This is a genomic window from Bacillus atrophaeus (genome assembly GCF_001584335.1).
Lineage (GTDB): Bacteria > Bacillota > Bacilli > Bacillales > Bacillaceae > Bacillus > Bacillus atrophaeus.
Map to the genome: position 1 here is coordinate 1 of NZ_LSBB01000002.1, position 57,671 is coordinate 57,671.

A 57,671-nucleotide genomic window follows, 5' to 3' on the forward strand; every position below is an offset into this window, starting at 1 on the left:
CGGCCGATGTACTCGATGCCGTGTTCTGCCGTCCATCTGACAAGGTCGCCCGTCCGGTACATGCGTTCACCCGGCACAAACGGATCGGCGACAAACCGCTTCGCTGTTTCGTCTTCGCGGTTCAGATAGCCGCGCGCAAGCCCGCGGCCCGCAACGCAAAGCTCTCCGGCCACCCCTTCGGGCTGGACCTGATCGCCGTCGCCGAGAATGTAGGCTCTCGTATTGGCAATCGCGCGTCCGATGGAAAGCGAACCTTCCTCAGGATCGATTTCTGTACTTGTGGCAACGACCGTGTTTTCAGTCGGGCCGTAGTTATTGACGAGCGTGTATGGCTGTTTCACCGCCCGTTTCAGCTTGTCTCCTCCTGTCAGAAGCACTCGGAGCGATGTGTTTTCAAGCTCCATAAACTGCTCCGCCAGCTGGGTCGGCAGGAAGGTGATCGTGACGCCGTTTTGTTCGAAATACTCATTCAGGCGGATGATATCGAGACGGATCGCTTCATCAATCACGTGAAGCTCGGCACCGATCGTCCATGTCGGGAACATTTCCCAAATGGATGCGTCAAATCCGAAGCCCGCGTATTTCGCACTGCGGTCCTCTGCCGTCATACCAAATGCGTCGTGATGCCAGAAGCACAGGTTCACAAGCGCGTGGTGTTCGACCATGACACCCTTTGGCTGTCCAGTCGTTCCTGACGTGTAAATCATGTATGCGAGGTGATCCGCGTTTGTCTCTGTCTGCGGATTCGCCCGGTCGTTCTCGTCAAGCGGCAGGCTCAAAATGGAGCGCTCCCCATTCAGAAGAATGACTTCTCCCGTGTAGCTTTCAGGCACACTGAGTTCTTCCTGTGTGAACAGAAGCTTCGCGCCGCTGTCTTCTAAAATGTATTGAATCCGCTGATCTGGATACTCAGGGTCAATCGGCACAAATGCCGCGCCTGCTTTCAGCACGCCCAGCACCGCGGCGGACATTTCGAGCGACGGCTTCGTGAGAATGCCGACACGGTCATCCGCACTGACGCCGCAGTCGATCAGAATACGCGCCAGACGGTTCGCTTTGGCGTTCAGCTCGCTGTATGTCCATGAGCTTCCGTTGTACGTAACGGCTTGGCGAGTGCCGAAGCGATCAGCGGTTTCTTCAAACAGCTGATGAACTGTTTTATCCCGCGGCACAGAAAGCGTTTTGCCTTTCCATGCATCAAGCAGGCTTTGTTTTTCTGCTTCGTCAGCCAGTGACAGGCTTGAGAGTTTTTGTTCAGGGTTGGCGGTAATCATTTGGAGCAGATGGAGCCAGTATGTTTTCCATTTTGCAATGGTTTCTGGTTTAAACAATGCCGTGTTGTACTCAAGTACAAACTCCAGCCCTCCTTCTGTTTCATCAGCCGTCAGTGTGATATCAAACTTGGCCGAGTTCCGTTCAAACGGATGCGGTTCAAGTTCAATCCCTTCCATCGTCAAGGCTTTTACATTTGCGTTTTGCATAGAAAACACAGCATCAAACAGTGGATTTCTGCTCGTATCCCGTTGAACCTGAACTTTTCCGATCAGTTCTTCAAACGGATAATCCTGCGCTCCAAAGGCGCCGAGTGCTGTATCCTTGACCTCTTCAAGATAAGCTGTAAAGGTTTTTTCTCCCTTCGGATACGATCGCATGGCCAGCGTGTTAACAAATACACCTATCACTTGGCTGATATCCGCATGTGAGCGTCCGGCAATCGGTGAGCCGACAATAATATCGTTTTGTCCGCTCAGCTTTGACAAAAAGGCGCTGTATGAAGCCAAAAGAACCATATACATGGTTGAACCGGTTTCCTTCGCCAGTTTGCGGAGGGCATGTGTCTGCCGGTCTTCCAATGAGAATGTGATTCGGTCCCCTTCAAAGCTCTGAACAGCAGGGCGGCTGTAATCCGTCGGAAGCGTCAAAACAGGCAGTTCCCCGTCAAGCTCCTTAAGCCAATGATCCTCTTGCTTCCGGTACAGCTCAGACTGGATAAACTGCTGCTGCCACACCGAATAATCTTTATACTGAATGCGGAGCGGCTCCAACGTTTCTCCTGCATAGAGCTGCGACATTTCTTCAATCAATACGCCGACAGACGCACCGTCGGATATAATATGATGCATATCAAACAACAGCAAATGCTCTGCATCAGAAAGCTTGATGAGCGCCATTCTGACTAAAGGCAGCTGATCCAATTTGAACGGACGGATAAACGCGTCAATGATGCGTTCCGTTTCCCCTTCAGCGGCTTCTGTATATTCCATTTCAAACTCAGCCTTGTCCCAAATGCGCTGCACGGTTTCTCCATCTTTGATTTCAAAGGTTGTTCTGAAGGCCTCGTGACGGTCAATCAGCTGTCTCATGACACGGTTGAGCTTTTCAATATCCAGCTCGCCCTTCAGTCGCAGAACCGACGGCATATTGTAGCTTTTTTCGGCTCCTTCCAGCTGCTGCAAGACGTACATCCGTTTTTGCGGAGAAGAAACGGGATAGGTTTCTTGTTTCTTCGCCGGAGCGATGTGGACGGCTGTCTCCTTATCGGCAGATGCGATCGCTTGCGCTAAGCCCTCCACTGTCGGAGACTGGAATAGCTCCTTTAATGTCAGCTCCGCTCCAAATTCCTGATGAATCAGAGCTAACAGCTTCATACCGGCTAAAGAATGGCCGCCGATTTCAAAGAATTGGTCATAAACCCCGACCTGTTCAACCTGAAGCACTTCAGTCCAAATATCCGCCACTTTTTGTTCTGTTTCATTTCGCGGAGCAACATATGACACACCGGCAGATACGTTCACATCAGGAACCGGAAGCGCTCTGCGGTCGATTTTCCCGTTCCCCGTCAGCGGCAGCTCATCCATTTGTATAAAAACAGCCGGAATCATATAAGCAGGCAGATCCTTCGCCGTATGCTCTCTCAGCTCCTGGCTCGAGATCTCTCCCTGTCCGACAAAGTAAGCGCAAAGCAGTTTGTCTCCTGCGCCTTGATCGACAGCAAGAACAATGCTTTCCTGAACACGGTCATGGCTTTGCAGCTGGTGCTCAATTTCTCCCAGCTCGATCCGCTGTCCGCGGATTTTTACCTGATGGTCAATCCGCCCGATAAATTCGATATCGCCATTCGGAAGCCATCTGGCCAAGTCACCTGTTTTATACATGCGTTCTCCGTCTTTAAACGGATGCGGCACAAATTTTTCCTCAGTCAGTTCAGGGCGGTTGTAGTAGCCTTGAACAAGCCCCTCTCCGCTGACGCATAATTCACCAGCAACGCCAACCGGCTGCACTCTGCCTGACGGATCAAGGATATACACCTCTGTATTGCTGACAGGCTTGCCGATTGGGATGGAAAGTGTATGTTCTTCAATCTCATCAACCGGGTGGTATGTCGCAAATACAGTGCTTTCCGACGGTCCGTACATATGAAGCAGCTTGCCTTTGCCAACGGTTTGCAGCGCCTTTTTGACATGGTCGACGGACGCCCGTTCTCCGCCAAACATAATTTTGCGGATATTTGACAGGCACGATGGATTCAGATCAACCAGCAGGTGGAACAGCGCTGTGGTAATCATGAGAATACTGATGTTCTCTTCTTCAAGCACTTTTGACAGGCGCGGCATATCCAGAACAACGTCCTTCGGAATCAGCACAAGCTTGGCTCCGTTCAAAAGAGCGCCGAACATATCAAACATAAAGGCATCGAATACATAATTGGAAAGACCAAGAATCGTATCTTTTTCAGTAATGTCAATGTAGTTCGTTTGCTTGACCGTGCGAAGAATATTGGCATGCGTCACCTTATTCCCTTTTGGCGTTCCTGTCGTACCGGATGTGTACGTCAGATTCGCCAACGTGTTCGAATCAAACGGCAGCAGCACATCAGAGCCATCTGTATGATAGCTCGCCTCGTCATCAGCCAGCACAATCACGCCTTCAAAACCCGCTTCTTCCGCAAGCGGCTTCAAACTCCGCTGTGTCAAAATCACCTTCGCTCCGCTGTCATTGAAGAAATGGCGAATACGTTGTATCGGATGTTCCGGATCAATCGGCACATAAGCGGAACCGGATTTTAATACAGCCAGAATAGAAACAACCATGTCCATTGACCGTTCAAACAGAACAGCTGCCGGCCGGCCGTCACCAGCCCCCACCGTCAGAATATGCCGCGCAAGCTGATTGGCCTGACGATTCAGCTCTGCATACGTCAATGTCTCGCCTTCATATTGAAGCGCTGGCTGATCCGGTGTTTTAGAAGCTTGTTCCTCAAACATCTGTACGATGGTCTTCTCTTTCGGATATGGCGTTCTTTCTTGATTAAATTGCTGAACCTGATGAACGGCCTCCGCATCACAAAGAAGCTGATAGTGCGCGATCTTTTTCTCGGGCTCGGCCGCCGCGCTTTCCAGAAGATTAGAAAAATGCGTCAGCATACGCTCTGCCGTGCTTTGTTTAAACAGTTTTGTGCTGTAATCCAAATCAATCTCAATGCCTTGATCGGTTTCCTTGGCTTGAAGCGTCAGATCAAATTTTGCAATATTGAAATTGGTCTCGTGTATGGATAAAGTCAAGTCGCCCACCGCAGGGATGCCTTCGGTTGCATTCTGAAAGCTGAACATCGTATCAAACAAAGGATGTCTGCTTAAATCCCGAGGAATATTCAACTCCTCGACCAGCCATTCAAACGGATAATTTTGATGGGCAAAAGCGTCAAGCACTTGCTGGCGGACATTCTTTAGAAGGCTGACAAAGGACTCACCCCGTTTTACCTCGCTTCTGACCGCAAGCGTATTGACGAACATCCCGACAATTCCTTCTGTATCTGAATGATGTCTTCCGGCTGACGGCGTGCCGACGATGATATCTTCCTGACCCGTATACTTGGCCAGCATCGTATAATAGGCGGACAGCATCACCATATAAAGGGTAGCTCCATTTTTCTCTGCCAGATGGTGCAGCCGTTTCTTCAAATCTCCGTCAAGCTTAATTGACACCCGGTCGCCTTCAAAGCTTTGTACAGGTGGTCTCGGATAATCTGAAAGCAGCTGAAGCACAGGCAGCTCGCCCGCAAAAGCTTCCTTCCAATATGTTCTTTCCTTTTGGTATCCTTCAGACGCCTGTCCGCTTTGCCACACCGCATAATCCTTATATTGCAGACGCAGCTCAGGCAGCTGGCCGCCTCCGTATATCCGGGCCAGATCCTCCAGAATGATGCCGATGGAAACACCGTCAGAAATAAGATGGTGCATATCAAACAGCAGCATATGGCGGTTTTCTTCAAGCTTCACTAGTCCGATTCTGAATAATGGCGCCTGTGACAGATCAAATCGGCGGACAAAGGAAGTCATCACCGACTCATTCGACCTGCCTTCTCCATCAATGACTTCGATCTGAAACGGAACGTCCTTGTGAATTTTTTGTCTCGGCGTACTGCCTTCCAGAATAAAAGAGGTTCTGAGTGATTCATGCCTCCTGATTAATGCTTGAAACGCTCGTTCCAGCTTCGCAATATCTAAAGGCCCCTCTGCCATGGCCGCGGCCGGCATATTGTAGCCGATCCCAGCATCTTCAAACTGGCTGACAATGTATGTCCGCTGCTGAGCAAGAGAAAGCGGATAATGCTCTTGCTCTTCTGCTGGTTTTATTGCGGCAAACTCTTGTTTTTCAGTATGTGAAGCGAAGTCGGCAAGAGCTGCGATTGTCGGCTGCTCAAACAAATATTGCAGCGGAATCTCAATGCCGATTTGTTTATGAATCTTTGTTAAAAGCGTCATCGCTTTAAGAGAATGTCCGCCCGTTTCAAAGAAATTGTCATAAATACCCGCAGCCTCGACATTCAGCACATCCTGCCAAATATCAGCCAGCGCTTTTTCCATATCATTTCTCGGCGGGGCATACGCTGTTGCGCTTACCGCCTTCACATCAAGCGCAAAAAGCTTTTGACGGTCCACTTTGCCGCTTGGCGTCAGCGGAATTTCCTGTATGTCGGCAAAATAAGCCGGCACCATGTAGTCAGGAAGCCGTTTGGCTGCATACTCCCTGTACTCGGCAGGAGCAAATTCATATTCCGGCTTCTGCACGATGTACGCGCACACTTCAAGATTTCCTTGTGCATCCGGTCTGGCGAGCACCACTGCTTTTGCAGCTTGAGGCGCCTGCTGCAGCACGGTTTCGATTTCTCCAAGCTCAATACGGTAGCCCCGGACTTTGACCTGGTCGTCTTCCCTGCCGATATATTCAACCGTTCCGTCCGGAAGCCAGCGCGCAACATCTCCAGTCCGGTACATTTTTTCCCCCGGTACAAATGGGTCGTTCAAGAATTTTTCAGCGGTGGCTTCCGGCATATTCATGTAGCCGCGGCCTACTCCGTCTCCAGCAATATAAAGTTCTCCGTCTATGCCTTCCGCCTGCAAGCGGCCATTTTTATCCAATATATACAAGCGATTATTTCCTAAAGCCTTGCCGATCGGAACATATGCGGCTTGCATATCCGCAGATTTATCTGACAGAACAGCGTGAACAGACGCATCCACACACGTTTCAGTCGGACCGTACACGTTTGTTAAACGGGGTTCCAGACCCGCCTGCTTAAAGAGGTTTGCCAATTGATCCGCCACAACAGCGGATAAGCCTTCTCCGCCGATCAAGAGATGGCGCAGCTCAAGGCCGGTGACATCTCCTGCTGCAATAAGCATTTGTAAGTGAGCAGGCGTTCCGTCAGTTGCTTCAATACGATGCGTCCGATAATAGTCAGCCAGGGCCGCGCCGTTTGTCACCGTTCTCTTCGGCACAATATAAAGCGTCTGCCCTAAAAGCAGAGCCGCAAAAATCTGTTTAACAGAAGCATCGAAATGGAACGGCGCCAATAAAGCCATTCGCAAAGTTTGATCGCCGCTCTGATAAATCTCCTGCTGCAGTGACTGAACCAAATGGTGAACCTGCCGATGCTCAATCATGACACCTTTCGGCCGGCCCGTTGTTCCCGACGTGTATATGATGTAAGCCAAATCATGAGCCTCACCATATTCAGGAAGCTCTCCGCTGGTTTCCCCGGATAGTGCCTGATCAAAATCAATCAGCTCAGCAGATGTTTCAGGAGCTTCCAGATGTGATTCCGCCAGAACAGCTGCAGCACCGCTGTCTTTCAAAATATACTGAATGCGCTCAGACGGGAAATCAGGATCAATCGGAACATAAGCGCCTCCGGCTTTCAAAATCCCCATAATCGCAACAATGACCCGCTCTGACCGTTCCAGCAAGACGGCAACCGGACTGTCCGCTCCGACCCCTTGCTTTCTGAGTCTTTTCGCTATGCGATCGGACTGTTCATGTAACGTTCTATAGGACAATTTTTTCTCTCCAAACACAACCGCAGGGTCATCAGCAAGCGCCTCGGCCTTTTCTTTAAAAAGAGCCGGAATCGTCATCTCCTTACGATAATGAACTTGTTTACCGCCAGCTTGCGAAAGCAGCCGTTCTTTCTCATCATCAGGAATAAGTTTTAAATCATCAATCGCACGTTCAGGATGCAAAAGCGCATCTGCCAGCAACGTGATGATTCGACCCAAGATCGACTCCATTTCACCCGGGGTAAACAAATCGCTGCGATAATCCATATCAATTGTCAGCTTTCCAGTATCCCATCGTTCCTTTACATGAATCGAAATGTCATTCGTACCGCTCCCGCTGAAAATAGGATCAGTCAAAAAGGAAAGATTCTCTTTTTTCTGCCACTGCATCACTTGATATTCAAGCGAAACCGTAAACAGTTTGTTCAAAGAGCTTTGAGTCTCACGCAAATTGTTAATCAGCAGATTATACGGATACTTTTGATGACGCAGAACCTTCATCAAATCTTTCATCCGCTCTTTCACAAAGTCTAAAAACGCCTGATCGCCATTCACGCTTGTCCGCATCGGAATCGTAGAAACAAACATGCCGAGCATTTGCTTTTCTTTTGCATTCGTCCGGTTTCCCATGAACGTCCCCGTCACCACGTCATTCTGCCCGGTCACTCTGTACAGATAGGCGGCAAGAGCCGATTGGAACAGCGAAAGCACACTGACTTTATGAGTCTCACAAAATGACTGAATACGCTTATGTACCTCTTGATCTACCTCTCTGGACAGCCTGCTGGCATCAAGTCCTTGTTGTGAGGAAGCATTACGTTTCAGCGAAACAAGCTCTGGAATGGTTTCATATTGGCCGGTCCAAAACGCCTTATCTTTTTCAAATCGCTTTGACTGAACATAATTCTTTTCTGACAGCACATGCTCGATAAATGAAGGAGTTCCGCTTTCATGATCGACAGTGCCGGCTGCCAAATCTAAATAAATATCTGTAATTGTATTGCCCAGGATTGTCATTGAAATCCCGTCAGAAATCACATGATGAACATTTACATAAAACCAGACCTCATTCTCACTAATGGTAAACAGAGCGAACCGAAATAATGGGCTGTCATATAATGCAAGCGGTTTTTTGACCTCTTCCCGTCCCCACTGAGATAGTGATTCCTTTGAATACCCGCCTTCATTGATATCTGTATGCTCTATTTCCAAAGTCTGGTACTCGCTTACATACTGAACAGGCTCCTCATCCTCATCCAGTCTCAAGCGAAGCCGCATAGACTCGTTTCTGCGGACAAACTCTTGAATCGCCTTTTCTACAAGCTTCCAATCTACTCCCTCATCTGAAATGAGCTTACCAAAACCAGCCAGATTAGAAATACTAGTGTTTGGATAAAACTTTTCTGTGTACCAAATTCGTTTTTGTGCATCCGTTAAAGGGTAAAAAGTCATTTCCATATTTTGCGCCTCCCCTAATTTCAATAGATTGTGAACATTGCTCTTCATTTGCTTCTTATCCCTTCATCCGTTCTCCGCCTATTGATTCAAACAACACAAGAGTCAAAAGAACTACATCCCGCAAAGCCGTCATTCAAACAAAAGGCTGCTTTATGTGCAGAAAAAAGCCCGCCCCGCATCTATAACGGAGGGACCCGAATGCCTTTGCAACCTATCAACCTGCCGCTAATTTTCCAGCGGCTTCAAGACCGCAAAGCGCCGAGTCCCTAAGTTAAAAAAGTTTACCTAATTCTTCTTTTTCTTCTATATTTTTATCCTTACTTACGTTCACTTTAAATGAAAATACTGTTTTTATCACCGAAAAATGGGTGAAAAGTTTCATGCGGCATGCCGCAAAAATCCAGTTCATTTACAGGAATATTTTTGCGGTATGCCGCAATTATTTCCATAAACATATTTAACAGAAAACACACACTACTTTTACCTATAGACTGTATCTATAGGTACCTCAGCTTTAAGCCATTTACATTCTGGACAATAATTCCATCCAGGGCGCAAAAACCGAAATGGCGCCTTATATATTTCCCGAGTAAATTGCTATGAATTGTCCTTCAGATCCATAAATCTGTCTTTTCGTCGTAAACAGCAAAAAAAAAAGCCCTCTAAAATTCAGAGCGGCTCAAGACAGATTTTCCTTAATAACCTTTTTATCGATATCAATTAATTCCATATATCCTTTTCCCCATTCATACATGGCGTCAAGGATCGGCATCAGGCTTTCCCCTTGTACGGTCAGCGAATATTCTACCTTTGGAGGGACGACCGGGTACACTTCCCTGTGAATGATCATATCCTGCTCCAGCTCTCTAAGCTGGTTCACAAGTATTTTTTGAGTGATATCAGGGATTAAAGATTTTAATTCATTAAATCGTTTCGTTCCTTCTTTTCCCAAATGCCACAATATCAGCATTTTCCACTTACCTCCGATCACAGCGAGTGTTAATTCCTTTTCGCAATTAAACACTTTCTCATCCATGCGACTCATTTAATCTACCTCCTGTATATGCAATAAATACTAGTTTACATTTTATTATGCCCCTTTTTATTATACTAACTTGAAGATGGCACAGAAAGAAATCAGTTCGGCCCATCCGGCCTTCCACAGTATCCTGCAAGTAACTATTTGACTTTAAAGTGCCTACTTCCCAACCGTTAGACCGCTCTATAGAATGTAAGATACATCTTGATGAGGAGTGGATTTTAATGGAACTGCAATTAGCATTGGACCTTGTGAATATTCCGGAAGCAATTCAATTAGTCAAAGAAGTGGAACAATATATCGACGTTGTTGAAATCGGAACTCCCGTTGTCATTAACGAAGGCCTCCGAGCCGTTAAAGAAATGAAAGAAGCGTTTCCGAATCTGAAAGTGCTGGCCGATCTTAAAATTATGGACGCTGGCGGCTACGAAATCATGAAAGCTTCAGAAGCAGGAGCCGATATCATCACTGTTCTCGGCGCAACAGACGATGCCACAATCAAAGGCGCTGTAGAAGAAGCAAAAAAACAGCAGAAGAAAATCTTAGTTGATATGATCAACGTGAAAGATATTGAAACACGCGCAAAAGAGATTGACGCACTTGGCGTTGATTACATCTGCGTGCACACAGGATATGACCTTCAGGCGGAAGGCAAAAACTCATTTGAAGAATTAACAACGATCAAACATGCCGTACAAAACGCAAAAACAGCAATTGCCGGCGGAATCAAACTTGAAACATTGCCTGAGGTTATCAAACAAAAACCTGACCTCGTGATCGTTGGCGGCGGAATTACAGGTGCCGAAAATAAAGCATCTGCCGCATCGAAAATGAAACAGCTCATCACTCAAGGATAAGGCTTAATGAAAACGACTGAATACTTAACGAAAATTTTGAATGAGCTAAACCGCTCAGCCTCATTCATAGCCGATGACGAAGCGGATAAGCTTGCCGATCATATTCTTTCGTCCAATCAGATCTTCACAGCAGGAGCGGGAAGGTCCGGCTTAATGGCCAAATCCTTTGCTATGAGAATGATGCACTTGGGCCTTAACGCGTACATCGTAGGCGAGACATTAACCCCGCCGCTTCACGATGGAGATCTCGTGATTATCGGCTCGGGTTCAGGTGAAACAAAAAGTCTGATCCACACAGCAGAAAAAGCAAGAAGTTTAAAAGCCGTTATCGCTGCTTTAACGATTAATCCGGAATCAAGCATCGGCAGCCAATCTGACTTGATCATCAAAATGCCGGGCTCGCCAAAAGACAAATCCGAAGGTGACTATAAAACGATTCAGCCGATGGGTTCTTTATTTGAACAAACGCTGCTGCTGTTCTATGATGCAGTTATTTTAAAGATCATGGAGAAAAAGGGCCTGAACTCCCAAACGATGTTCACAAAACACGCAAATCTCGAATAGCAACGCTGCTGCCGGCCATTTATTGATGAGCCGGCTTTTTTGTATTCTCTCTCTTCCTCTAATAAAACTTTTAACCTTAACACCCGATAAGTAATAAGACCCAAAAAACATTAACATTAGGAGGAATCATGTTGAAGAAGAACATGAAATTTAAGCTTGGAACCAAGATATTATGCATGGTTCTTACAATTATTCTTTTATTTTCAGTATCAGTCGGAACTGTCATTATCAAAGACATAACGAACAGTCTGAAAAAAATGGCTACCGAAAAGGCAAAAGGGGATCTTGCTTTAAGCAGCCGCTATATTGATGATGTCATCACCGGTGATTGGAACATCAAACATAATGAACTGTACAAAGGAGACACACCCATTAACAATAATGAAAAAATCGTTGATATGCTCGGTGAAAAAACCGGTGATACCATTACTATTTTTAAAGAAGATACAAGAGTCGCCACAAATGTTATAAAAGACGGAGAAAGGGCTGTCGGCACTCAGGCTTCTCCAGAGGTCACTGATGCCGTGCTGAAAGGCGGACGGGAGTTTTATGGTGAAGCAAATGTTGCAGGCTCTGTCTATCAAACGGCGTATCAGCCTTTAAAAGATAAAGACGGTGCAATCATCGGTATGCTTTACACCGGTGCCAACCAAAACATACTGACGTCACTTACCCAATCATTGTTCACCCAATTCGCAATTGTACTCACGGCAGCCATTATCTTATCTATTATTCTCGTCCTGTTGTTTACAAAAAGAATCAACAAACGGCTGAATGCTCTCAAGGGCGCTTTTGAAGGAGCCGAAAACGGCGATTTTACAATAGAGATAACGGACAGATCCAGTGATGAATTAGCAGATTTAAGTGTTTGCTATAATAATATGAGAAAGACTTTAAGCAAAACCATTCAAACCGTGCAGCAATCAGCCGTGCAGCTTGCATCATCTTCCCAGCAGCTTGCAGCAGGAGCCGAAGAAACGAACCAAGCGTCAGAAAAAATCACAGAAGCAGTCCAGCACATTGCCAATACTTCTGATTTTCAAATGACAAAAGTAGTGAACAGTGAAAAATCGCTGGAACACGCCGTGGAGGACATTCAATACATTACTGAGAAGGCATTGTCTATTGCCGAACAAGGACAGTATGCCCAAGAAAAGGCGGAAGTTGGCGGAAAAGAGATTGCTGATACTCAGAATCAAATGGATACAATTCATCATTCTATACAAAAAAGCGGCGAGATGATTAAGCGGCTTGATGATCACTCTAAACAAATAGGACAAATTTTGTCTGTTATCACCCAAATTGCCGATCAAACAAATCTTCTTGCATTAAATGCAGCCATTGAAGCTGCCAGAGCAGGAGAACACGGGAAAGGTTTTGCAGTTGTTGCTGATGAAGTGCGTAAACTCGCAGAAGAATCACAACGTTCAACTGGCCAAATCTCTGAATTAATCACAGAAATTCAAAGCGACATGAACCAGTCAGCGTTATCAATTGAAACCGTAAAAACTGAAGCAATTGAGGGTGTCAGCATGATTCAGCGCACCGGAGAAGTATTTAAAGAAATTGTCTCTGCAACAAAAGAGATCAGCGTTGGCATTTCGGGGCTTTCATCCGCGACACAAAATATTTCAGCCAGCACTCAAGAAATCGCAGCTTCCTTTACAGAAAATACAGCTGCTATCAAAGAATCAACTGAGAATTCCCAGCAGGCTGCGGCTCTTACAGAGGAGCAATTTGCCGCCATGCAGGAAATTACCGCCGCATCAGATACGCTTTCTGACCTGGCCGGCGAGCTTAACGCCATAATAAATGAGTTTAAGATCGATTAGCAACAGAAAATTTTGCGGATTCCCGAGTTCCATAACTCCTAAAATATCATTATTGAGTCCTATCTCTTTTTAAAAAAGTATTTCACTAGGCAAAATGATAACTTTTCGTTAATTAAATAGCTGCAAAACGCAAAATTCAAACCTTTACAGCCAAAGGCTTTTGCTTTATTCTGTGAACAGTTTTTTAAAACCGCCGGACTAGAGGAGGTGATAATCGCGAATGGACTTATTGAAATCATTGCTGCTCATATTGGTGATCATTGCTGCCGCCATTGCCGGGCTGGTTAAAGGCGATTTTTTCTCAGAAAATCAAAAGGCGTCTGAAGACAAAGAGTATGACGAAACGATTTCTTTCCCATCAGATCGTTATCCTGAAACTGCGAAACATATTCAAGATGCGATCAATGAAGGTGAGTCAGATGTGTGCACAATTGACAGGGACGGGGCTGAAGCACGACGAGAACAATCTTTAAAAGATGTGGCAGTCAAAACAGGTTACGATCGGGACGAATGGCCGATGGCAATGTGTAAAGAAGGCGGAGAAGGTGCGTCTGTGGAGTATATCGCCCCGTCGGACAATCGCGGGGCTGGCTCATGGGTCGGTCATCAGCTCACTGATTATCCAGATGGAACGAAAGTGTTATTTACCATTCAATAAGGCAGGAGGAAGATAACATTGACAAATTCATGGAAACCGCAAGAGCTCTTTATCTCATATCATCAATTTACCATTTTTCAAAAGAATTCAAAGCCGCCTATAATAGATTGGACGGATGAAGCGATTGAAAAAGGATATGCAGAGGCGGACGGAGCCGTTTCATTCGAAGCGCAGAGAAACTCCAAAGTGTTTATTATCTTGCGTCTCAACAGCTCAGACATAGTTGAATCCTATGAAAAAAAAGCAACTGTTCCTTTTCATGTCTCAGGGGACGGGATAAATATAGAAAGTGTCATGTCAAAGAGGCTGTCATTTGATTTGCCGAAAGGTCAATACGTCTTCACTTGCTATACCGTTCCCGCTGAAGCGTCAGACCTGCATGCAGATACATATATTATTGACGCTGCTGCACAATAAAAAAATCCCTGAGAGGACTTTCTCTCAGGGACATCTTCACAAATTTTCTCCATTTGTTTTTATGACGTTTTGATACCAATAAAAGCTTTTTTTCTTTAAGCGTCTTAAATCATTTTCATTCTCTTCATCACGATTAATATATACGAATCCATACCTTTTCTGGTAACCGTTCAGCCAGCTTAACAGATCGGTAAACGACCAGCTGCAATAGCCGATGAGGTCCACCCCGTCACTGATTGCCTGTCTGCATTGCTCAAGATGAGAACGTAAATAATCGATTCTGTAATCGTCCTGAATGGACCCGTCTTTTTCAACTTTATCAAATTCTCCTAAACCGTTTTCTGTTATAAACACCGGAAGCTGATAGCGGCTTGTAATTCGGCGCAAACCAATGCGCAAGCCCGTCGGATCAATTGTCCAGTCCCAATTGCTCGTTTCAAGGTTAGGGTTTTTCTTCGTTTTGAACAATCCTGGCATGCCTGTTTCCTGGTTGCTTCCTTTTTGTCCGGTTGTATTCATTTCTCCTTTTGAAACCCCGTCCAGCGGATTTCGTTCATATGTGATTGTTTGATAATAGTTCACACCGACAAAATCAGGTTTGCCTTTGGCGAGAAGCTCCATATCTCCCGGTTCTATTGTTGGCGCCCAGCCCTTTTCTTCCAGGTACCGAAAAGGAATTTGCGGATAAGTTCCCCAGCAGTACATGTCAAGCCACCAATTGTTCATAAACTCTTCGGCATTTTCGAAAGCTGTGATGTCCTCCGGGTGGCTAGTGAGCGGATAAGCCGGTGAATAAGCAAAGCTTGGACCAATCTTCCCGTCAGGAACATACTTGCGGAACGATTCAATCGCTTTGGCATTTGCCAGAAAAGCGATATGGTTTGCTTCATAAAACCGCTTTCTGTCTTTTACGCCCGGCGGATGCATCGCTGTGATAAAACCGTGATTAAAATTATAATTTTGTTCATTTAAGGACACCCAATACTTCACCCGGTCACCAAAGCGTTTATACAGCGCAACACAGTATTGATTGAAATCTTCTATCATCCTTCTTGACTCAAAACCGCCGTATTCGTCCATAAGCGCCTGTGGCATATCCCAATGGTACAGAGTGAGAACAGGTTCAATATTATGGGAGATTAATTCATTAATCAGGTCATCATAAAATGCAAGACCGGCTTCATTAATTTCTCCCTTGCCGTTCGGAAAAATTCTCGGCCAACTGACAGAAAACCGATACGCCTTCAGCCCCATTTCAGCCATTAACGCTACATCTTCTTTATAGCGATGATAATGATCAACCGCAATGTCGCCATTGGTGCCTTTAAATGTTTTTCCCGGAATCTTTGTGAAAACGTCCCATACGGAAGGTCCTTTACCGTCTTGATTCCATGCCCCTTCTACTTGATAAGCGGCAGAAGCTGAACCCCATAGAAATGTTTCCGGAAATGCATCTGGTTGTTGATGAATCATAATTTTCACTCCTACTATGTCTGATATCTCTATCATACGTTATGAAACGCGTTTCATAACAAATGGATGTTATTCACGAAATAGTTCATCCAGCATCCTATCTCTATGTTGGAGGAAATATTTTGTCAGCTGTACATGCTCGGTCTGTTCATATTCTGTTTTATGAATTCTGTTATCATCAAAACTTAATATTTCAGCATCAGGATAGCCAAGGAGAATCGGTGAGTGTGTCGCGATGATCATTTGCACATTTTTCTCTTTCATCAATTGATGTATCACTCTTAAAAAAACAAGCTGGCGCGCGGGAGAAAGCGCTGCTTCCGGCTCATCAAGAAGATAGATCGCTTTCCCGGTAAAACGGTTTTGAAACAGCGACATGAAAGATTCTCCGTGAGATTGCATATGCAGCGGCTTTCCGCCAAATGATTTGTAAGCACCTCTGTCCATCTCGTCAAGATGCAAGGACAGCTGATAAAAAGACTCTGCTCTTAAGAAAAAACCATTGGTTACTTTTGGAAGCCAAGATAAACGTATGTAATCACCTAAGTGAGATTCGGACGCCTTAACATCATAGAAATTGTTCCTGTTTCCTCCCGCAGTATTGAATTCACATTTATCAGCAATCGCTTCCAGCAATGTTGATTTGCCGGAGCCGTTCTCACCCACAAAAAAAGTCACATTCTTCGTAAATGTAAGTTCATGCAAATGTTTAACTATCGGGATAGAAAAAGGATACTTTTGAAAGGAAGAAACCTTATCTCGCAGAAGTGTTACCTTTTTTAAAAACATGACATTCACCTCTCCATTTTTAATTGAAAAAATATTTGAATACCGCTTGCTGCACAAGTAAAAAAACGGCCCATCCCACTATATTTAAACATACAGATGAAAAGATTGGCATAGATGCTCAAGCAAAAGCGCCAAAGTCACTAATAAACAAATAGTCGCCGGCAATCCAAAAAGAACACCTAACGCAAACCGGCTTAGGGTTTCTGTTTCTTCTCCTTGTACTCTCATCCAAAACAAACTCAATAGACTGAGTAACGGTAAAGCGGCGATCATTCCTCCTATGGCCGGGTATTTCTTTGAAATTCCTGAAATCAGCCCGATCAGAAGCGCTGAGACGAGTATTTTACTTACAGCTGCCATTGTTTCGCTTCTTTGCTTAAAATATAAAAGGCTTTTTCAATCAGTTCTCTCTCTGACACACTGATCCGCTCCAGCATGCTTTTTAACTTTTCTTTATCGAGCTGTGTATTCCGCTCCAGAACAAGTCGCCCCTTTTCCGTTAAGGCAACAAAAACTTTCCGTTCGTCATGCTCACTTCGATATTTGGCTGCCAATCCCTTTTGAATTAAACGTTTTGTATGCTCAGATGCCGTATTATGGGAGACAGACAAGCAATCCGCTAAGTCGCCTATTGTCGATTCGCTATTCTTGTCAATGTACTGTAATAAACGTACTGCTTGGTGAGATATATTGTCTTCGTGCTTGTAATGCAATGAATAATATATGTCCGTCCATTGAAGATTCAACTGATTTACTGACTGATCTATATCCATCAGATCCACTCTCCTTTATTTATATCTTAACATAAGATATATTCTTAAAATAAGATATAAATTAAATAAAAAAACATCCAATTCACATTGGATGCTTCGAGGCTTAATGTCTTTTTTCGATTTGATGAGGGTGGAGCTTTGGGACGAAACCGTTTTGTTTCTTCATTTCATAATGTTTTTCTATATGGGTTTTGATGTGTTCGCCTTTTTCTTTAGCCAGCACGCCATACTCCACATATTTCGAAATGACGTTTTTGCGTTTTTCTAATATGTCTGTTTCGAGTTCTTCAATTTCTTTCTTTTGCTGTTCTGTCAGTGAGGCACTTTGCGGCACTTGGGGCTGCTGTTTTTCAGCTGCTTGTGCTGGGCCTGCCAGAGACATTGCCGCTGCAGCAATCAGTAAAGCGATCAGATTAACTTTGATTGTTTTCATCCAGTTTATTCCTCCTGCCTTATTTTTTCATATGTTTTGTTATAAATCAGTTTTTATGCATTTCCAATAAAAAAGAGCGAATCATCATTCGCTCTTAATACTCTGTTCGTCCATATTCATTTCTGTTTCACCGGGTTCGGTATACGTGACGTAGGTTCCTGCCACAAAATCATGGATGGATCGTTTATCTTCTCTAAGACCGACCATGAAGGCGCTGACAATGGCTGCAATTCCAAACGTCAATGTATAAATAATGCCGCCGACTATTACTCTTAGCACCATTGCCAATATGCCGACTTGAGAGCCGTCTTTTTTCACAATCCTAATTCCGCAGATTTTTTTACCGACAACATAACCATTCCACAATACCGGCAGTAAAATCGAGTAGACTGCCATAATGACACTGATAAAGGTGCTTTCATCCGGATCTTTTCCTGTTAACAGCCAAAAGATAAGCAAAATGGGTAATGATATAATCAAATAGTCTAATAACGATGCTCCCAGCCTGATCCAAAATCCAGCCGGTTTGTAATTATTCATGCTATCCCCTCACTATGGTTTCAGTATGACTTTAATGTTTCCATCTTCCTTCTTGTCAAATATATCATATGCCAGCGGTGCTTCGGCAAGACTCATTTTATGCGTGATAATGTCAGTCGGATCAATTTCCTTTTTTTCAACCATTTGATACAGCATCGGCATTAAATGAATGACCGGAGCCTGGCCCATTTTTAAGGACACGTTACGTGTAAAGAGGTCCCCGATCGGAAAGCCGTCTGCTTGTGAAATGTAGGCTCCTGTCAGATGGACCGTACCGAATTTTTTCACTGCCTCTGATGCAGTGAGAATCGGGCTGATCGTTCCGAACTGATTCGGTTTTTCATTGGCTTTTTCCTTCGGAAGCGGCGTGCCGTCCATACCGACGCAATCAATGACGACGTGCGCCCCGCCATGCGTCTCCTGATGAAGCAATTGTCCGATTTCATCATGTTCGGTAAAGTTAAACGTTTCTGCACCGTTTGTCCGTTTTGCATGCTCGAGACGATGAGGGACCTGATCAACGGCAATGACCCGCTTCGCACCCTTCATCCAAGCGAATTTTTGTGCCATCAATCCAATCGGACCCGCCCCCAGGATCACGACAGTATCGCCTTTTTTTACACCGCTATGCTCCACACTCCAAAAGGCTGTCGGCATGACATCTGATAATAATAACACCTGTTCATCTTCAAGCTCACTGTCAGCAGGAACGATGAAGGAAGAAAAGTCGGCGTAAGGAACCCGAAGGTATTCGGCTTGGCCGCCCGGGAAATTGCCGTTAAATTCAGAGAAACCAAATAACCCGCCGGCATCGGTATGGGGGTTAGGATTAGACTCATCACATTGGCTCTCCATTTGGTGCTTACAGTAGAAGCATTCGCCGCACCCGATATTAAAAGGGATCACCACGCGGTCGCCTTTTTTTAGCTTTTTCACTTCGCTCCCGACTTCCTCCACAATTCCCATTGGTTCATGGCCGACAATATAATCCGGCTGTGCAGGAATTCCATTTTTATATAAATGAAGGTCAGATCCGCAAATGCCGGTTGCCGTGATTTTCACGATTACGTCCTGGGCATGCTGAATTCGGGGATCTGCGACTTCTTTTACTTCCATGTGTTCTTTTCCTTGGTAAGTCAGTGCTTTCATTTTTGGACAGCTCCTTTTTCTTCACTCCTTCCCTTCGCGTTTTCTCTTAAACTCTTCAAAACCCATTTGTCTACACAATTCGTACTTTTTGAAAACAGAATTTAAACGTTGCCACCCTGTATGTTCAATGCTATCTTTTTAGTTGATTACAGATTGGAGGAATGAAAGGTGAAATCATTTACACGTTCGAAAGCCGCCGTGCTTATCTTGACGCTGGCTTTCTTTCTCATAACGGCAGCCTGCTCAGGCAAAGAAGAGGCTGATTCAAAAACATCAGATTGGGATCAGATTAAGGAGAAAGGCAAGATTGTTGTCGCGACGTCTGGGACTTTGTATCCCACTTCGTATCACGATACGGAGTCAGGATCTGATAAACTGACCGGCTACGAGGTGGAAGTTATTCGCGAGGCTGCAAAACGGCTGGGTGTGAAGGTTGAGTTTAAGGAAATGGGAATTGACGGGATGCTGACGGCTGTCAACAGCGGACAGATTGACGCGGCGGCTAACGATATTGATGTCACGAAAGACCGCGAGAAAAAATTCGCGTTCTCCGCCCCATACAAATATTCATACGGGACAGCTATTGTCAGAAAAGATGATTTGTCAGGCATTCACACGCTAAAAGACTTAAAAGGGAAAAAAGCGGCCGGCGCCGCAACCACTGTGTATATGGATGTCGCCCGTAAGTACGGGGCAGAAGAAGTCATTTACGACAATGCCACGAACGAGCAATATTTAAAAGATGTCGCAAATGGCCGCACGGATGTCATATTAAACGACTATTACTTACAGGCGCTCGCGCTTGCTGCCTTTCCGGATCTTAACATTACGATCCATCCCGATATCAAATACATGCCGAATAAACAAGCGCTTGTCATGAAGAAAAGCAATACAGAGCTTCAGAAAAAGATGAATCAAACGTTGAAAAAGATGGCAAAGGACGACACTATTACCAAGCTGTCAAAGAAGTTCTTTAATAAAGCAGATGTATCAAAAAAATCGGATGTCGACGTCCAAGACGTTGACCTGTAACACGAGGTTCAGGATATGTATACCATTCAATGGGAATATATTTTTAACCTGAAACTTGCAATTGAATCATTTCCTTATGTGATCAAGGGAATCTGGTATACGCTGCTCATTTCATTTGTCAGTATGTTTGCCGGAACCATGCTCGGCTTGTTTATCTCACTTGCCAGAATGTCTAAGTTTGCTTTACTGAGGTGGCCCGCGAGGCTCTATATTTCCTTTATGCGCGGCGTACCGATTTTGGTGATTTTATTTATTCTTTATTTCGGCTTTCCTTATATCGGCATCGAGTTTTCCGCTGTCACTGCGGCCTTGCTCGGCTTCAGTCTCAATAGCGCTGCGTATATCGCAGAAATCAATCGTTCCGCTATCTCATCTGTCGATAAAGGCCAGTGGGAAGCGGCGGCTTCTCTCGGCCTGTCTTATTGGAAGACGATGAGAGGTGTCATATTGCCGCAATCTGTGCGGGTCGCGCTGCCTCCGCTTGCGAATGTTCTGCTCGATCTTATCAAAGCTTCTTCTCTTGCCGCGATGATTACTGTGCCGGAACTGCTCCAGCATGCGAAAATCATCGGCGGCAGAGAGTTTGATTATATGACAATGTATATCCTGACAGCGCTTATTTATTGGGCGATATGCTCTGTTGCGGCGGCTTTTCAGAATATACTTGAGAAAAAATACGCGCATTACTTATGATATGGCAGCCAGTTACGCATCACGAAGCGTGACTGGCGTTTTTTATAATAGTTGTTCTTCAACCTTTACCATCAAAGGGCTCAAGTATTTAAACAAACGTTTCATTAAAATCAAAAAAGCCGCCTCCACAGGGGAGACGGGCAGTTTTTAATACGCCTGATTGATATTCCAATTGAACGGATCCTCCAATTGCGACCAATCAGAATCAAACTCTGATTCAGTCAGCAGGCATTGATCAAGTTCTTTTGTAATGGCTTCCGGTTCCAAGTCCGTGCCGATAAAGACCAACTTTGTATGGCGGTCGCCGAACTCAATATCCCAATCATCCAAGATTTGCGGCTCTTGTTTTTTTATTTGCTCCTGTTCAAGTTTCGGCATCGCTGCCACCCAATAGGATACCGGCTCAATCGTAACAGACGGGCCGGCTTGAGACATAAGCAAAGCGAGACTGTTATGAGACGCGCACCAGGCTATCCCTTTCGCTCGTACAATATTTTCAGGCATTGAGTGGTGAACCCAGTTGTCAAAGCGGGCTGAATGAAACGGCAGACGTCTGGAGTACACAAATGAAGAAATGCCGTATTCCTCTGTTTCCGGTGTATGCTCCGCATGGCCGGCCGTCAGCTCTTTTATCCAGCCGGCAGATGCACTGGCTTCTTCAAAATGAAATAAGCCGGTATGTAAGATATCCTGCGGCTTGACGTTCCCTTTGACAGAACGGATGAGTTTGGCTCTAGGCTGCAGTGTGCGAAGCACTTTCTCAAGCTGAACAAGCTCTGATTCACTTACCAAGTCGCACTTGTTTAAAATCAAAACATCACAAAACTCAATTTGGTCAATCAATAAGTCAGCTATTTCTCTCTCATCCTCCTCCCCAAGCGCTTCCTTACGGTCTAAGAGACTCTCGCCTGACTGAAAATCATGCCAGAAACGATTGGCGTCCACCACTGTCACCATCGTGTCTAATTCACAAAATTGTGTGAGGTCTATTCCCATTTCTTCGTCTATATACGAAAAGGTCTGGGCAACCGGAATCGGTTCGCTGATTCCGGTTGACTCAATCACGATATAATCAAACCTTCCGTCTTTCGCCAGCTTTTCGACTTCTATGAGTAAATCTTCGCGGAGTGTGCAGCAAATACAGCCGTTTGACATTTCCACAAGCTTCTCATCTGTTCTGGAGAGTCCGCCTCCCTGCTTGACCAAACCCGCATCAATGTTCACTTCACTCATGTCATTTACAATCACCGCAATTTTTAAGCCTTCACGGTTTTGCAGAATGCTATTTAAAAGTGTTGTTTTTCCCGCGCCAAGATACCCGCTTAATACTGTAACCGGAATTTTATTCATGAGAATGTCCTCCTTTACTCCATAACAAAATAGAATCATTACGATTTAATTCGTATGCTTTGCCGAACCTGCGCTGCGAATGCGGTCGGTATTTCTCTTCCAGCTTTCCTGCGACCGGTCGTGAGGTACAGTGGTCGTTGATTGACCCCCGCCTTTCACCTTGTGATTCCGCTGCCATTCACGAACAAAACGTAATTGTTACGATTTAACTCAATCGTATGTTCTTTTATTCTTTTTGTCAAGCCGATACTAAACAAAAAGCCTTTTCTCTTATCAGCTGATCACCACTTTTGTTTTTTCAGGTATGTTTTCATATATCCATTTTGCATCTGGGATCGTAAGCCTGATACACCCGTGGGATGCTTTTGTTCCTAATTGTTTGGCTTCTTTTTCAATCACCTTTTTATCCTCGGTCATTGGGACGCTGTGGAATAGGAATTCTCCGTGGTTTTTCCATGACACCCAATATTTTGCGCCTTCCTGATATCCTTGGGAAAAGAACCACTCCCCCCGTTCAGGTTCAACATAGTAAGTACCCTTTGGCGTTGAATCGTCATCCGTTTGATCGAGCCCGGACGAGATGATCATCGTATAAATTGTTTTGCTGCCTTCTTTTATATAAGCCTCTTGTTTTTTCGCAGACACATCAATCCAAATGGAATCTTTATGTTTAATGTCAGGATATTCCCCGCCTGAGGGCTTTGTCCAATCTATTTTTTCTCTTGCTGATACGGTTTTGCCCTTTTCATTAGAGTTGCTTGTTTCAGAGCTTGCCTGTTCCGTTTCATGATGTTGTTGTGAGCAAGCCGCCAGCAGGCTGGCTGGCAATAGGACAGCCAGCATCAATAATACAATCCGCCGCGTTTGTTTCATTTACAATCCTCCCTCACTTACAATCTATAAATCTTCATCTTGACGTTTTTACAGCCCGCTTCTGTCAAAGCACAAGGATTTATTTAGAAAAACTCAGCTTCGCATAGGCATCGTGCAGGTGAATGGATTCTTCATTGTGACATTCAATCTCAAAAGCTGACACCCAATCAAGCTCGTACAAATCAGCGGCAATAAGACGAATGAGATCCTCGACAAACCTTGGATTTTCATAAGCTGTTTCTGTTACTGCTTTTTCATCAGGCCGCTTCAAGACAGGGTGAAGCATGGCACTCGCATTTGATTCCGCCGCATGCAAAAGATCCGTTTTGAAATCCTTCGGCAATGGCGCTTCCGGGTGTATGTCGGCCAGAATGTTGACCGTCCCTCTTTGATTATGGGCGCTGTATTCACTGATTTCCTTAGAGCAAGGGCAAAGGGTCGTGACTTTTGCTGAGATGCCGACACGCTGAAGGTACGGCAGGTCCTCTTGATACGTCATGTGAATCGTTATATCAGCATGCATCAATCCCGCTTTTTGCAGCATCGGGCTTTTCCGTTCAAAATACCAAGGAAACCGCACCTCAACCGCAGCAGACATCTGATTCATCTTCTCCGCCAGCTCTTTCGTAAACTGCTGGAGAGAGTCTAATGAGAGAACCCATCCTCTTTGATGATAGTCTTGAAGCTGTTCTGTTAACCGGCTCATATTAATGCCCTTTTGATTCCGCTTCAGATTGGTGGCCATTGTAAAATTCCCGACCGTGGCCTGTTCAAAAGGCTCCATGGCTGAAGTGATCGACATCGGGTGAGACACATTGGATACCCCTACATGATCAATCTCAAAAAAATAATCCTTGTTGGTATTTTGAAGGTCCTTCATTTTCTCCTTTTCAACAGGCTTTTCGCCTTTGACAGGATCAACCGAACCGAAATATTGATGGCGCTCCGCCTTTTTCGGCAGCATGATGTTTCGTTTCAATAAGAAAACTCCTCTCTCTAACAAATCGTAATAATTACTATTTATTTTGATGATTTCCCTTGTTAAAATCAAGAGAAATGTTGAATGACACAAAAAAAAGACCCGTAACAAAACAGGTCCCGCAAAACTGCCAGACGGTCCAGACTAAGAAGCATCGGCCGGCTCGCTGCCAGCGCGCCACGCCTTTCTCCAGTAATATCCCGCCCCAAGCACAAGTCCGAAAGCCAGCAATGCGATACATGAAAATGTGATAAATCCAATGGCATAAGAACCGGTCATCTGTTTTAACGTTCCTAAAATGTTCGGCAGAAAGAATCCTCCGATGCCACCTGCAGCCCCGACGATGCCCGTCACCATTCCAATTTCTTTTCGAAAACGCTGCGGGACTAGCTGAAATACTGCCCCGTTCCCCATTCCAAGCCCCATCATTCCGATAAATAAAAGAACAATCACGATGGAGAGAGACGGAAGACTGCTGACCCCGGCCATACAGAAGGCTACAACGATAAACAATACTGAAAGAACCTTAGTGCCCCCGATCCGGTCCGAAATCCAGCCTCCCACAGGCCGGAAGAAGCTCCCTGCGGCTACGCATAATGTCACGAAATCACCCGCGTGAATTTTCGATAATTGGTATTGATCGACGAAGAAAATAGCTAAAAAGCTGGAAAGGCCAACAAAACCGCCGAATGTGACACTGTAAAGCAGACAGAAAAACCACGTTTCCTTTTGCGTAAACACGTGCAGATAGTTTTTCAGCGGCTGCGGCGCAGGCTGTGAAGGGGAATCCTTGGCAAAGGCGACAAACATGATAAAGACGATAGCAAGAGGAATAAGAGCGATTCCCATTACACTGTGCCAGCCAAACTGTTCTGCAAGACGGGGGCCAAACAGCGTTGCGAACAGGGTGCCGCTGTTCCCCGCACCGGCAATCCCCATTGCGAGCCCCTGAAGATGCGGCGGATACCATCTGCTTGCCATCGGCAGTGCAACTGCGAAGCTTGCGCCTGCCACTCCCAGAAGAATCCCGATAGCATAAAGCTCAGGAAGAGAGCGCCCCCCGACCGTTCCCCAAAGCAATGGAACCATGGTCACGAGCATGCCGATCACTGCTGTTTTTTTCGGACCAATTCTGTCAGTCATGACGCCTAAAATCAACCGAAACACCGAGCCTGATAAAATCGGAACAGCAACCACAAACCCTTTCTCAAAAGGTGAAAGTCCAAAATCCTGAGAAATATATACGCCAAGCGCACCCAGCATCACCCAAATCATAAAACTTACGTCAAAGTATAAAAAAGAACAGGCCAAAGTGGATGGATGTCCGCTTGTTTTGAGATCCGACAGCTTCATAACATTCCCCTCTCCAATCGTTTTTTATTTTAAATTTTCTGAATTAAGAATATCTGAGTGCAATTTTTCGGAAAAGACATGTGTAAGTAAATGTGACACGTTTAATGCGTTAGCAATGTAATATGCCATAATTCTTAAAAAGAGAGTTTTTACAAGCGGCGTTATGAGGAGGTCTGGCAAATGAATAAGCAAACGCTGATTTTAATAGGGAATGGCATGGCTGGCGTCCGCTGTATTGAAGAAATTGTAAAGCTTGATAGCAGCGCCTTTGAGATTGTCATTATCGGAAGTGAACCGCATGTCAACTACAATCGAATTCTATTGTCCTCCGTTTTGCAGGGTGAAGCCTCACTGGATGAGATTACACTGAACAATAGCAACTGGTACGCCACACATGGAATCACCCTTTATACAGGAGAAACTGTTGTTGATATAGATACAGATAAGCAGATCGTTATCACAGACCAAAAGCGCAGCTTGTCTTACGATAAGCTGATTGTAGCTACAGGCTCAACACCTTATATTCTCCCAATACCCGGACATGACAAAGAAGGCGTATACAGTTTTCGGACAATAGAAGATTGCCAGTCATTTATAAAGATTGCCAGACATTATCAAAAAGCGGCCGTCATCGGCGCCGGGATATTGGGCCTTGAGGCAGCAATCGGCTTAAAAAAACTCGGAATGGACGTAAACGTTATTCATCACTCTTTCTCCATTATGCAAAAACAGCTGGATCAAACAGCGTCACATATGCTGAAATCAGCGTTGGAACGAAAAGGGCTGGCCTTCCTATTACAAAAAGATACTGAAGCTATTTTAGGAAACTCGCGGGCAAGCGGCGTCCGCTTTACAGACGGTTCATCCATAGAGGCCGATTTAATTGTGATGGCAGCGGGCGTCAGACCCAATATTCAATTGGCCGCATCTGCAGGCATCTCAACAAACCGCGGCATCATCATTAATGAATACATGCAGACCAGCATGCCGAATGTGTATGCCGTTGGAGAATGCGCTGAACATAAAGGGATCGTATACGGCCTGGTAGCGCCGCTTTATGAACAAGGAAAAGCCCTCGCAACACACATTTGCGGCGTTCTCGGCGAGGGGTATCAAGGTACTCCCCAGTCAGCCGCGTTAAAAATAGCAGGCATTGAAGTTTGGTCAGCAGGCAAGGTACACGCAGACGAAACCACAACAAGCATCCAGCTCTATGACGAACAAGCCGGCATTTACAAAAAAGCGCTATTCCAAGATGATAAGCTGTCCGGCGTTATTTTATTCGGAGACACTCGTGACAAACAGCAGCTTCTCGACAGTCTGCTCAAACAAAGAGACATTTCAATTGTCAAAAAACAACTCATTGAACCGAATCAAACCGCAAACGTATTCGAATCGATGCCTGCCAGTGAAACCATTTGCCAATGCAACTCCGTGACGAAAGGTTCGATGATGGAGGCCGTTAACACAAAAGGCCTGAAGACAGTCGAGGAAGTCAGAAACTGCACAAAGGCGTCAGGCTCTTGCGGAGGATGCAAGCCGCTCGTTGAGGAGCTTCTGGCATACGTGTTAAGCGGCGAACATAAAGAAAAAGCGGGCAAACCGCCGTTTTGCGGATGTACCGGCTTCACTGAAGAAGAAATCATAGCCGAACTGCAGCGCCGTCCGTTCACTGCTCCGGCAGAGGTCATGAATCATCTGGGCTGGAAAACGGAAAACGGCTGCCAAACCTGCATTCCGGCGATTCAATACTACTTAGGAATGATACGGCCGGACCTCGTGCAAAACCATGAAACAGCCATGAAAAAAGGAGATACATGCACCCTGATCCCCCAAATGTACGGCGGGCTGACCAATGCGGAGGAATTAAGAAGGATAGCCGACATCATTGAAATATACAACATCCCAAGCGTTTCAATCACTCACAGCCAAAGACTGCGGCTCTCCGGAATCAAACCGGACGATCTCCCAAACATCCGGCAAGCCTTACAAATGCCGATTTGCTCCAATCATCACTACACGGTGCATAGCGTGACATCCTGTACGTGCGGTCAAAACAGTTCCTTTCAAACGCTGGCAGCCAGCATAGAAAAGAAAATCGAAAACCTCTCCATGCCGGCTCCGGTTTCGATCAGTCTATCCTGCGAAAAGGACTGCGAAGATGCGGCCATACAAGATATCGGTGCCATTCAAACCAATGAAGGCTGGGACATATACGCCGGCGGCCGCCGAGGAACACATGCACATGCCGGAGAACTGCTTTGCGTTACTGAGAATCAAAAAGACACTGCAAACATGATCAAATGTCTTCTTCAATATTACCGAGAAACGGCAAATTACTCAGAAGTACTTCATCAATGGATGAGCCGCCTCGGCATCATTCATATCAGAGAGATTTTGTTTGATCAGGATATGCGGATACAGCTTCTTGAAAGTCTTGAAACAGACGTGTCACTGATTCAAAATCCGCTTACACATGTAAAGCGCTCATAAGAAAGGGTGAGGCATTTTGACAGAACGACTGCTAAAATATTTCCGCGAGAAACAGCAAGACATCCAATCAGAAAAAACGTATGACACCCAATGCCCGTTTTGCAGCATGCAATGCAAAATGCAGCTCATTGAACAAACCATTGTCACACGAAAAAAGTACACGGCAATCGGCATCGACAATCCAACGACACAGGGCCGTTTATGCATGAAAGGCATGAACGCCCATCAGCACGTCCTGCATTCAGCCCGCATTACCCACCCGTTACTCAAAAAAAACGGCGAATTCGTGCGAGCTACCTGGGATGAAGCATTAAACTACATCAAGGAACAAGTCACAACGATTCAACAAGAAGACGGCCATGACGCAATGGCGGTCTACGGGAGCGCTTCTATTACCAATGAAGAGGCTTATCTGTTAGGAAAGTTCGCCCGAGTCGGCTTAAAGACAAAATACATCGATTACAACGGCCGGCTCTGTATGTCCGCGGCAGCGACGGCAGCCAATCAAACATTCGGCGCGGACAGAGGCTTGACGAACGCTTTATCGGAGATTCCCCATACACGCGTCATTATTCTGGGCGGTACCAATATCGCTGAATGCCAGCCGACGATCATGCCTTATTTTGAAAAAGCGAAAGAAAACGGGGCTTATATCATCGCCATTGACCCCCGAGAAACGCCGACAACTAAAATCGCCGATCTCCACCTTAAAATCAAACCAGGAACAGATGCCGCACTTGCCAATGGTTTAGTCAAAATCATCATAGAAGAACAGCTGATCAACGAAGACTTCATCCAGACCCGGACAACCGGATTTGAAGAACTCAAACGTCATACGGCGGCTTTCAGCATACATGACATTGTTGAAAAGACGAGTGTTCCTCTTGAATATATCCGAAAAGCCGCTGTGAAATTTGCCAAGGAAGAGTCCGGCATGCTGTTTACAGCGCGGGGAATTGAACAGCAGACAGACGGAACGGCAGCTGTCAGAGGTTTCTTAAATATGCTTTTGATCACAGGGAAAATCGGCAAGCCTTACTCAGGCTACGGCGCAATCACAGGGCAGGGAAATGGGCAAGGCGCCCGAGAACACGGACAAAAAGCCGATCAGCTCCCCGGATACCGTTCGATCGAACACGAAGAACATCGCGCGCATATTGCAAAAGTGTGGGGAATCAGCCAGGACGATCTGCCGCGAAAAGGCGTCTCTGCCTATGAATTGATGGAAAAAATCAACGAAGGCCGCATCACGGGCATGTTTCTGATGTGTTCAAATCCCGTTGTCTCCAATCCAAATGCCAACTTTGTCAAACAGGCTCTGGCAAAACTAAAATTCTTTGTCGCTATCGATTTGTTTATATCAGAGACTGCGAGACTCGCTGATGTCATCCTGCCCGCCTCCTCTTACTTAGAAGATGAAGGCACCATGACAAATGTCGAAGGCCGCGTGACTCTAAGGGAAGCGAGCCGGCCTTGCCCCGGAGAAGCGAAACACGATTGGCAGATCATTTGTGATATTGCGTCTGTCCTCGGAAAAGGGCAGTATTTTTCCTATACGTCAGCGGAGGACATCTTTAACGAACTTAGAGAGGCAAGCCGCGGCGGCATTGCCGATTATTCCGGCATCACGTACGACCGGCTCAGACAAGAAGGCGGCATTCTGTGGCCATGTCCCGAACCGGGTCATCCGGGAACTGAGCGATTATTTGAATCTTCATTCGCCCATCCAGATGAAAAAGCGAAATTAAGTGTGATCCAAAATGAACCGGCTGTGCAAAAAGAGAAGCCGACAGCCAAATATCCATTATTTTTAACTACCGGAAGAGTCATGTCCCACTACTTAACAGGAGTCCAAACAAGAAAAAGCGCCGCACTTGCCGCCAGAAACTTTGAATCGTTTATGGAAATCCATCCGAAAACGGCTGAAGCATACAATGTCGAAGACCGTGTGCTCATTAAAATAGAATCCCCGCGAGGAAGCATTGTTGTTCGAAGTAAATGGTCAGAACAAATGAGACCAGATACCATTTTTGTCCCGATCCATTGGGCGGATTCTCAAAATGTGAATGATCTGATTGGCGATGACTTAGATCCATCCTGTAAAATGCCGGGTTTTAAAGTTTGTGCGGTACGAATCAGTTCTGCATAATTTTTCATAAAATTTTTAGAAAGTTTCGTATTTTTTGTTACATTTTATAACATGCATCTTAAATATTTCTTTTCACTGTGCTACGCTGAAAAAAACATTGATAAGGAGCGGATCATCTGATGGGAAAAAAACAGCTAGTCCTTGTTGGAAATGGAATGGCCGGGGTAAGGGCCATTGAAGAAATACTTAACGTTTCAAAAGACGAATTCCAAATCACAATTTTTGGTTCTGAACCGCATCCCAACTACAACCGAATCCTTCTTTCAAAAGTGCTGCAAGGCGATACCGATATCAAAGACATTACCTTGAATGATTGGAACTGGTACGAAGAAAACAATATTCAATTGTATACAAATGAAACAGTCATCAAAGTGGACCCGGAAAACAAAACAGTGATCACCGATTCAGACAGAATACAGCCTTATGATGAACTGATCTTGGCCACGGGTTCAGTCCCTTTTATCCTTCCGATTCCGGGCGCAGATAAAAAAGGCGTCACAGCGTTCAGAGATATAAAGGATACAGACATCATGCTTGCCGCGTCAAAAGAATATAAAAAAGCTGCAGTGATCGGCGGTGGCTTACTGGGATTGGAAGCCGCGCGCGGGCTGCTCAATCTGGGCATGGACGTGTCCGTTATCCACCTCGCCCCCTTCCTGATGGAGCGTCAGCTTGATGCAACAGCCGGCCGCCTTTTACAAAACGAGTTAGAAAAACAAGGAATGACCTTTTTACTTGAAAAGCAAACAGAAGAAATTTACGGCGATGACAGGGTCGAAGGCGTCAGATTTAAAGACGGCACAAGCATCGAGGCTGACTTAGTCGTCATGGCCGTCGGCATCCGCCCGAATACCAAGCTTGGAGCGGAAAGCGGGATTCCGGTCAACCGCGGAATCATCGTCAACGACTATATGCAAACCGAAATCCCCCACATTTATGCGGTCGGCGAATGCGCCGAGCACCGAGGAATAGCGTATGGACTCGTCGCGCCTCTTTATGAGCAGGCAAAGGTACTGGCCAAGCAGATTTGCGGTATTGACACAAACCCATACGAAGGCTCTGTTCTCTCCACTCAATTAAAAGTATCCGGAGTCGAGGTCTTCTCTGCCGGTGACTTTAACGAATCAGACGACAAAAAGACCATCAAGGTATTTGATGAGCAAGACGGCATTTATAAAAAAATCGTGCTTCGTGAAAACCAAATCGTCGGGGCTGTCTTATTCGGTGACAGCAGCGAAGGCAATCGCCTATTTTCAATGATCCAAAAAGAAGCCGATATCTCTGAAACATCTAAAATCTCAATTTTACAGCCGCTGAACCAAGAGGCAGGCACCAGCCTTGTCGCCGCCATGAGTGATGATGAAATCATTTGCGGCTGTAACGGTGTGTCAAAAGGAAATATTATTCATGCCATTCAGGAACAGGGCTGTTCGTCAACGGATGAAATCAAAGCATGCACTGGAGCATCCCGCTCATGCGGAGGCTGTAAACCGCTTGTGGAGGAACTCCTTCAGTATACGCTGGGATCAGATTTTGACGCATCGGCGCAAAAAGAAGCCATTTGCGGCTGCACATCATTGTCGAGAGACGAAGTGGTGGAAGAAATCAAAGCCAAAGGGCTGTCACATACGAAGGAAGTCATGAACGTTCTGGGATGGAAAACGCCAGAAGGCTGCTCCAAATGCCGCCCGGCGCTTAACTACTACTTAGGCATGGTCAATCCGACCAAATACGAGGATGAAAGAACATCCCGCTTTGTCAATGAACGGATGCACGCCAATATTCAAAAAAACGGAACTTACTCTGTCGTGCCAAGAATGTATGGCGGCGTGACCAACTCAAATGATTTGCGCAAAATTGCCGATGTGGTAGACAAGTATGAGATTCCGCTCGTCAAAATGACAGGCGGACAGCGGATTGATCTTATCGGCGTGAAAAAAGAAGACCTTCCGAAGGTGTGGTCCGACCTCGATATGCCGTCAGGCTACGCGTACGGAAAAACGCTCCGCACGGTAAAAACCTGTGTAGGCGAACAATTCTGCCGCTTCGGCACACAAGATTCCATGGCCTTAGGCATCGCCCTTGAGAAAAAATTCGAAGGACTGAACACGCCTCACAAAGTCAAAATGGCTGTGTCCGCCTGTCCGCGAAACTGCGCAGAGTCCGGCATTAAGGACCTTGGCGTCGTCGGCATTGACGGCGGCTGGGAGCTTTACGTCGGCGGAAACGGCGGAACCCATTTACGTGCGGGAGATTTATTAATGAAGGTCAAAACAGATGAAGAAGTCTTGGAATTCGCAGGCGCTTATCTGCAATACTACCGGGAAACCGCTCATTATTTAGAACGTACGTCCGCATGGCTGGAGCGGGTCGGTCTATCCCATGTCCAATCCGTATTAAATGATCCGGAAAAACGGCAGGAGCTGAACGACCGAATGAATGAAACACTCTCTGTCCACAAAGATCCGTGGAAAGACTTCCTGGAAGATAAACAAACCTCTAAAGAATTATTTGAAAATGTCGTGACCACATCATAATGACAGAAACAAACATTGAGGAGGAATGGACATGGTGAACAAAGACGTAACGAAGGTATGTATCGGGAGAATGGATGAATTGCCTGAACAATTAGGAAAAACAGTGTATATTGAAGATAAGGAGCTTGCGGTATTTAAGCTCTCGAACGGGAGCATCCGCGCGATCGAAAACCGCTGTCCCCATAAGGGCGGCGTCCTCGCAGAAGGCATCGTCAGCGGCGAATATGTCTTCTGCCCGATGCACGACTGGAAAATCTCCTTAGAAGATGGAAAAGTCCAAGAGCCGGATCACGGCTGTGTCAAAACATACGAAACGCTGATCGAGGGAGAACATGTGTATCTTGTATATTGAGTAAAGACCGGATCACTTTCCAAGTGATCCTTCATTTTTTACAGTGACGGAAGGATGGCGTTATCATGAAAAATGGGATCGTGTATTTTGTGGGGGCCGGGCCTGGAGATCCAAGGCTGATCACCCTGAAAGGAAAACAAGCGTTGGAGGAAGCGGATGTGATTCTATACGATCGGCTTGCAAACCCCAAATTGCTTGAATATGCTCAGCCGGCCTGCCATTTCATTTATTGCGGAAAGCTGCCTGACCGCCATTTTATGAAGCAAGCAGAAATTAATGCCCTGCTAATTGAAAAAGCATCAGAAGGCTTGACCGTTGTGCGTTTGAAAGGCGGAGACCCGAGCGTTTTCGGCAGGGTCGGCGAGGAGGCCGAAGCCCTCTATCAACACGGTATCCGCTATGAAATGGTTCCGGGCATTACATCAGGAATTGCAGCGCCGCTATATGCGGGAATCCCCGTTACGCATCGGGATTTCGCCTCTTCCTTCGCCATGATCACCGCACATGATACATCATTAAAAGGCACTCCGAATCTTGACTGGGAAGGGCTTGCCCGCGGTGTTCAAACCCTTGTATTTTACATGGGTGTTAAGAATTTGGCCTTTATCTGTCAACAGCTCATCGCATACGGAAAATCTCCCTCCGTCCCTGTTATGGTCATTCAATGGGGAACGTGGGGCCGGCAGCGCAGCGTAAAAGGCACATTAATGGACATCCATCAAAAAGCGGCAGATGAACAGATTAAAAACCCTGCGATTATCGTAATCGGCGATATCGTTTCTTTTCAAAAGCATAGCTGGTTTGAATCAAAACCTTTAATCGGCCGCCATATTATGATGATTACATCTGGTGAAGAAGAAAGCCCCATCGCAAAAGAACTGCGCGAAAATGGAGCAGATGTCATCGAATGGCCAAAATGGAACGTGCAAAAAACACCGATCGATGAAAACATATTGAATCGGCTTGAGTCCTTTGAAGACATATTATTTACGTCCCGGCGTGCTGTATGTGAATTTTTTCGTATGTTGGCATCAAAGAAGATGGACATTCGCCAACTAAGAGGCCGTCTGTCCGCTGACTCTTTATCGGCTAAGGCTGAGCTTGAAAAAAGAGGATTCGACATTGCGAGTAACATTCAGTATAACGGGGCCTTATTAATCATAGGAGAAAAACAGACCGTTCAAGAGAGATTTCATCATCTGGACTTGTGCAGCTCTTATGACGTATTCATCACTCATGAAAATGTGATTGATGACCGATTCACATCTATTTTCAAACGAACGATCGATGAAACTCCATTACAACTCATTTTGTGTGAAAACAAAAAATGTATGGAACAGCTTATTCGTGAGAAAGGACAAATTGGAGTTTTACCCGAACAAGAGCCGATACCGGTTGTTTGTTTAAGTGAGGAAGCTGAAGAAACTGCCAGACAACACGGGTTTCCGGATGTCCATCGTGTCAAAGCTGACGGAACTTCTCTAATCGACTATATTCACAATCATCAGCACCACGCAGAAAAAAGACTCCTTCACACCTGATATACAATCAGCCCTTGCTTTCGATCATCGCAAGGGCCTTCTTCTATTTATGGATTAATTTCTTATGATGCGTCGAATACATCGCCATGTTTTCCGCTTCTGGGTCGAGATAGGCCTTCGCGCTGTTGACCGCTGTCGGACCTTCAGTGAGACCCCCGGCAATCAATCTGAGCTTGCTCTCGTAACTAGCAGCATCACCCGCGACAAACACACCGGGAAGATTCGTCCGCATATGTCTGTCAGCCTTAATCCTGCCCTCTTCAATATCTAAACCCCAGTCTAGCATCGGACCGAGATCAATTTTAAAACCGTGGTTAATCATCAGTTCGTCCAGCTCTATTAACTCGGTACGGCCAGTTTCTGAATGTCTTGCCGTCACGCTATGTATCCGCTCTTCATTGCCATGAATCTGTTCCAACGTATACGGCGTCAGCACACGGACGGATGATTGCTTCATTTTTGTCATGCTGCTCTCAAGGCACCCGAACTCATTCCGGCGATGGATAATCGTGACAGACGCAGCGATCGGTTCCAGCTCATTAGCCCAATCGACCGCAGAATCACCGCCGCCGGAAATGACGACATGCCTGTCTTTAAAATCACCGAGCTTTTCCGCTTTATAGTGAAGATTTTTGCCGGCGTACTTGCTCGCATCCTTGCTGTCCAATTCATTAACCTCAAGCGTGCCCATTCCGGTAGCCAGAATTACAGTACGTGTATAATGCTTTTCCCCATTCGAGGCGGTCAGAACAATGGTGCCGTCATTCATCCTTTCAAAGCCTTCCACCCGCTGGTTTAACACGATTTCTGGCTCAAATGTAGCCGCCTGTTCCTTTAATTGCTCGATCAGCTGCTGGCCGGCAATACCAGGAATTCCGCCGATATCACGGATGATTTTCTCAGGAAAGAAAAAAGACACCTTTCCCCCGAGCCTCGGCAAGAATTCAATCACCTTTGTTTTAAGCTCCCTCATTCCGCTGTAAAACGCCGTAAACAACCCAACCGGACCTCCGCCGATAATGGTGACATCATATATCTCTTGATTTTCAGCCATCCGTCCTGCCTCCCCGAAACATCTATATGTATACATGGTGATTTTTAAATGAGAATGAATATCAATTCAAATTATATCACATTATAATGAAAGTTGGAGATAAAACTCTATCCCTAAGGAGATTATGATGAAAAGACACGTTGAAACCATAACGATTGACGGGAAAACCATTGAATATTCGATAACAGGGAAAGGTATCCCCATTCTCATCATGCATGGGGGGCATTCTAATTGTTATGAAGAATTTGGATATAGCGCTTTAACGGAGAAAGGTTTCTCTCTCATCACTCCTTCAAGAGCAGGCTACGGAAATACGTCCAAAGAAATTGGGGAAAGTTTAGCAAGCACATGCCTATTTTATGTAAAGCTGTTAGATCATTTACGTATAAAAGAAGTTCATCTACTCGCCATTTCGGCAGGCGGACCAAGCGGCATAACCTTTGCTTCCCGTTATCCGGAAAGGGTTAAAACACTTACTCTGCAATCTGCCGTTACAAAAGAATGGCTTACTCCGAAAGATAAACAATATAAAGCAGCAAAGCTCCTCTTTCGCCCTCCGGCTGAAAAATGGTTATGGAGATGGATTATTTTCATAAATAACGCTTTTCCCCATCTTACTTTTAAACTGACGAGCCCTTTTTTCAGCGTGCTTTCTTATGACCAGATCAAGATGAAAATGAAGGAAGACGACGAGGAACAATTTCGATTAATGAACAACCGGCAAAGACCCGGATACGGCTTCATGACCGACTTATCTCAAATGCACATGGTGTCTTCTGATGATTTAAAAGCTATCTCTTGTCCGGCTCTTATTATGCACAGCCAATATGACGGACTGGTGCCATTAGAGCACGCTTACCATGCCCATAAACTCATTCCGCAATCTGAACTCTGTTTGCTTCAGTCATGGGGTCATCTCATTTGGCTTGGAAAAGAATCCGATGAAGTTGATCACACATTAGCCACTTTCCTGAGCTCATCATCATGACGAACATGTGAAACGATTCTCTGCTTTTTTCCGTCAAACAATAAGTGCCTTTCTTCATGATATAATCATAGGCAGCTTTTAAAAAAGCGGAGGTTTTATATGACGACACAATCTTCTTTTCTTCAGCTAAATTCTATTTTTATCAGTATATTAATAGAAGCCATTCCGTTTATTCTGATTGGCGTCATTCTTTCCGGACTCATTCAAATGTTTGTTTCAGAAGAAATGATTGCAAAAATTATTCCGAAGAACCGGTTCCTGGCTGTGCTATTCGGGGCGTTGACCGGAATATTGTTCCCGGCCTGCGAATGCGGCATCGTGCCGATCACGAGACGGCTTCTTCTCAAAGGGGTGCCGCTCCACGCGGGCATCGCTTTTATGCTGACCGCGCCTATCATCAATCCGATTGTTTTGTTCTCTACATACATTGCGTTCGGAAACAAATGGAGCGTTGTCTTCTACCGGGGCGGGCTTGCACTTGTCGTGTCTATTGCTGTCGGGCTGATTTTATCGTACCAGTTCAAGGACAACCAGCTGCTTGAGCCTTCCGAACCCGCACATCAGCATCATCATACACAAAGTTTGCTGCAAAAATTGGGCGGAACGATGCGGCATGCCATTGATGAGTTTTTTTCAGTGGGAAAATATTTGATTATCGGCGCCTTCATCGCGGCCGCCATGCAGACGTATGTCAAGACATCCACTCTGCTTTCAATCGGGCAAAATGATGTGTCCTCTTCCCTTGTGATGATGGGTCTGTCGTTTGTCTTATCTCTCTGTTCAGAAGTAGATGCCTTTATCGCATCTTCCTTCAGCAGCACATTTTCATTAGGATCGTTAATCGCCTTTCTTGTTTTTGGTGCGATGGTTGATATTAAAAATCTGTTAATGATGCTTGCGGCTTTTAAAAAACGATTTGTTTTCCTGCTCATTACGTATATTGTCGTGATTGTGCTAGCGGGATCATTACTTGTGAAGGGGTGATCGGATGTTTCGTCTATTAGTGCTGATGGGATTTACCTTTTTCTTTTATCATCTGCACGCCTCAGGAAATCTGACAAAATATATTAATATGAAATATTCCTACCTGTCCTTTATCGCGATCTTCCTGCTGGGCATCCTGACAGTCGTTCAGGCGTATCTTTATATCAAAACGCCGGAAAAAGGAAAACACCATCATCATGATCAAAACTGCGGCTGCGGCCACGATCATGATCATGAACAACACAAGCCATTTTACAAACGCTATTTTATTTATCTTGTTTTTCTTTTTCCTTTGGTTTCAGGCATTTTCTTCCCGATCGCCACGCTCGATTCAACGATTGTAAAGGCAAAAGGCTTTTCATTCAAAGCCATGGAATCCGGCGATCACTACTCGCAAACCCAATATTTGCGGCCGGACTCCAGTCTTTATTATGCTGATGACAGCTACAACAAGCTCATGAAAAAGCTGTATAAGAAATACTCGGGCCAGAAACATATTTCTCTGACCGATGAGGATTTCTTGAAAGGGATGGAAACCATCTACAATTATCCGGGTGAATTCCTCGGACGCACGATTGAGTTTAACGGATTTGCTTATAAGGGGAATGCCATTAACAAGAAGCAGCTCTTTGTGCTGAGATTCGGCATCATTCACTGTATCGCAGATTCCGGCGTATATGGGATGCTTGTGGAGTTCCCTAAGGACATGGATATTAAAGATGACGAGTGGATTCATATTAAGGGCACACTGTCCTCAGAATATTACCAGCCATTCAAATCAACGCTTCCCGTCGTGAAAGTGACAGACTGGAAGACGATAAAGAAACCTGATGATCCCTATGTATACCGGGGATATTGAAAATCCGAAACCAGTACAAGTACTGGTTTCTTTTTTAATCCTTTTTCATCAGGATCAAATCAAGATAAAGCTGGCACCTCGTTTTGAAGTCGCTCAGATCAATGGATGTCATTTCGAGTATTTGCTTAATGCGGTAGTTTAATGTATTTTGATGAATAAACAACTGTTCTGCGGCCGGTTTTGTTTTGCAATTATTCAAGAGATAGATTTCCAGTGTTTTCAGCAGCTCTGTACTGCTTTCCCTGTCCTTCGCCTTTATTAATGCCAAGTCTTTATTGACATATCCGAGACGCTGATTCTTTTCATCTATGCTTTCAAGATAGCGGTAAATGCCGAGTTTAGCATATTCATACGGAATGTTCTCCTGATTACCCGTGATTTCCGCCGCTTTAATGACTTCCAGTGCTTCTATGTAACTCTTGCCAAGGTTCAAAATGTTATCATAAACGTTACCGATACCGATATAAATTGGGGTAGGAATTTTTTGAAAGTGAAAATGAGTTAACAGCTTGTTAATAAATTCAGCAGCTGCTGAGGAGACGGAGCTTTTTTGGGAAAAACTCGCTACGACAATTACAATATTCGATTCAATGGTTAACACATGGCTGACCTTATCCCGTAAATTGAGGTATGATCTGATGTTTTCTTTTAAATCCTCCACGGCTTCTCCATCCCCATTGGCAGCGTGTAAGATCACGACAGAAAACACGGAAGGCAGCACGGTGTTGATTTTCTCAGCTTCCCGCCTGAGTTCCTTTTCAGATGAAAATTGCTGATAAATAGCCCTTTTCACCAAGTCTTCCGATCTTTCTTCTTTTTCCTGTTTCAGCTTTTTTGTTTTATATATGATTTTCCCCACATGAAAGGAAGTCTCGTACAAAAACGCCAGTTCTTCCTCTGTAAGATTGCAATCAAGCTCTTGAATCCAGATGTAGCCCATGACTTCCCCTTTGTGCTTAGCACTCACGACCACCCTCTGGTTTAACCCGATGCTCTCTATTTTTGTGACCCGAAATGGTTCAGGAACCGTTTTTAACTTTTCTATGATTCCGTCTTTTAAAAATCTCTCGAATATTTGCACCGGACACTTCTTCGAGAAAATCGTCTGCTGGTTCGCGGAATCAAAATGGTTAATGTAATAAGAATTGTAGGCAAGCAAAAAGAAATCCGCGCTTTCCAGAATCACCGGTTTTTGTAATTCATAGCTGATAAAATCAATTAATTTATCAATGTCTGAAAATGAAAAAACTCTCTCTAAAAGCTCTTCCATACCTTTTTTCTCCTATGCTTTTTTACTTTAATCATACTTTGTACAAGGGCTTTTTGTATAGGAAAATATAAGATTGTTTCGTAAATGCTCTCCTCAAGGAAAAAAGAGGAAGAAAGATGGTTCCCTTCCTCCTCTTTTCTATATCCCCTTTACTGTGACAGCGTATCTTTATAGTCCTTAAACTGCTCTGCGACTGCTTTTGACGGAGCCTGTGTCAATAAGCTGACAACAAAGACAGATAGCAGACTCGCGGCAAAGCCGGGAATCATTTCATACAGAAAGTCCGAAAGACCGGCATTCGCCCAAATGATTACAGTAACTGCCCCCACAATCATGCCGGCGAGTGCCCCCCATTTGGTCATCCGTTTCCAAAACAAACTGAGCAAGATAACTGGCCCGAATGCTGAACCAAAGCCGGCCCAGGCATAACTGACCAAGCCCAAGATCGTGTTGTTTTTCTCCCATGACAATAGTAAAGCGACGATTGAAACAGCAAGCACAGACAGCCGGCCTAATAACACAAGCTCTTTATCTGAAGCTGAACGTCTGAATACCGCCTTATACAAATCTTCCACCAGAGAGCTTGATGTTACAAGCAGCTGTGAAGAAATCGTGCTCATAATGGCTGCTAAGATGGCTGAAATCAAAAATCCGGTAATAATCGGGTGAAACAAAATATCTCCCAATTGGATGAAGATTGTTTCCGGGTCCTTCAATGTAAGGCCCCGCTGATTGTAATACGCGATTCCCGCCAAACCAGTCAGCAATGCGCCGATAGCCGAAAGAATCATCCATCCCATTCCGATTCTTCGGGCCCGTTTGATCTCTTTTACTGACGTAATCGCCATAAAACGCACAATAATATGAGGCTGGCCAAAGTAACCCAGACCCCAAGCAAACAAAGAAATAATACTAAGCACGCTGGTTCCTTTGAAAATATTAAACAATTCCGGATTAACTGAACGGATTTCGGCAGTTGTTTCTCCTACTCCGCCGGTATGAAACAATGTGACAATCGGTACAAGTATAAGAGCCGCAAACATAATAATCCCCTGAACGAAGTCAGTCCAGCTGACCGCAAGAAACCCTCCAAACAGTGTATAAGCGACGACGACACCTGTCACAACCCATAACCCCGTATGATAATCCAAACCTAAAATACTGTTAAACAATACACCGCCTGACACCATTCCAGACGAAACATAAAAGGTGAAAAAGATTAAGATGACGAGTCCCGAAAACAGTCTGAGAAGCTTGGTATGATCACCAAAGCGATTTTCAAGAAATCCCGGAATTGTGATGGAATTCCCCGCCTTTTCGGTATACGTTCTTAATCGAGGCGCCACAAACAGCCAGTTTGCCCATGCACCTAAAACGAGTCCGAACACAATCCATGCGCCGCTGAGCCCGGTTGAAAACATTGCGCCCGGCAGCCCCATTAAGAGCCAGCCGCTCATGTCAGCCGCTCCCGCACTGAGAGCCGTAACGGCCGGACCTAATGACCTTCCTCCAAGCATGTAATCTGTCAGATTTGAAGTTCGTTTGTAAGCAAAGTAGCCGATGAAAAGCATGCCCACCATATAAATACATATTGAAATAATCAGCTGCGTGTTTTCTATAGCACTTCCTCCTCCGCTATGTTGTGATATGGATAGAATGGACATCCCCGCAGGGAGGATGCCCATTTAGTCCCGATTAAAACATTTCACTGATTGTTTTTGCCTGCATGTGCAGAGCCAAGTAATCCGGACCGCCGGCTTTTGAATCCGTACCGGACATTTTGAAGCCGCCAAACGGATGGTAGCCGACAATCGCGCCCGTACAGTTACGGTTGAAGTATAGGTTGCCCACATGGAACTCCTGTTTCGCGCGTTCAATATGTTTGCGGTTGTTTGTGATCACCGCGCCTGTCAGACCGTATTCCGTATTGTTCGCCACTTCTAAAGCTTCATCAAAATTGGACACTTTAGAGAAACCGACAACAGGACCGAAAATTTCTTCCTGCATCAATCTTGCATTCGGATCAAGGTCGGCGAAAATGGTCGGCTTGATGAAGTAGCCTTTTGAATCATCACCAGTGCCGCCGCTCACTAAACGGCCTTCCTCTTTTCCGATCTCGATATAACTCATAATTTTATCATAAGAACCTTGATCAATAACAGGTCCCATATAAACATCTGCGCTGTCAGGGCTTGCTGTCACTTTTGATTCCGTGATTTCAATAACGCGCTTCAAGACTTGATCATACACTTTTTCATGAACCACTGCACGTGAACCCGCGGAACATTTTTGGCCTGCGAATCCGAACGCTGAAGTAAAGATCGACTGGGCAGCCAATTCAACGTCTGCATCCTCATCGACAACAACCGTATCTTTACCGCCCATTTCAGCAATCACACGCTTCAGGTGCTGCTGGCCAGGCTGTACTTTTGCGGCGCGCTCAAAAATTCTTGTGCCGACTTCTCTTGATCCCGTGAACGTAATAAGGCTTGTTTTCGGATGATCGACAAGGTAGTCGCCCACTTCAGCGCCGCTTCCCGGAACAAAGTTGACAACGCCTTTCGGAAGACCTGATTCTTCAAGCACTTCTACGAACTTAGCAGCGATAACCGGTGTTGCGCTAGCCGGTTTCAGAACAACCGTATTTCCTGTCACAATCGGCGCTACAGTTGTACCTGCCATGATCGCAAATAAGAAGTTCCAAGGCGGAATAACAACCGCTACACCCGTCGGCGTGTATACATATTGGTTCTTTTCACCTTCGCGGCTGTTTACAGGCTTTCCTTTTGCCAATTCAACCATCTGGCGCGCGTAATATTCCATAAAGTCAATCGCTTCTGCCGTATCAGCATCCGCTTCATTCCAAGGTTTTCCCGCTTCTTTCACAAGCAAAGCCGAGAATTCATGCTTTCTGCGGCGAACTTTGGCAGCTGCGCGAAATAGAACAGCCGCTCTTTCTTCAGGAGTTGTGTATCTCCACTCTTCGAACGCTTTCGCAGCGGCTTCGATTGCCTGTTCTGCATGTTCTTGTGATGCTTTTGAGACTCTGCCGACAACTTCTTCTTTATTCGCCGGGTTGATAGATACGATTTTTGCTTCTGTTTCCACTTTTTCTCCATTGATGACAAGCGGATAATCTTTGCCTAAATATTCGTTTACAACGGCAAGCGCCTTTTGGAATTCCTCAATATTCTTCTGATCTTGAAAATTCGTGAATGGCTCGTGTTTGTAAGGTGTTGTCATAGTAATCTCTCCTTCTGTGTTGGTGTTATTTCTTCGTCATACCTTTAAATGCGAATGCGATGTTTGACGGGCGTTCGGCCAGACGTCTCATAAAGTAACCGTACCAATCATTCCCATATGGGAGGTACACTCTCATGTTATATCCTTCTTTTACGAGGCTTTGTTGGGTTTGCGAGCGCATGCCGTACAGCATCTGAAACTCAAACATGTCTTTCGTGATGTTATGCTCACTGGCAAGCTGTTTCGTAAACTCAATCATTTTGTCGTCATGCGACGCAATTGCAGTATAGTGACCGTTTAAAAGCTGCTTTCGAATGATCTTTTTATAATTGGCATCCACGTCAGCCTTTTCAGGGTAAGCAACCTTCTCTGATTCCTTATAAGCCCCTTTTACGAGACGCAGGAACGGTTTTAACGAATCCAGTTCATCAATATCCTGTTCCGTCCGGTATAAGTACGCCTGCAAGACTGTGCTCACATACTCGTAACGGCTTCTGAAATCTTTGAAAATATCAAGTGTTTTCTGGCATCTTGTTTCATCTTCCATATCAATCGTGACCATGATCTTGTGTTTTTCCGCCGTTTGAAGGATCTTCGTCATATTTTGATAGACAAGATCAAGATCTATATCAAGACCTAATGACGTCATTTTTAAAGAAACTTGCGAATTTAATTGCTGTTCCGCAATCGTCTCGATGGTCCGGATACACTCTTCAGTCCGTTCTTTCGCGACTTCACTGCTGTTTACGAATTCACCCAAATGGTCGACAGTAACTGACAAGCCCTGATGATTAAGCTGTCGTATTGTCGGGATCGAACTGTTAAAATCATTGCCCCCGATAATTTTACCCGCCGCCACCCGGCTTCCCCAGCTTTGCGCCATCTTATTCAATAAGTTGCTTTTGGACAAAAATAAGAAAAAATCTCTTGTAATCACTTCCAACATTAACACCCCGCAATCTAAGAAGTATTTGTATGTGTTTATTGTAAAGGGACAAAACCTCCGTTCACAATATTCTCAAAATACAAAGATTCTGATTATTTTTGTGGTTTTACCACAATCAGCTTCGTAGAAAGGGGGCGATATTTGTCGAAAAGAAAGAACAGAAAGCGACAAGATTCATCATCTTTCCGTTCCCTGTTTAAGGAGTCCACACCTCTTCAACGGTATGCAAAAGCAGGCGGTCAAGCTCTGGGGTGATATCCGCTTTATCCGTTTTTAAGGCTCTTGCGAATTGGGCGATGCCCTCTATCTCGGTCTCGATAAACTCATGTATCAAATGAATTCTCGGCTCCAGATCGAGTTCTTCTCCTTTCCTTTTGCGGTCCAGCAAGTGTTCAATCTCAGATTTCAGTCCGTCATCCGTAATAAGTTCATTCATAAGCACTGAAAAATCCATTGGCGGAATGGTTCCGTGTTTTCTAATCCACCCGCATGCCAGTATCGGCCGCAGGACATAAAAATATTTCTTGATCTTCACTTCGTCCTTTTGCAAGTAATCCTTGACGTTCCCCTTCGCCATATTGAGATAGTGGTACACACTGGCTTCCGGAGAAAAAGCCGCCGCCCGCAGCTCTCTCAGCCGATCTGCTGTAGTAAATGCTTCGTAATAAACAATCTCGGACGACAGCCATTCCAGAAGCGGCGGATTTGATTTTTTAAAAAGGCGAAGGGTTTTCCGCAATTCCCAGCCGCTGATGTCAAGCAAATCATGAATCGGTTCTTCAATCACGTCCCTCTGAGGTTCGATGGAAAAGTACCACTCTTTTTTCGGCACGTAAATAAAACGGACATCATAATCGCTGTCTTGCGATGGAAAGCCCCATGCACGGCTGCCCGATTCAACGGCATATACAATTTTGACTGCATATTTTTCTTCAATTTGTTTCAATTCTTGAAGGATTCTCTTTTTCATATCTATTCGACTCCCGTCTTTTTTCATTCCCCCTGATTTTACAGAAAAAAAGCCGCCTGCTTACTATTGGCGGCTTACACGTATCTCAGCCTTTTAAATGCTGCATGAAATAGGCGAGCTTTTCTGTTTGAAAGGCCGGGATATACTCATGGCCGAAATAGCGGTATACCTTCAGTTCCTTTTCTGTTTTCAGGTGATTATACGCGGCAAACACTGTCGATGGCGGGGTTACTTTGTCAATCAGGCCGATTGACATAAGGACAGGCGCTTTCACCCGGTCAGCTAAGTTCATAATATCAAAATACGCGAGTGTCTTCATGGCTGTTTCTTCTGTTTCAGGGCTGCCGTTTTTTCTGAAAAAGGAGTTAATCTCAAGGTATGGCTGATCAAGAGCGACATCAATGGCACGCTCAAAGTTGCTTAAATAGGGATACTCCGCCACCGCCGCTTTCGGAATGTCTGACAAGGCGGCTGCGGCGATTGTGAGGCCGCCGCCTTGGCTTCCGCCCGTCACGCCGATTCTCGTTTCGTCCACCTCGTCAAAGCTGCTGATGACTTCAAGCGCTCGTACGGCATCTAAATAAACACCTCTGTAATAGTACGTCTCTTTATCTAGAATTCCCTTTGTCATCCAGCCCAATGCGTGCCCGTGGGGAGAAATGCTTGTGTCCTCACTGCTGTGCTGCCCGCGGACTAGCATACCGAATGCAGCGTATCCGTGAAGCGCCCAATTCACCATTTCATGTATTTCGCCATCGTAACTCGCATTGTAACCGTGGTATTTCACGATCGCCGGATGCGGGCCCGTTTTATCAGGCACAGCGTACCATCCGGTAATTTTTGCGCTGCCGAAGCTTTTATATGTCAGGCGGAACACCTTAACTCCGGCAGCGGGATAATCCACCGGCTGTAAGTCCGGCTCTGCTTGAACATTCGCAAGCTCCGCCAGTGACGCATCCCAAAAATCAGAGAAGTCTTCCGGTGCTGTTTGTTTTGGCTGATAGGTTTTAAGTTGGTCGAGCGGCATATCGAATAGTTGCATTTCCGATTAAACTCCTTTGTTTTATATGATTTAAAGTTTATGGTTTCTATAATATCATGTTCACCTCTCATTTTCGAAATTTTTTTACAACAGCCTATTATCTTTCAACTTATATTTGATTAAACGTTTGTTTTAACGTATCCGGCTGATGGTTTGTGCCGTCAGACTGACATGCCGCTCCTTTAAAAAAGCAAAGCCAAGCGTGCGCGTCGGATACATGTGATTCAAATGGTATGCCGGACGCTTTTTGTTTAAAAGCCATCCTCATCAAAGGGGTAAAAAGATAAATAAAAGCCGTGCGCATGAAGCGACACGGCTGGCTTTATTTCATCGGCTGGTACAAGTCCCATCCGATCTTCAAAGTGTCAACAATATAATCCGCAATCTCTTCAGGAGCGAGGTTATCTGTTACTACTTTTGAATTATGCTTATCATATATGCTTTTTCTTTCGTTAAAAAGCTGTTCCATTTCATCCATGGTGCGGTTATGCAGAACCGGACGGCTTTCAATCAGCAGATTCGCCCGCTGCTTCCAGTTTTCCCACGATAAATCCAAATGGAGCACAAGACAATTTTCAAGGCAGCACTGTCTGATCTCCTCTTGTTTAAAGGAGCCGCCGCCTAAGGAAACGATTTTAAACTTTGTATTGCGGCAAATATTCAGGATATAGTCCTTCTCCGTTTTACGGAAAAAGTCCTCCCCTTTTTGCTCAAACATTTCAGGTATCGTCATGTTAAAATCTTTTTCAATCGCAAGATCAACATCTATAAAATCTCTATATAATTTCTTGGCGACCAGCTGGCCGATTGTTGTTTTTCCTACACCCATAAATCCGATCAGTACAATATTTCTTTCTCTCACAGGAATGGCTCGTTTTGCGTTCATCTTCGGCGAAATCCTCCTAAGGAATGAAAAGATTAAGTTTATTATATGACAATTCAGTGTTTAATTATATAGGAGTTCATGCATTTTGGATATTTGCTGGTAAGACACTTTTGCTTTGCGGTATTCTTTTTTTCCGGCATACCATTATCCCCCTTACTCGAATGAGATTAATTGTACAATAATCCTGAAGATATTTTAATACTTTGACGCAAAAAAGTGATAAATTCTATATGAATATACTTCCAAAAATTAACTTGCGATAGCACCTCCGTGTATATCTCCCCAGCAAAATTAATCTCCCTTGCTACAGCGCAATGCCGACATTCTGGCTGCGGTGATACAAAGCGCTCTCAAACAGATTTGCCTTTTTCCCGCTCAGCAGCATAGCAGCAAGTACAGCATTACAAAGTAAGTTTTTCAAAAATCGGTTTTATCTGACTTTCAGTGCTGTTTACCTATGATGAACGAAGGGAATAAGGTACAAAATGACGGAATGAACGGAGGTATTTTTTATGAAAGTAAGCTTTTGTACAACAGGGCTAAAAAAACAGAATGTAATGGATGTCATTTCTTTTGCTGAGGAGCACGGCTTTGATGGAATTGATATGTGGTATGGCCACGTTGAGCAATACGAGCAGCAACACGGTCCGCTCGACAGTCTGTATGATCTATTGCAGGAAAAAGGACTGAAGGTGCCCGCCGTCAGCTTGTACACTGATTTCGTGTCGCAGGGTGAAGAACAAACCGAACAGGCTGTTCAAAACGGTCTGAATGCGGCAAGACAGCTTCACAGTCCTCTTATCAGAGTATTTGCAGGCAATCTCGCTTCCAACAGAACGTCTCCCGAAAAGTGGCAAAGTGCAGTTGACCAATTTCAAAAAGCGGCGCACATGGCAGATGACTATAAAGTGAATATCGGTCTGGAAATCCATTACGATACATATGCGGACACACCCGAAGCCGCGCTGAAATTTTTGGAGGATGTCGGACATTCGAGACTTCGGACGATTTTCGACGGATCGAATCTTCACGTCAATCACATAGACCAGCTGCCTGCTTTAGAAACCGTCTTTCACACCATCAGCCATATCCATCTAAAGGATTACAATTGGAACTTCGACAGCTGGTATTTGAGTGAACCGAAACCTATCTTCAAAGGGGATCTTGATCAAAAAAGCTTTCTGAAAGAATTAATGAACCGGCAATATGAAGGGTTTGTCTCATTAGAATACTTTGGAGAACACAGCGTGGCGCACATTAAAGAATCGCTGACAGAATTAGAGGCCTTTTTTACGCAAAAATAAAGCCCGGACCTTTCCTATGGAAGGGTCTTTTTTATGTATAATACACAATGAAAGGGGATGCGGCAGATGATCATTTGGATTAACGGCGCTTTCGGGTCAGGAAAAACGCAAACATCATTTGAGCTGCACAGAAGGCTGAAACAATCTTATGTGTATGATCCTGAAAAGCTGGGTTTTTCAATGCGGTCAATGATTCCAAAGGAGATCGCCAAAGAGGACTTTCAATCTTACAGTTTGTGGCGGGAATACAATTATTCCATGCTGAAATATGTGGCTGCGGAATATAAAGGCGTGATTATCGTTCCGATGACAATCGTCAATCCCGAGTACTTTGAGGACATAATAGGAAAGCTCAGAACAGACGGACTGCACATTCAGCATTATACATTGATGGCATCGAAACACGTGCTGCAAAAACGGCTGAGAAGCAGAGCTGAAGGAAAAAGCTCATGGGCCGCAAAGCAAATTGACCGGTGTACAGAAGGTCTCGCTGATCAAATCTTCAAGGAGCACATTGATACAGATCATATGTCCATTGAAGAGGCTGCCGAAACAATTGCCTCCAAAGCTAATTTGACGCTGGAACCGGATACGAGAGGGCGCTTCCGAAAACGTGCTGACAGATTACTCGTCAAATTAAAGCATATCCGTATATGCTGAAACATCCCCTTTTATCAAAAAGGGGATGTTTTCAGTCAGCCTATTTCCACCAGTCATCAAACATAGAAGCCGGCACTTGGCGTTTATGCTCTGTGCTGCGGTAGCGCTTTTCTATTGCTTCTGCAACTTCTGCTGACACAGATTTACCTTCTAAATAATCATCAATGTCATTGTACGTAATGCCAAGCTCAGTCTCATCCGTTTGCTGCGGCTTTTCGTCTAACAAATCTGCGGTCGGCGCTTTTAAGTATAGACGTTCAACTGCCCCCAGCTCTTTTAACAAACTTCTGCCCTGGCGCTTCGTCAACCCTGTCAGCGGCAAGAGATCCGCGCCGCCGTCACCGTATTTCGTAAAAAAGCCTGTGACCGCTTCAGCGGCATGATCCGTTCCAAGCACGAGAAGACCCTCTTGTCCGCCGACCGCATATTGGGCGATCATTCTCGTTCTTGCCTTCACATTTCCTTTGTTAAAGTCTGTCAGTCTATCGCCTGTATCTTTCTTATATTGCTCAGCAAATGCGCTGACAGTTGATTGGATATCAAACGTCCACGATTTATCAGGCTTAATAAACTGCAAAGCCAGCTGGGCATCCTCTTCGTCCTGCTGTTTGCCATGCGGAAGACGGACGGCGATAAACTCAGCCTCACCGCCTTCTTCCCTCACGCTCTCTACAGCAAGCTGGGCAAGACGTCCCGCAAGCGTTGAATCTTGTCCGCCGCTAATTCCCAATACAAACCCCTTAGCGCCTGTTTTCTTTAAATAGTTCTTTAAAAAGCTGATTCTGTCCTCAATTTCTTGTTTTGGATCAATTGAAGGCTTCACATGTAAATCGCTTATAATTTTTTCCTGCATGCTCATCCCGATCATTCCTCCTGCACATTTTCACTGTTTCTTACTGATTCATTTCCCTAAAAAAGTGAAAATAAATCAATTCAATATGTATCTTTTTTAACTATAGCACAGGTCCCGATGGCAAGTGAATAACGAGGCAGGGTCAGGTGATTTCCACACGCAGCGCTGTGATACTGTCCCCGTTGCATTTCCCTTTTTCAATTGGGCATGAGGAAAAAGCCACCACAAGATCCATCTCCGCCCTCAGCTTTACATAATCTCCCGCTTTGGAAAGCGGTGTTTCTACTGACAGGTTCCCTTTTTCGTCTAACACCGTATTCATAAAGATCGCAAACGGATAATGCATATGAGGCCTCGGAACCCCAAATGGTTCAAGCGCTCCGCTCATATTGTCATAACACGTATCCTGAAGCTCATCTTTATGCTTTCCGTATAACAGCCTGTTCATATCAGGCCGGCATGCGGGAAGCAGCAGATCATGCTTGCCGACCGTGTCCTCGATTAACGTCAGCATCGGTTTATAAAGATTCGAGTAAATATGATCGTTTACTTTCACATGAATGGATTGGTTGGCATCAATGGTCGCGCCCTGATCGAGATGCTCGTAAAAATCCTTGGCATGATACGCGACAAAGTCTGCGACTTGCTGCCCCTCGACATCAACCACTTTCAAGATTTGCCCTTTATGCACTTTCAGCCCCAAGCCTTTTTTCGGGAGAACGATAAACTGCTGTGTCATCGGCCAGCTCCTTTTTTACTCTAAGTATTTGTGTCAAACATTTGTTTCATGTACGGCATCAGCAAAATTCCCGATGTATATTACACCCCGGCACGTCGCATCATAATCCTAGATAAAAGGGGTTGAAACTTATGAGTCAAAAAACACAAAACCAGCCAAAAGGAAATCTGGCGTGGTGGCAGCTTTCATTAATCGGAATCGGCTGTACGATCGGCACCGGCTTTTTCCTGGGATCAAGCATTGCTATAACGAAAAGCGGTGTTTCTGTGCTCTTGTCGTTTCTCATCGCGGGCCTCGGCACTTTTTTTGTCTTTGAACAGCTTGCCAAGCTCTCAGCGAAACATCCTGAAAAAGGCTCTTTTTGCGCTTATGCAAGAAATGCATTCGGAAAATGGGCAGGCTTCAGCAACGGCTGGCTGTATTGGTCCTCTGAAATGCTGATCACAGGGAGCCAGCTGACAGCCATTTCTCTATTTACGAAGCACTGGTTTCCCAATGTGCCGCTTTGGGTGTTCGCTTCTATTTACGCTGTTCTTGGGCTGTTGGTTATTTTCACCGGGCTTTCCACCTTTGAAAAGACAGAAAATATCTTGGCGATTGTCAAAACAGCTGCGATTTTTATGTTTATCGTCATTGCAATTTTGGCTCTGTGCGGGGTTTTGTCAGGAGGCAGACCCGATGTACAGATTCCCAATGAAACAAAGGAATTTTTCCCTTTTGGCGCAATGGGATTATGGACGGGCTTAATCTATGCGTTCTACGCTTTTGGCGGAATTGAAGTCATGGGGCTGATGGCCGTTCACTTAAAGAAGCCGGAAGAAGCGTCAAAATCAGGTAAACTGATGCTCGCATCACTGGCGATTATTTATGTCATATCCATCGGACTTGCTTTGTTATTGGTTCCTTTACAACATTTCTCTGAACAGGACAGTCCGTTTATCACTTCATTAAAAGGATACAATCTCGATGTCATACTGGATATTTTCAACGGCATTTTTATTATCGCCGGCTTTTCGACCCTTGTCGCCTCCCTATTTGCGGTGACAACATTGCTTTGCACGATGGCCGATGACGGTGACGCGCCTAAATGCTTTACATTAAAAGAAAACAAAAAAATATGCTGGCCGGCGCTCGGTTTGACTTTTGCAGGGTTGATCCTATCTATCGTTCTTTCTTTAGTGCTGCCTAAAAATATCTACGAACATATGACCACTGCTGCGGGGTTAATGCTTTTGTATACGTGGATGTTTATTCTATTTTCCAGTAAAAAATTGACCAAGCCTTCGGGAATGGGAAAGACGCAAATTTTTTGCGCCATGTTCCTTATTGCTGCGGCTGTTTCAGGCACGCTGTTCGAAAAGTCCAGCCGCCCGGGATTTTTTGTCAGTCTGGGGTTCCTGGCGATTATCGCCATTGTCACATGGATTGTACAAAAAAAAGCAGGGGGAACGAAACAGCCCTGCTAATGCGTTATCTATTTTGATCCTTTAAACATGTTCTTTATATAAGAAAAAGGACATTTCGAAACCTGTTTTTCATCATCGCGGAGGAAATACTGCTTCCACTCCAGATTGCCTTTTCCTCCGTACCATCCTAAATGGGGATGTATCGGTGCTTCATCATATTTCTCCAAACGCGAGCGGATCATTTTGCTCATTTTCCTGCCGAATGCCGTAGAAGCGTTTAGACCCTCGAATACCCACCTCGGTTGAAACGCCAGCATAAAATAGGGGAAACTTCTGCTTCTTCTTGCCTCATGCGCGGGCGTGGAGCATAAAATAAAATAAGGCTCACCATGAAAACAAAACTCCCATTTATAATGCTCTGGATCAGCCGGAAGTTCTGCGGGCCACTCCTTTTTATCCTGTTCGCTCAGCCTGTTCAAAAACGTCCAAAATAGCTCTTCATATGCTTCAATTGAATAATGCTCAGCCAAGTCCTCCGGCGTTTCAAAAAAAACCAGAAGCGACGCGTATTTACCCGTTTCCCTTGCCAATGCGCCATACTCAGCCAGCAAAGGAGCCAGCTCTTCCGCCGTGCCATACTCCCTCGGATCTCCGGCAAACACGAAGCGAAGCTGATTTGCAAGAAATCCCTGGCGTCCGGGAATACATGGGAATGCATTTGCTTCATCGGCCACGGTTTCAGAGAAAAGCTCAAACGCGATCCTTTGCCATTCCGGCAGTTCTGATCGTTTTTCCTCAAGGCAACTTTTGGTGTAAAGTTCACCCACCATGATCCACCTCCAGTATCGTCTGGATACTATATTACGAGAGGCGGCGGCGAGTGACTGTCCCCTTCCATATTACCCCAAAAGTTCTTTCACACCTTGATAACCGAAGTACACACCAAACACGATCAAAGACACACCGGCAATCGCGGTCAGCCCTCTGAGAAATTTTTCATTTAACAGCGATCTGAACGCGCCGGCTAACAGCGCCATACAGAAATCCCAAATCAAAATGCCGATCATGATGCCTGAGCTATAGAGTAGGAGCTGATTCATGCTGTAAGCTTCTGCTGTCTTTGCCAAAATACTTCCGTAAATCCCCAGCCAGAATAAAATGCTCAGCGGGTTGGACAGTGAAATAAAAAAGCCGGAAGTGAATGTCTTTCTAAAGGTTGCCTTTCCTTTAGAGCTTCGGACATTCATCGCTTCTCTGACGTTTTTTAACGTTTCAATGCCTGTATATGTTAAGACAAAAAAACCGAAGAGCCACAAAAAGGTTTTCACAAAAGGCGCCGTCAAAAATTGGGACAGCCCGAAATAAATCAAAATCATATAAAGCCCGTCCGCTGCCATCGCGCCTAAACCGAAAACCCATGCGTGCCAAAACCCGTTTTTGATGCCCTTATCGATTTGCGCAGCGTTTACCGGCCCTACAGGCGCTGACAATGACAAGCCCAAGATGATATAGCTAAAAAAGATATTCACTGGCCCGAACTCCCCTCTTTTACTCAACTTGTACAATTTATTCGGGAGAGGGCCAGGCTATGCCCAGAAATAAGTTATTGTTTCAGCCGTTCTAGCTCTTCTTCCATAATAGAAGAGGACTTTCTCAAAAAATCAAAAATAAGTGTTAGCTCTTCTTCTGTGTACTGCCTGCAAAGATTCGCAGTTGATTCCGATAAAGAAGAAAACAGTTGTTTCACCTGTTTTTTTGACTCGGTTAATGGCACAATGATCACCCGCCTGCGGTCGTTCGGATCTTTTTCCCGAATCACGTATCCCGCTTTTTCAAGCCGGTCAATAAGAGCGGTGACTGATCCTGTGCTGAGACCCGTCTTTTTTCCAAGCTCTCCGGCGGTCATTGGACCCCATTCATTTAATAAGTCAGCTGATTTTAAATCGGTGGGAAACAGTCCGAGGGATTGAGCGGCAGCCTGATGAAAAAGGATTGTTCTCGTACCCAATTGACGAAAAATTCGGATGGCGGTCTGCTCCAGCTCATTTCTGGAATTTCTTGTTGACAACTGACAGTCCTCCCTATAGAATCTATTTATCTTGATAATCAAGATAATTCGCGGCCAAGATATTTATATCATAGCAAAACTGAATAAAAAAAGTAAGTTGAAGGAGGTAGAACATATGGAATCAACTGCTGGAAAGGATCCTTCCACTAAATTTGTGGTCATAGGTCTCTTGCTGGGCATTTTAATGTCGGCTATGGATAACACCATCGTCGCTACAGCTATGGGAACGATTGTGGCTGATCTCGGAAGCTTTGATAAATTCGCCTGGGTCACTGCGTCCTACATGGTGGCGGTCATGGCCGGAATGCCGATTTACGGAAAGCTTTCGGATATGTACGGCCGGAAACGTTTTTTTCTGTTTGGACTTATTTTTTTCTTATTGGGATCTGCATTATGCGGAATCGCGCAATCCATGAATCAGCTCATCTTATTCAGGGTGATTCAAGGAATCGGAGGAGGCGCACTGCTTCCGATTGCCTTTACCATTATATTCGATCTGTTCCCGCCTGAAAAACGCGGCAAAATGTCCGGAATGTTCGGCGCCGTATTCGGCTTGTCCAGTGTTCTCGGACCGCTTCTGGGCGCCCTGATTACAGATTCAATCAGCTGGCATTGGGTCTTTTATATTAATGTTCCGATCGGTGCATTTTCATTATTTTTCATCATTCGCTACTATAAAGAATCTCTGGAGCACAAAAAGCAAAAAATCGACTGGGGCGGCGCAGTTACATTGGTCGTATCCATCGTATGCCTGATGTTCGCGCTGGAGCTCGGCGGAAAAACCTACGATTGGAATTCCCTTCAGATTATCGGTCTGTTTACCGTATTTGCCATTTTCTTTATAGCCTTTTTTATTGTGGAGAGAAAAGCGGAAGAACCGATTATTTCGTTTTGGATGTTTAAAAACCGGCTTTTTGCCACAGCTCAAATTTTGGCTTTCCTTTATGGAGGGACTTTTATTATTTTAGCTGTGTTTATTCCGATTTTTGTCCAGGCTGTATACGGAAGCTCAGCGACAAGCGCAGGCTTTATTTTGACGCCGATGATGCTCGGCTCTGTTCTCGGAAGTATGATCGGCGGGATCTTCCAGACAAAATTCCGCTTCCGCAGCTTAATGATCGTATCTGTTATTTCCTTCTTTATCGGCATGCTGCTGCTTGGAAATATGACACCGGATACGGCAAGAGCGTGGCTCACTGTATTTATGCTGATTTCGGGCTTTGGTGTGGGTTTCTCCTTCTCATTGCTCCCGGCAGCATCAATGAACAATCTCGATCCCCGTTATCGAGGAACGGCCAATTCAACGAATTCCTTTCTGAGATCGTTTGGCATGACACTTGGCGTGACGATATTCGGTACGATTCAAACGAACGTATTTTCAAACAAACTGACAGACTCTTTCAGCGGCATGAAAGGCTCCGCAGGCGCGGCGGCCCAGAATATGGGCGACCCGCAGGAAATTTTCCAGGCCGGCACTCGGTCGCACATTCCTTCAGCCGTATTAAACCGAATTATTGAAGCAATGTCAGCCAGCATCACCTATGTATTTATGCTTGCACTCATCCCGATTGTGATCGCCGCAGTGACGGTTTTATTTATGGGAAAAGCAAGAGTAAAGACAACGCAGGAAATGGAGAAAAAAACGGGTTAATGAGAAAGCAGTACATGCGAAACGGCATGTACTGCTTTTTTTGCTAGACTCCTATTCTCGCAAGAACAAACGTCCATATACATATGATCAGCAGCAGAATCAGACTATAACCCACTGTTCGTTTAAACAGCTTAGATTCCTTCCCTGTCTGCCCGACCGCAGCTGCGGCGATGGCAATTGACTGAGGAGAAACGAGCTTCGCCATGACGCCTCCTGCTGTATTCGCGGCTAGAAGCAAGTCAGATCCTGTACCGATTTGTGCTCCGGTTACGACCTGCAAATGTCCGAATAAGGCATTGTTACTGACCACAGAACCGGTAATAAACACGCCGATCCAGCCAAGAACAGGGCTGACAAACGGGAACAGATCCCCTGTTTTGGCCAGCGCCAGACCGATTGAAGAACTGAGTCCGGCGAAGTTCGCCAGATTGGCAAACCCCATCACAAAGCAAATCGTCAAGATTGGCACCCACAGTTCTTTCCCCGTCTCTTTTAGACAGGCCGCACTTTCTTTATATGAGAACTTTTTGCTGAACAGCCCGGTCACAATGACAGCCGCAAAGATAGCGGTACCCGTGGCAGACAGAATATCCAGCTTAAACACGGCATCAAGCGGTACGGCTGCCGGCGCAATGGGCGGCATTTTGATAATCTGCTGATGCAAAAAAGGCATCTTCAATAAAACAGTGGTTTGATATAACAAGCCGCCTTCTTTAAAAAGCGCTTGAAATGCAGGAAGACTCCAGACCGTAATCGCCGCCGTTAAAATGTAAAAAGGAGACCACGCCTTGGCAATTTCCGAAACGCTGTACGCCTTTTGTCCATGTGTTTCCTGAGCGCCCTCTTCCCGGTAAATGTGTTTCGGCTGCCATTTACGAAGAAACAAGGCAAGCCCTCCCATGCTGAATAAAGCGGCCGAAATATTCGCTAATTCTGGGCCTAAAACCGCCATGGTCAAGACCTGAACCGCGGTGTAAATTCCGCTGACAATGATCAGGGCGGGCCAGGTTTCTTTTATTCCTTTCATTCGATCCAATAAGAAGACGAGCAGAAACGGAATAAGAAATGAGATGATCGGCAGCGTCCAAATCAGCGTACGAGACAGCTCAAGAGCTGATAAATCACCGATCTGCGCACCTGTGATAACGGGAATGCCTATGGCGCCGAACGCTCCTGAGGCCGCATTGGCAATCAAACACAGCGCCGCCGCCTTTAATGGTTTAAAACCAAGTTCGACCAGAAGGGCTGCGCTGATGGCAATCGGAACGCCGAAGCCCGCTGCTCCTTCCAAAAACGCGTTAAAGCAAAAACCGATTAATAATAGCTGTAATCGCTGGTCGGGAGAAATTCCCGCAATGCTTGACCGAATAATAGTAAACTTTCCGGTTTTGACTGCAATTTTATACAGCCACACCGCCATCAAGACGATATATCCGATGGGCCACAGCCCGTTTCCGATTCCTAATATAACAGACGAAATTGCTTTCTCAACCGGCATATGAAAAGCAAGTACGGCGATGAGAAAACTGACAATCAGCGTAAGGCCCGCCGCAAGAATGCCTTTCATTTTAAAAACCGTTAAAGCCAACAGAAAAAAGAGAATGGGGGTGAGCGCCGCTAGTGCGCTCACATATTCATTACCAAACGGATCATACAATTGCTCCCACATTGACAATCAGCCCTTTTCTTAAAAAGTAGACGTTTAGTTAGCGTTTTTATCTGTGAAATGGGGTTGTAAAATGTTTTTCAAAACAGTGGCGCTGTGCTGGAACTGTTCCTTTTCAACCGAGTTTAAGTTCAGCTCTGTAATGCTTGAAATTCCTCCGCGGTTCACAGTGGCCGGCACGCCGATATACACATCATCCGCTCCGTATTGTCCGTCCAAATGCGCGCTGACTGTTAAAATGCTATTTTCATTATGCAAAATCGCTTTTGTAATACGGGCAAGACTCATTGCCACCCCATAGTACGTGGCGCCTTTTTTCTCAATAATGTGATACGCTGCGTTTTTCACATCGTCAACAATTTGATCAAGATCTTCTTGTTTATACGCATCGTTTTTCGCCATCAATTC

At 45.2% G+C, this 57,671-nt stretch carries 46 protein-coding genes and 2 pseudogenes (1 of these 48 running past the window's edge); 19 read left to right on the forward strand and 29 right to left on the reverse strand.

Annotated elements, in window-relative coordinates; translation table 11 throughout:
* On the reverse strand, nt 1-8,798 hold an 8,798-nt coding region (locus AXI57_RS05015), incomplete at its 3' end, for a non-ribosomal peptide synthetase (protein WP_061669437.1).
* A 679-nt stretch (nt 8,799-9,477) separates the two neighbouring features.
* A complete protein-coding gene (hxlR, locus tag AXI57_RS05020; RefSeq protein ID WP_003328081.1) occupies nt 9,478-9,843 on the reverse strand; it encodes a transcriptional activator HxlR in 366 nt (121 codons plus the stop codon).
* Between the two features lie 218 nt (nt 9,844-10,061).
* Between hxlR and hxlA the strand changes: the two genes are divergently transcribed.
* The 5 genes from hxlA to AXI57_RS05045 all read left to right on the forward strand — a co-directional run bounded on the left by hxlA (nt 10,062) and on the right by AXI57_RS05045 (nt 14,165).
* Complete coding sequence (gene hxlA, locus AXI57_RS05025; protein ID WP_003328079.1) at nt 10,062-10,694, forward strand: 3-hexulose-6-phosphate synthase; 633 nt, start codon at nt 10,062-10,064, stop codon at nt 10,692-10,694.
* A 6-nt stretch (nt 10,695-10,700) separates the two neighbouring features.
* On the forward strand, nt 10,701-11,258 hold the full coding sequence (gene hxlB / locus AXI57_RS05030; RefSeq protein WP_010787607.1) for a 6-phospho-3-hexuloisomerase: 558 nt from the start codon (nt 10,701-10,703) through the stop codon (nt 11,256-11,258).
* Nucleotides 11,259-11,386: 128 nt separating this feature from the next.
* Nucleotides 11,387-13,090 carry a methyl-accepting chemotaxis protein gene (locus tag AXI57_RS05035; protein WP_061669438.1) on the forward strand — a complete coding sequence of 568 codons (1,704 nt, stop codon included), beginning with the start codon at nt 11,387-11,389 and terminating at the stop codon, nt 13,088-13,090.
* Nucleotides 13,091-13,310: 220 nt separating this feature from the next.
* The gene (locus AXI57_RS05040; protein WP_003328076.1) at nt 13,311-13,748 is read left to right on the forward strand and encodes a NucA/NucB deoxyribonuclease domain-containing protein; all 438 of its coding nucleotides are present in this window, start codon (nt 13,311-13,313) and stop codon (nt 13,746-13,748) included.
* A gap of 18 nt (nt 13,749-13,766) precedes the next feature.
* Entirely contained in the window at nt 13,767-14,165 is a 399-nt protein-coding gene (locus AXI57_RS05045; protein ID WP_003328075.1) for a competence protein ComJ, read from the forward strand.
* 36 nt (nt 14,166-14,201) lie between these two features.
* On the opposite strand, the gene AXI57_RS05050 is transcribed toward AXI57_RS05045, so the two are convergent.
* The 7 genes and pseudogenes from AXI57_RS05050 to AXI57_RS05080 all read right to left on the reverse strand — a co-directional run bounded on the left by AXI57_RS05050 (nt 14,202) and on the right by AXI57_RS05080 (nt 19,322).
* Nucleotides 14,202-15,638: a glycoside hydrolase family 1 protein gene (locus tag AXI57_RS05050; RefSeq protein WP_061669439.1), complete on the reverse strand. Its 1,437-nt coding sequence runs from the start codon at nt 15,636-15,638 to the stop codon at nt 14,202-14,204.
* Nucleotides 15,639-15,707: 69 nt separating this feature from the next.
* On the reverse strand, nt 15,708-16,427 hold the full coding sequence (locus AXI57_RS05055; RefSeq protein WP_003328073.1) for an AAA family ATPase: 720 nt from the start codon (nt 16,425-16,427) through the stop codon (nt 15,708-15,710).
* Nucleotides 16,428-16,446: 19 nt separating this feature from the next.
* Nucleotides 16,447-16,787 (reverse strand): annotated as a pseudogene (locus tag AXI57_RS05060) (DUF3147 family protein).
* Complete coding sequence (locus AXI57_RS05065) at nt 16,775-17,200, reverse strand: MarR family winged helix-turn-helix transcriptional regulator (RefSeq protein ID WP_061669440.1); 426 nt, start codon at nt 17,198-17,200, stop codon at nt 16,775-16,777. Before AXI57_RS05065 ends, AXI57_RS05060 begins: the two are co-directional and overlap by 13 nt.
* Before the next feature lie 103 nt (nt 17,201-17,303).
* Nucleotides 17,304-17,633, reverse strand: a complete 330-nt coding sequence (locus tag AXI57_RS05070; RefSeq protein WP_010787600.1) for a YckD family protein — start codon at nt 17,631-17,633, stop codon at nt 17,304-17,306.
* Between the two features lie 84 nt (nt 17,634-17,717).
* Nucleotides 17,718-18,173, reverse strand: coding sequence for an RDD family protein (locus tag AXI57_RS05075; RefSeq protein ID WP_061669441.1), 456 nt, complete (start codon nt 18,171-18,173; stop codon nt 17,718-17,720).
* 12 nt (nt 18,174-18,185) lie between these two features.
* Nucleotides 18,186-19,322, reverse strand: coding sequence for a zinc-dependent alcohol dehydrogenase (locus AXI57_RS05080; RefSeq protein WP_061669442.1), 1,137 nt, complete (start codon nt 19,320-19,322; stop codon nt 18,186-18,188).
* A 168-nt stretch (nt 19,323-19,490) separates the two neighbouring features.
* On the opposite strand from AXI57_RS05080, the gene AXI57_RS05085 reads away from it, so the two are divergent.
* Both AXI57_RS05085 and AXI57_RS05090 read left to right on the forward strand, forming a co-directional pair.
* On the forward strand, nt 19,491-20,354 hold the full coding sequence (locus AXI57_RS05085; RefSeq protein ID WP_061669443.1) for a transporter substrate-binding domain-containing protein: 864 nt from the start codon (nt 19,491-19,493) through the stop codon (nt 20,352-20,354).
* A 15-nt stretch (nt 20,355-20,369) separates the two neighbouring features.
* Complete coding sequence (locus AXI57_RS05090; protein ID WP_010787596.1) at nt 20,370-21,047, forward strand: amino acid ABC transporter permease; 678 nt, start codon at nt 20,370-20,372, stop codon at nt 21,045-21,047.
* Nucleotides 21,048-21,194: 147 nt separating this feature from the next.
* Here AXI57_RS05090 and AXI57_RS05095 read toward each other — a convergent pair whose 3' ends face one another.
* From AXI57_RS05095 to AXI57_RS05110, 4 genes are all read right to left on the reverse strand, one after another.
* Nucleotides 21,195-22,397, reverse strand: a complete 1,203-nt coding sequence (locus AXI57_RS05095) for a GTP-binding protein (RefSeq protein WP_061669444.1) — start codon at nt 22,395-22,397, stop codon at nt 21,195-21,197.
* 273 nt (nt 22,398-22,670) lie between these two features.
* On the reverse strand, nt 22,671-23,270 hold the full coding sequence (locus AXI57_RS05100) for a L,D-transpeptidase (protein ID WP_061669445.1): 600 nt from the start codon (nt 23,268-23,270) through the stop codon (nt 22,671-22,673).
* A 79-nt stretch (nt 23,271-23,349) separates the two neighbouring features.
* Nucleotides 23,350-24,234: a GTP cyclohydrolase FolE2 gene (gene folE2, locus AXI57_RS05105; protein ID WP_370499805.1), complete on the reverse strand. Its 885-nt coding sequence runs from the start codon at nt 24,232-24,234 to the stop codon at nt 23,350-23,352.
* Nucleotides 24,235-24,393: 159 nt separating this feature from the next.
* Complete coding sequence (locus AXI57_RS05110; protein ID WP_003328060.1) at nt 24,394-25,602, reverse strand: MFS transporter; 1,209 nt, start codon at nt 25,600-25,602, stop codon at nt 24,394-24,396.
* 180 nt (nt 25,603-25,782) lie between these two features.
* Here AXI57_RS05110 and nirB point away from each other — a divergent pair, with 180 nt between their 5' ends.
* From nirB to cobA, 5 genes are all read left to right on the forward strand, one after another.
* Nucleotides 25,783-28,095: a nitrite reductase large subunit NirB gene (gene nirB / locus AXI57_RS05115; protein ID WP_061669446.1), complete on the forward strand. Its 2,313-nt coding sequence runs from the start codon at nt 25,783-25,785 to the stop codon at nt 28,093-28,095.
* A 16-nt stretch (nt 28,096-28,111) separates the two neighbouring features.
* Nucleotides 28,112-30,244, forward strand: coding sequence for an assimilatory nitrate reductase catalytic subunit NasC (gene nasC / locus AXI57_RS05120; protein ID WP_061669447.1), 2,133 nt, complete (start codon nt 28,112-28,114; stop codon nt 30,242-30,244).
* A gap of 119 nt (nt 30,245-30,363) precedes the next feature.
* A complete protein-coding gene (gene nasD, locus AXI57_RS05125; RefSeq protein WP_061669448.1) occupies nt 30,364-32,781 on the forward strand; it encodes an NADPH-nitrite reductase in 2,418 nt (805 codons plus the stop codon).
* 31 nt (nt 32,782-32,812) lie between these two features.
* Nucleotides 32,813-33,133 (forward strand): nitrite reductase small subunit NirD, encoded by a 321-nt coding sequence (nirD, locus tag AXI57_RS05130; RefSeq protein WP_010787587.1) that lies wholly within the window; start codon nt 32,813-32,815, stop codon nt 33,131-33,133.
* A gap of 65 nt (nt 33,134-33,198) precedes the next feature.
* Nucleotides 33,199-34,674, forward strand: coding sequence for a uroporphyrinogen-III C-methyltransferase (cobA, locus tag AXI57_RS05135; RefSeq protein WP_061669449.1), 1,476 nt, complete (start codon nt 33,199-33,201; stop codon nt 34,672-34,674).
* Nucleotides 34,675-34,717: 43 nt separating this feature from the next.
* Here the strand turns inward: cobA and AXI57_RS05140 are convergent, their stop codons facing one another.
* Nucleotides 34,718-35,728, reverse strand: a complete 1,011-nt coding sequence (locus AXI57_RS05140; RefSeq protein WP_010787585.1) for an NAD(P)/FAD-dependent oxidoreductase — start codon at nt 35,726-35,728, stop codon at nt 34,718-34,720.
* A 127-nt stretch (nt 35,729-35,855) separates the two neighbouring features.
* Here AXI57_RS05140 and AXI57_RS05145 point away from each other — a divergent pair, with 127 nt between their 5' ends.
* The 3 genes from AXI57_RS05145 (at nt 35,856) to AXI57_RS05155 (ending at nt 38,559) form a co-directional block, all read left to right on the forward strand.
* Complete coding sequence (locus AXI57_RS05145; RefSeq protein WP_010787584.1) at nt 35,856-36,716, forward strand: alpha/beta fold hydrolase; 861 nt, start codon at nt 35,856-35,858, stop codon at nt 36,714-36,716.
* A 99-nt stretch (nt 36,717-36,815) separates the two neighbouring features.
* A complete protein-coding gene (locus AXI57_RS05150) occupies nt 36,816-37,700 on the forward strand; it encodes a permease (protein ID WP_010787583.1) in 885 nt (294 codons plus the stop codon).
* A gap of 4 nt (nt 37,701-37,704) precedes the next feature.
* Nucleotides 37,705-38,559, forward strand: coding sequence for a TIGR03943 family putative permease subunit (locus AXI57_RS05155; protein WP_061669450.1), 855 nt, complete (start codon nt 37,705-37,707; stop codon nt 38,557-38,559).
* A gap of 34 nt (nt 38,560-38,593) precedes the next feature.
* Here AXI57_RS05155 and putR read toward each other — a convergent pair whose 3' ends face one another.
* From putR to AXI57_RS05195, 8 genes are all read right to left on the reverse strand, one after another.
* Nucleotides 38,594-39,829 (reverse strand): proline utilization transcriptional regulator PutR, encoded by a 1,236-nt coding sequence (putR, locus tag AXI57_RS05160; protein WP_010787581.1) that lies wholly within the window; start codon nt 39,827-39,829, stop codon nt 38,594-38,596.
* A 149-nt stretch (nt 39,830-39,978) separates the two neighbouring features.
* On the reverse strand, nt 39,979-41,433 hold the full coding sequence (gene putP, locus AXI57_RS05165; RefSeq protein ID WP_073991413.1) for a sodium/proline symporter PutP: 1,455 nt from the start codon (nt 41,431-41,433) through the stop codon (nt 39,979-39,981).
* Nucleotides 41,434-41,524: 91 nt separating this feature from the next.
* Complete coding sequence (gene pruA, locus AXI57_RS05170; protein ID WP_010787580.1) at nt 41,525-43,072, reverse strand: L-glutamate gamma-semialdehyde dehydrogenase; 1,548 nt, start codon at nt 43,070-43,072, stop codon at nt 41,525-41,527.
* A 25-nt stretch (nt 43,073-43,097) separates the two neighbouring features.
* Nucleotides 43,098-44,009 (reverse strand): proline dehydrogenase family protein, encoded by a 912-nt coding sequence (locus tag AXI57_RS05175; protein WP_141292190.1) that lies wholly within the window; start codon nt 44,007-44,009, stop codon nt 43,098-43,100.
* Between the two features lie 205 nt (nt 44,010-44,214).
* The gene (locus AXI57_RS05180; protein WP_061669452.1) at nt 44,215-44,988 is read right to left on the reverse strand and encodes a nucleotidyltransferase domain-containing protein; all 774 of its coding nucleotides are present in this window, start codon (nt 44,986-44,988) and stop codon (nt 44,215-44,217) included.
* An 85-nt stretch (nt 44,989-45,073) separates the two neighbouring features.
* Nucleotides 45,074-46,030 carry a cephalosporin C deacetylase gene (cah, locus tag AXI57_RS05185; protein ID WP_061669453.1) on the reverse strand — a complete coding sequence of 319 codons (957 nt, stop codon included), beginning with the start codon at nt 46,028-46,030 and terminating at the stop codon, nt 45,074-45,076.
* A gap of 109 nt (nt 46,031-46,139) precedes the next feature.
* Nucleotides 46,140-46,292 (reverse strand): hypothetical protein, encoded by a 153-nt coding sequence (locus tag AXI57_RS21915; RefSeq protein ID WP_238380164.1) that lies wholly within the window; start codon nt 46,290-46,292, stop codon nt 46,140-46,142.
* A gap of 60 nt (nt 46,293-46,352) precedes the next feature.
* Nucleotides 46,353-46,916, reverse strand: a complete 564-nt coding sequence (locus tag AXI57_RS05195) for a shikimate kinase (protein WP_003328039.1) — start codon at nt 46,914-46,916, stop codon at nt 46,353-46,355.
* A 512-nt stretch (nt 46,917-47,428) separates the two neighbouring features.
* Between AXI57_RS05195 and AXI57_RS05200 the strand changes: the two genes are divergently transcribed.
* A complete protein-coding gene (locus tag AXI57_RS05200; protein ID WP_061669455.1) occupies nt 47,429-48,220 on the forward strand; it encodes a sugar phosphate isomerase/epimerase family protein in 792 nt (263 codons plus the stop codon).
* A 66-nt stretch (nt 48,221-48,286) separates the two neighbouring features.
* Complete coding sequence (locus AXI57_RS05205; RefSeq protein WP_010787576.1) at nt 48,287-48,880, forward strand: AAA family ATPase; 594 nt, start codon at nt 48,287-48,289, stop codon at nt 48,878-48,880.
* A 40-nt stretch (nt 48,881-48,920) separates the two neighbouring features.
* Here AXI57_RS05205 and nadE read toward each other — a convergent pair whose 3' ends face one another.
* Nucleotides 48,921-49,739: an ammonia-dependent NAD(+) synthetase gene (nadE, locus tag AXI57_RS05210; RefSeq protein ID WP_061669456.1), complete on the reverse strand. Its 819-nt coding sequence runs from the start codon at nt 49,737-49,739 to the stop codon at nt 48,921-48,923.
* A 136-nt stretch (nt 49,740-49,875) separates the two neighbouring features.
* Nucleotides 49,876-50,472 (reverse strand): DUF1989 domain-containing protein, encoded by a 597-nt coding sequence (locus AXI57_RS05215; RefSeq protein WP_061669457.1) that lies wholly within the window; start codon nt 50,470-50,472, stop codon nt 49,876-49,878.
* 131 nt (nt 50,473-50,603) lie between these two features.
* Here AXI57_RS05215 and AXI57_RS05220 point away from each other — a divergent pair.
* A pseudogene (locus tag AXI57_RS05220) lies at nt 50,604-51,963 on the forward strand (amino acid permease).
* Here the strand turns inward: AXI57_RS05220 and AXI57_RS05225 are convergent.
* The 3 genes from AXI57_RS05225 to AXI57_RS05235 form a co-directional block, all read right to left on the reverse strand.
* On the reverse strand, nt 51,947-52,708 hold the full coding sequence (locus AXI57_RS05225; protein ID WP_061669459.1) for a YqcI/YcgG family protein: 762 nt from the start codon (nt 52,706-52,708) through the stop codon (nt 51,947-51,949). The pseudogene AXI57_RS05220 and the gene AXI57_RS05225 overlap by 17 nt on opposite strands.
* Before the next feature lie 69 nt (nt 52,709-52,777).
* The gene (locus AXI57_RS05230) at nt 52,778-53,407 is read right to left on the reverse strand and encodes a LysE family translocator (RefSeq protein ID WP_010787571.1); all 630 of its coding nucleotides are present in this window, start codon (nt 53,405-53,407) and stop codon (nt 52,778-52,780) included.
* 74 nt (nt 53,408-53,481) lie between these two features.
* Entirely contained in the window at nt 53,482-53,946 is a 465-nt protein-coding gene (locus AXI57_RS05235; protein ID WP_010787570.1) for a MarR family transcriptional regulator, read from the reverse strand.
* Nucleotides 53,947-54,061: 115 nt separating this feature from the next.
* Here AXI57_RS05235 and AXI57_RS05240 point away from each other — a divergent pair, with 115 nt between their 5' ends.
* Nucleotides 54,062-55,597: an MDR family MFS transporter gene (locus tag AXI57_RS05240; protein WP_061669460.1), complete on the forward strand. Its 1,536-nt coding sequence runs from the start codon at nt 54,062-54,064 to the stop codon at nt 55,595-55,597.
* 43 nt (nt 55,598-55,640) lie between these two features.
* Here AXI57_RS05240 and AXI57_RS05245 read toward each other — a convergent pair whose 3' ends face one another.
* Nucleotides 55,641-57,266: an L-lactate permease gene (locus AXI57_RS05245; protein WP_003328026.1), complete on the reverse strand. Its 1,626-nt coding sequence runs from the start codon at nt 57,264-57,266 to the stop codon at nt 55,641-55,643.
* Nucleotides 57,267-57,299: 33 nt separating this feature from the next.
* Nucleotides 57,300-57,671, reverse strand: partial view of an L-lactate dehydrogenase gene (locus AXI57_RS05250; protein WP_061669461.1) — the final stretch only. 594 nt of this gene lie beyond the right edge of the window; the window shows 372 of its 966 coding nt (coding positions 595-966); its start codon lies beyond the right edge, outside the window; its stop codon occupies nt 57,300-57,302.

Bases quoted from the DNA above. Each gene is read 5' to 3' on its own strand.
- AXI57_RS05090 (WP_010787596.1), top strand. From the start codon at position 20,370: ATGTATACCATTCAATGGGAATATATTTTTAACCTGAAACTTGCAATT.
- AXI57_RS05095 (WP_061669444.1), bottom strand. From the start codon at position 22,397: ATGAATAAAATTCCGGTTACAGTATTAAGCGGGTATCTTGGCGCGGGA.
- AXI57_RS05155 (WP_061669450.1), top strand. From the start codon at position 37,705: ATGTTTCGTCTATTAGTGCTGATGGGATTTACCTTTTTCTTTTATCAT.
- cah (WP_061669453.1), bottom strand. From the start codon at position 46,030: ATGCAACTATTCGATATGCCGCTCGACCAACTTAAAACCTATCAGCCA.
- cobA (WP_061669449.1), top strand. From the start codon at position 33,199: ATGAAAAATGGGATCGTGTATTTTGTGGGGGCCGGGCCTGGAGATCCA.
- AXI57_RS05215 (WP_061669457.1), bottom strand. From the start codon at position 50,472: ATGACACAGCAGTTTATCGTTCTCCCGAAAAAAGGCTTGGGGCTGAAA.
- folE2 (WP_370499805.1), bottom strand. From the start codon at position 24,234: ATGCTGCCGAAAAAGGCGGAGCGCCATCAATATTTCGGTTCGGTTGAT.
- nirD (WP_010787587.1), top strand. From the start codon at position 32,813: ATGGTGAACAAAGACGTAACGAAGGTATGTATCGGGAGAATGGATGAA.
- hxlB (WP_010787607.1), top strand. From the start codon at position 10,701: ATGAAAACGACTGAATACTTAACGAAAATTTTGAATGAGCTAAACCGC.
- nirB (WP_061669446.1), top strand. From the start codon at position 25,783: ATGAATAAGCAAACGCTGATTTTAATAGGGAATGGCATGGCTGGCGTC.
- AXI57_RS05075 (WP_061669441.1), bottom strand. From the start codon at position 18,173: ATGAATAATTACAAACCGGCTGGATTTTGGATCAGGCTGGGAGCATCG.
- pruA (WP_010787580.1), bottom strand. From the start codon at position 43,072: ATGACAACACCTTACAAACACGAGCCATTCACGAATTTTCAAGATCAG.
- AXI57_RS05035 (WP_061669438.1), top strand. From the start codon at position 11,387: ATGTTGAAGAAGAACATGAAATTTAAGCTTGGAACCAAGATATTATGC.
- AXI57_RS05055 (WP_003328073.1), bottom strand. From the start codon at position 16,427: ATGTTTTTAAAAAAGGTAACACTTCTGCGAGATAAGGTTTCTTCCTTT.
- AXI57_RS05195 (WP_003328039.1), bottom strand. From the start codon at position 46,916: ATGAACGCAAAACGAGCCATTCCTGTGAGAGAAAGAAATATTGTACTG.
- hxlA (WP_003328079.1), top strand. From the start codon at position 10,062: ATGGAACTGCAATTAGCATTGGACCTTGTGAATATTCCGGAAGCAATT.
- nadE (WP_061669456.1), bottom strand. From the start codon at position 49,739: ATGAGCATGCAGGAAAAAATTATAAGCGATTTACATGTGAAGCCTTCA.
- AXI57_RS05180 (WP_061669452.1), bottom strand. From the start codon at position 44,988: ATGAAAAAGAGAATCCTTCAAGAATTGAAACAAATTGAAGAAAAATAT.
- AXI57_RS05225 (WP_061669459.1), bottom strand. From the start codon at position 52,708: ATGGTGGGTGAACTTTACACCAAAAGTTGCCTTGAGGAAAAACGATCA.
- AXI57_RS05150 (WP_010787583.1), top strand. From the start codon at position 36,816: ATGACGACACAATCTTCTTTTCTTCAGCTAAATTCTATTTTTATCAGT.
- AXI57_RS05065 (WP_061669440.1), bottom strand. From the start codon at position 17,200: ATGGATATAGATCAGTCAGTAAATCAGTTGAATCTTCAATGGACGGAC.
- AXI57_RS05245 (WP_003328026.1), bottom strand. From the start codon at position 57,266: ATGTGGGAGCAATTGTATGATCCGTTTGGTAATGAATATGTGAGCGCA.
- hxlR (WP_003328081.1), bottom strand. From the start codon at position 9,843: ATGAGTCGCATGGATGAGAAAGTGTTTAATTGCGAAAAGGAATTAACA.
- AXI57_RS05240 (WP_061669460.1), top strand. From the start codon at position 54,062: ATGGAATCAACTGCTGGAAAGGATCCTTCCACTAAATTTGTGGTCATA.
- AXI57_RS05200 (WP_061669455.1), top strand. From the start codon at position 47,429: ATGAAAGTAAGCTTTTGTACAACAGGGCTAAAAAAACAGAATGTAATG.
- putR (WP_010787581.1), bottom strand. From the start codon at position 39,829: ATGGAAGAGCTTTTAGAGAGAGTTTTTTCATTTTCAGACATTGATAAA.
- AXI57_RS05110 (WP_003328060.1), bottom strand. From the start codon at position 25,602: ATGAAGCTGTCGGATCTCAAAACAAGCGGACATCCATCCACTTTGGCC.
- AXI57_RS05100 (WP_061669445.1), bottom strand. From the start codon at position 23,270: ATGAAACAAACGCGGCGGATTGTATTATTGATGCTGGCTGTCCTATTG.
- AXI57_RS05050 (WP_061669439.1), bottom strand. From the start codon at position 15,638: ATGATTCATCAACAACCAGATGCATTTCCGGAAACATTTCTATGGGGT.
- AXI57_RS05080 (WP_061669442.1), bottom strand. From the start codon at position 19,322: ATGAAAGCACTGACTTACCAAGGAAAAGAACACATGGAAGTAAAAGAA.
- AXI57_RS05145 (WP_010787584.1), top strand. From the start codon at position 35,856: ATGAAAAGACACGTTGAAACCATAACGATTGACGGGAAAACCATTGAA.
- AXI57_RS05205 (WP_010787576.1), top strand. From the start codon at position 48,287: ATGATCATTTGGATTAACGGCGCTTTCGGGTCAGGAAAAACGCAAACA.
- nasD (WP_061669448.1), top strand. From the start codon at position 30,364: ATGGGAAAAAAACAGCTAGTCCTTGTTGGAAATGGAATGGCCGGGGTA.
- AXI57_RS21915 (WP_238380164.1), bottom strand. From the start codon at position 46,292: ATGGCTTTTAAACAAAAAGCGTCCGGCATACCATTTGAATCACATGTA.
- AXI57_RS05070 (WP_010787600.1), bottom strand. From the start codon at position 17,633: ATGAAAACAATCAAAGTTAATCTGATCGCTTTACTGATTGCTGCAGCG.
- AXI57_RS05140 (WP_010787585.1), bottom strand. From the start codon at position 35,728: ATGGCTGAAAATCAAGAGATATATGATGTCACCATTATCGGCGGAGGT.
- AXI57_RS05040 (WP_003328076.1), top strand. From the start codon at position 13,311: ATGGACTTATTGAAATCATTGCTGCTCATATTGGTGATCATTGCTGCC.